Annotated in this window: 50 protein-coding genes (2 of these 50 only partly in view); 48 read left to right on the forward strand and 2 right to left on the reverse strand. The window is 45.0% G+C overall.

The window, feature by feature from the left end:
* The 19 genes from cmk to scpB all read left to right on the forward strand — a co-directional run.
* Positions 1-98: the 3' portion of a (d)CMP kinase gene (gene cmk, locus ACZQK9_RS01770; protein ID WP_483269420.1), read on the forward strand. Its footprint begins 556 nt before the window's first position; 98 of the gene's 654 nt are visible here — the last part of the coding sequence; the start codon falls outside the window, past its left edge; its stop codon occupies positions 96-98.
* Between the two features lie 24 nt (positions 99-122).
* Positions 123-2,063 carry a bifunctional 4-hydroxy-3-methylbut-2-enyl diphosphate reductase/30S ribosomal protein S1 gene (locus ACZQK9_RS01775; protein WP_178016709.1) on the forward strand — a complete coding sequence of 647 codons (1,941 nt, stop codon included), beginning with the start codon at positions 123-125 and terminating at the stop codon, positions 2,061-2,063.
* A gap of 2 nt (positions 2,064-2,065) precedes the next feature.
* Positions 2,066-2,851 carry a CheR family methyltransferase gene (locus ACZQK9_RS01780; RefSeq protein WP_216506744.1) on the forward strand — a complete coding sequence of 262 codons (786 nt, stop codon included), beginning with the start codon at positions 2,066-2,068 and terminating at the stop codon, positions 2,849-2,851.
* A 110-nt stretch (positions 2,852-2,961) separates the two neighbouring features.
* Positions 2,962-3,321: a 50S ribosomal protein L19 gene (gene rplS, locus ACZQK9_RS01785; protein ID WP_021985611.1), complete on the forward strand. Its 360-nt coding sequence runs from the start codon at positions 2,962-2,964 to the stop codon at positions 3,319-3,321.
* Between the two features lie 92 nt (positions 3,322-3,413).
* Positions 3,414-4,019: a signal peptidase I gene (gene lepB / locus ACZQK9_RS01790; protein WP_178016711.1), complete on the forward strand. Its 606-nt coding sequence runs from the start codon at positions 3,414-3,416 to the stop codon at positions 4,017-4,019.
* 3 nt (positions 4,020-4,022) lie between these two features.
* Complete coding sequence (gene ylqF / locus ACZQK9_RS01795; protein ID WP_483269520.1) at positions 4,023-4,877, forward strand: ribosome biogenesis GTPase YlqF; 855 nt, start codon at positions 4,023-4,025, stop codon at positions 4,875-4,877.
* Between the two features lie 11 nt (positions 4,878-4,888).
* Positions 4,889-5,650 carry a signal peptidase I gene (gene lepB, locus ACZQK9_RS01800; protein WP_483269421.1) on the forward strand — a complete coding sequence of 254 codons (762 nt, stop codon included), beginning with the start codon at positions 4,889-4,891 and terminating at the stop codon, positions 5,648-5,650.
* A 62-nt stretch (positions 5,651-5,712) separates the two neighbouring features.
* Positions 5,713-6,480, forward strand: a complete 768-nt coding sequence (gene rnhB / locus ACZQK9_RS01805; RefSeq protein WP_483269422.1) for a ribonuclease HII — start codon at positions 5,713-5,715, stop codon at positions 6,478-6,480.
* Positions 6,477-8,171: a flagellar hook-length control protein FliK gene (gene fliK, locus ACZQK9_RS01810; RefSeq protein WP_483269423.1), complete on the forward strand. Its 1,695-nt coding sequence runs from the start codon at positions 6,477-6,479 to the stop codon at positions 8,169-8,171. The genes rnhB and fliK overlap by 4 nt, the downstream gene beginning before the upstream one ends.
* An 86-nt stretch (positions 8,172-8,257) precedes the next feature.
* Positions 8,258-8,563 (forward strand): EscU/YscU/HrcU family type III secretion system export apparatus switch protein, encoded by a 306-nt coding sequence (locus tag ACZQK9_RS01815; protein ID WP_483269424.1) that lies wholly within the window; start codon positions 8,258-8,260, stop codon positions 8,561-8,563.
* Positions 8,564-8,584: 21 nt separating this feature from the next.
* A complete protein-coding gene (locus ACZQK9_RS01820) occupies positions 8,585-8,962 on the forward strand; it encodes a YraN family protein (RefSeq protein WP_483269425.1) in 378 nt (125 codons plus the stop codon).
* A gap of 75 nt (positions 8,963-9,037) precedes the next feature.
* On the forward strand, positions 9,038-9,970 hold the full coding sequence (gene pgeF / locus ACZQK9_RS01825; RefSeq protein ID WP_483269426.1) for a peptidoglycan editing factor PgeF: 933 nt from the start codon (positions 9,038-9,040) through the stop codon (positions 9,968-9,970).
* A 31-nt stretch (positions 9,971-10,001) separates the two neighbouring features.
* Positions 10,002-11,342 (forward strand): DUF512 domain-containing protein, encoded by a 1,341-nt coding sequence (locus ACZQK9_RS01830; RefSeq protein ID WP_178016717.1) that lies wholly within the window; start codon positions 10,002-10,004, stop codon positions 11,340-11,342.
* Positions 11,335-12,657 (forward strand): ribosome biogenesis GTPase Der, encoded by a 1,323-nt coding sequence (gene der / locus ACZQK9_RS01835; protein ID WP_483269427.1) that lies wholly within the window; start codon positions 11,335-11,337, stop codon positions 12,655-12,657. The genes ACZQK9_RS01830 and der overlap by 8 nt, the downstream gene beginning before the upstream one ends.
* A gap of 2 nt (positions 12,658-12,659) precedes the next feature.
* On the forward strand, positions 12,660-13,328 hold the full coding sequence (gene plsY / locus ACZQK9_RS01840) for a glycerol-3-phosphate 1-O-acyltransferase PlsY (protein ID WP_178016719.1): 669 nt from the start codon (positions 12,660-12,662) through the stop codon (positions 13,326-13,328).
* 44 nt (positions 13,329-13,372) lie between these two features.
* Positions 13,373-14,386 carry an NAD(P)H-dependent glycerol-3-phosphate dehydrogenase gene (locus ACZQK9_RS01845; RefSeq protein ID WP_216507087.1) on the forward strand — a complete coding sequence of 338 codons (1,014 nt, stop codon included), beginning with the start codon at positions 13,373-13,375 and terminating at the stop codon, positions 14,384-14,386.
* Positions 14,387-14,509: 123 nt separating this feature from the next.
* A complete protein-coding gene (spoIVA, locus tag ACZQK9_RS01850; RefSeq protein ID WP_216506728.1) occupies positions 14,510-15,970 on the forward strand; it encodes a stage IV sporulation protein A in 1,461 nt (486 codons plus the stop codon).
* Between the two features lie 21 nt (positions 15,971-15,991).
* A complete protein-coding gene (locus ACZQK9_RS01855) occupies positions 15,992-16,744 on the forward strand; it encodes a segregation and condensation protein A (protein ID WP_178016721.1) in 753 nt (250 codons plus the stop codon).
* A gap of 52 nt (positions 16,745-16,796) precedes the next feature.
* A complete protein-coding gene (gene scpB / locus ACZQK9_RS01860; protein ID WP_177983223.1) occupies positions 16,797-17,372 on the forward strand; it encodes an SMC-Scp complex subunit ScpB in 576 nt (191 codons plus the stop codon).
* 40 nt (positions 17,373-17,412) lie between these two features.
* Here scpB and ACZQK9_RS01865 read toward each other — a convergent pair whose 3' ends face one another.
* Positions 17,413-18,498: an HD-GYP domain-containing protein gene (locus ACZQK9_RS01865; RefSeq protein ID WP_177983221.1), complete on the reverse strand. Its 1,086-nt coding sequence runs from the start codon at positions 18,496-18,498 to the stop codon at positions 17,413-17,415.
* A gap of 137 nt (positions 18,499-18,635) precedes the next feature.
* On the opposite strand from ACZQK9_RS01865, the gene ACZQK9_RS01870 reads away from it, so the two are divergent.
* The 3 genes from ACZQK9_RS01870 (at position 18,636) to ACZQK9_RS01880 (ending at position 21,240) form a co-directional block, all read left to right on the forward strand.
* Entirely contained in the window at positions 18,636-19,796 is a 1,161-nt protein-coding gene (locus ACZQK9_RS01870; RefSeq protein WP_483269428.1) for a D-alanyl-D-alanine carboxypeptidase family protein, read from the forward strand.
* Between the two features lie 66 nt (positions 19,797-19,862).
* Positions 19,863-20,645, forward strand: a complete 783-nt coding sequence (locus ACZQK9_RS01875; protein WP_483269429.1) for a hypothetical protein — start codon at positions 19,863-19,865, stop codon at positions 20,643-20,645.
* A 19-nt stretch (positions 20,646-20,664) separates the two neighbouring features.
* Positions 20,665-21,240 (forward strand): dipicolinate synthase subunit B, encoded by a 576-nt coding sequence (locus ACZQK9_RS01880; RefSeq protein ID WP_177983215.1) that lies wholly within the window; start codon positions 20,665-20,667, stop codon positions 21,238-21,240.
* 62 nt (positions 21,241-21,302) lie between these two features.
* On the opposite strand, the gene asnB is transcribed toward ACZQK9_RS01880, so the two are convergent.
* Positions 21,303-23,141: an asparagine synthase (glutamine-hydrolyzing) gene (gene asnB / locus ACZQK9_RS01885; RefSeq protein ID WP_483269430.1), complete on the reverse strand. Its 1,839-nt coding sequence runs from the start codon at positions 23,139-23,141 to the stop codon at positions 21,303-21,305.
* Positions 23,142-23,328: 187 nt separating this feature from the next.
* On the opposite strand from asnB, the gene ACZQK9_RS01890 reads away from it, so the two are divergent.
* From ACZQK9_RS01890 to ACZQK9_RS02015, 26 genes are all read left to right on the forward strand, one after another.
* Positions 23,329-24,501, forward strand: coding sequence for a D-alanyl-D-alanine carboxypeptidase family protein (locus ACZQK9_RS01890; protein WP_178016724.1), 1,173 nt, complete (start codon positions 23,329-23,331; stop codon positions 24,499-24,501).
* A gap of 30 nt (positions 24,502-24,531) precedes the next feature.
* The gene (locus tag ACZQK9_RS01895; protein WP_178016725.1) at positions 24,532-25,329 is read left to right on the forward strand and encodes a metallophosphoesterase; all 798 of its coding nucleotides are present in this window, start codon (positions 24,532-24,534) and stop codon (positions 25,327-25,329) included.
* 126 nt (positions 25,330-25,455) lie between these two features.
* Entirely contained in the window at positions 25,456-27,015 is a 1,560-nt protein-coding gene (locus tag ACZQK9_RS01900) for a L,D-transpeptidase (RefSeq protein ID WP_483269431.1), read from the forward strand.
* Positions 27,016-27,038: 23 nt separating this feature from the next.
* On the forward strand, positions 27,039-27,869 hold the full coding sequence (locus ACZQK9_RS01905) for a purine-nucleoside phosphorylase (protein WP_483269432.1): 831 nt from the start codon (positions 27,039-27,041) through the stop codon (positions 27,867-27,869).
* A gap of 9 nt (positions 27,870-27,878) precedes the next feature.
* Positions 27,879-30,302 (forward strand): homocysteine S-methyltransferase family protein, encoded by a 2,424-nt coding sequence (locus ACZQK9_RS01910; protein WP_483269433.1) that lies wholly within the window; start codon positions 27,879-27,881, stop codon positions 30,300-30,302.
* Between the two features lie 63 nt (positions 30,303-30,365).
* A complete protein-coding gene (ilvN, locus tag ACZQK9_RS01915) occupies positions 30,366-30,857 on the forward strand; it encodes an acetolactate synthase small subunit (RefSeq protein ID WP_177986767.1) in 492 nt (163 codons plus the stop codon).
* Positions 30,858-30,920: 63 nt separating this feature from the next.
* Complete coding sequence (ilvC, locus tag ACZQK9_RS01920) at positions 30,921-31,940, forward strand: ketol-acid reductoisomerase (RefSeq protein ID WP_021985583.1); 1,020 nt, start codon at positions 30,921-30,923, stop codon at positions 31,938-31,940.
* Between the two features lie 89 nt (positions 31,941-32,029).
* A complete protein-coding gene (locus tag ACZQK9_RS01925) occupies positions 32,030-32,569 on the forward strand; it encodes a zf-HC2 domain-containing protein (RefSeq protein ID WP_178016728.1) in 540 nt (179 codons plus the stop codon).
* Positions 32,562-35,192, forward strand: coding sequence for a DNA polymerase I (polA, locus tag ACZQK9_RS01930; protein WP_178016729.1), 2,631 nt, complete (start codon positions 32,562-32,564; stop codon positions 35,190-35,192). Before ACZQK9_RS01925 ends, polA begins: the two co-directional genes overlap by 8 nt.
* Positions 35,193-35,255: 63 nt before the next feature.
* Positions 35,256-35,894: a dephospho-CoA kinase gene (coaE, locus tag ACZQK9_RS01935; protein ID WP_216506713.1), complete on the forward strand. Its 639-nt coding sequence runs from the start codon at positions 35,256-35,258 to the stop codon at positions 35,892-35,894.
* 18 nt (positions 35,895-35,912) lie between these two features.
* Positions 35,913-38,024 carry a cell division FtsA domain-containing protein gene (locus ACZQK9_RS01940; protein WP_483269434.1) on the forward strand — a complete coding sequence of 704 codons (2,112 nt, stop codon included), beginning with the start codon at positions 35,913-35,915 and terminating at the stop codon, positions 38,022-38,024.
* 2 nt (positions 38,025-38,026) lie between these two features.
* Entirely contained in the window at positions 38,027-39,718 is a 1,692-nt protein-coding gene (locus ACZQK9_RS01945) for a diguanylate cyclase (RefSeq protein ID WP_483269435.1), read from the forward strand.
* A gap of 140 nt (positions 39,719-39,858) precedes the next feature.
* Positions 39,859-40,863: a phosphate acetyltransferase gene (gene pta / locus ACZQK9_RS01950; RefSeq protein ID WP_178016732.1), complete on the forward strand. Its 1,005-nt coding sequence runs from the start codon at positions 39,859-39,861 to the stop codon at positions 40,861-40,863.
* Positions 40,864-40,887: 24 nt separating this feature from the next.
* Positions 40,888-42,078, forward strand: coding sequence for an acetate/propionate family kinase (locus ACZQK9_RS01955; protein ID WP_483269436.1), 1,191 nt, complete (start codon positions 40,888-40,890; stop codon positions 42,076-42,078).
* 101 nt (positions 42,079-42,179) lie between these two features.
* Positions 42,180-42,359 carry a 50S ribosomal protein L32 gene (rpmF, locus tag ACZQK9_RS01960; RefSeq protein ID WP_021985575.1) on the forward strand — a complete coding sequence of 60 codons (180 nt, stop codon included), beginning with the start codon at positions 42,180-42,182 and terminating at the stop codon, positions 42,357-42,359.
* A 204-nt stretch (positions 42,360-42,563) separates the two neighbouring features.
* Complete coding sequence (plsX, locus tag ACZQK9_RS01965) at positions 42,564-43,586, forward strand: phosphate acyltransferase PlsX (RefSeq protein WP_483269437.1); 1,023 nt, start codon at positions 42,564-42,566, stop codon at positions 43,584-43,586.
* Between the two features lie 43 nt (positions 43,587-43,629).
* A complete protein-coding gene (gene rnc / locus ACZQK9_RS01970) occupies positions 43,630-44,322 on the forward strand; it encodes a ribonuclease III (RefSeq protein ID WP_178016735.1) in 693 nt (230 codons plus the stop codon).
* A gap of 24 nt (positions 44,323-44,346) precedes the next feature.
* Positions 44,347-47,904, forward strand: a complete 3,558-nt coding sequence (gene smc / locus ACZQK9_RS01975) for a chromosome segregation protein SMC (protein ID WP_178016736.1) — start codon at positions 44,347-44,349, stop codon at positions 47,902-47,904.
* Positions 47,905-47,917: 13 nt separating this feature from the next.
* Positions 47,918-49,120: a signal recognition particle-docking protein FtsY gene (gene ftsY / locus ACZQK9_RS01980; RefSeq protein WP_483269438.1), complete on the forward strand. Its 1,203-nt coding sequence runs from the start codon at positions 47,918-47,920 to the stop codon at positions 49,118-49,120.
* A gap of 55 nt (positions 49,121-49,175) precedes the next feature.
* Positions 49,176-50,420, forward strand: a complete 1,245-nt coding sequence (gene ilvA, locus ACZQK9_RS01985) for a threonine ammonia-lyase (RefSeq protein ID WP_178016738.1) — start codon at positions 49,176-49,178, stop codon at positions 50,418-50,420.
* A gap of 1 nt (position 50,421) precedes the next feature.
* The gene (locus ACZQK9_RS01990; protein WP_178016739.1) at positions 50,422-51,609 is read left to right on the forward strand and encodes an ASKHA domain-containing protein; all 1,188 of its coding nucleotides are present in this window, start codon (positions 50,422-50,424) and stop codon (positions 51,607-51,609) included.
* Between the two features lie 24 nt (positions 51,610-51,633).
* On the forward strand, positions 51,634-53,370 hold the full coding sequence (locus ACZQK9_RS01995) for a serine hydrolase domain-containing protein (RefSeq protein ID WP_483269439.1): 1,737 nt from the start codon (positions 51,634-51,636) through the stop codon (positions 53,368-53,370).
* Positions 53,371-53,373: 3 nt separating this feature from the next.
* Positions 53,374-54,171: an MBL fold metallo-hydrolase gene (locus ACZQK9_RS02000; RefSeq protein ID WP_216506703.1), complete on the forward strand. Its 798-nt coding sequence runs from the start codon at positions 53,374-53,376 to the stop codon at positions 54,169-54,171.
* Between the two features lie 30 nt (positions 54,172-54,201).
* On the forward strand, positions 54,202-54,474 hold the full coding sequence (locus tag ACZQK9_RS02005) for an ACT domain-containing protein (RefSeq protein ID WP_216506701.1): 273 nt from the start codon (positions 54,202-54,204) through the stop codon (positions 54,472-54,474).
* Between the two features lie 18 nt (positions 54,475-54,492).
* Positions 54,493-55,857 carry a PFL family protein gene (locus ACZQK9_RS02010; RefSeq protein WP_483269440.1) on the forward strand — a complete coding sequence of 455 codons (1,365 nt, stop codon included), beginning with the start codon at positions 54,493-54,495 and terminating at the stop codon, positions 55,855-55,857.
* A 23-nt stretch (positions 55,858-55,880) separates the two neighbouring features.
* On the forward strand, positions 55,881-57,671 hold the 5' portion of the coding sequence (locus ACZQK9_RS02015; RefSeq protein WP_216506698.1) for a TIGR03960 family B12-binding radical SAM protein. The gene runs 81 nt beyond the window's last position; 1,791 of the gene's 1,872 nt are visible here — the first part of the coding sequence; the start codon lies at positions 55,881-55,883; its stop codon lies beyond the right edge, outside the window.

Consider the following 57,671-nt stretch of genomic DNA (forward strand, 5'->3'; position numbering starts at 1 on the left):
CACCGCTCACACAGGCAGAAGATGCATATTTTCTGGATTCTTCCAATCTTACAATTGATGAAGTTGTAGCAGAGATTATCGGCAGAATTCCACAGTAGGTGCAGAACAGGAGATCCGCATTTATGAGAGAAATAAAAATTGCAAAATCCGCAGGCTTTTGTTTTGGTGTCAAACGTGCAGTAAATCTCGTCTATGATCAGGTTGGAAATGCGAAGAAGGTCTATACGTATGGTCCGATCATCCATAACGAGGAGGTCATCTCAGATCTGGAACAGAAAGGTGTGCATGTACTGACCGAAGAAGATATTGATATGATGCTGGCACGCGGTAGCAAAGTAGAGGATGCAAAAGAAATTGTGATTCGTTCGCATGGCATCGGGCAGGATGCCTATAAAAAGTTAGAGCAGCTTGGATTTGAAATCGTCGATGCTACATGTCCGTTTGTGAAGAAGATTCATCGTATTGTACAGGAGGAAACGGAGCAGGGGCACTGTGTGGTAATCGTCGGGGATGAAAAACATCCGGAAGTATGCGGCATCCGTGGCTGGTGTGTCAGGGAACCGGTTATTGTAAATTCGGTAGAAGAAGCACAGAAAAAGCTGGATTTTCTTGATAAAAATGTGTATATTGTCGCACAAACGACATTTAATGACGTAAAATTTAAAGATATAGTTGAATTTTTTAGAAATAAAGGATATAATGTCATTGTTTATAATACCATATGTAATGCTACCGAGGAACGACAGAGAGAAGCAAGAACACTTGCAGCTGATGTTGATACCATGATAGTGATTGGTGGTAAGAGCAGTTCGAATACACAGAAGCTGTATGAGATCTGTCGCAGAGAATGCGAAAATACTTACTATATTCAGACACTCGTTGACTTGGATTTAACTGTTATTGAATCCGCTAAGAGGGTAGGTATTACAGCTGGGGCATCTACCCCAAATTATATTATTAAGGAGGTTCATGACAGTATGTCAGAATTAAGTTTTGAAGAATTATTGAAGCAGTCCGAAGAGAATGGTAACAAGATTCGGGTTGGAAGCGTAGTTGAAGGAAAGGTTATTGCTGTTAAGCCGGAGGAGATCATCGTAGATATCCAGTACAAGGCTGATGGTATCGTTACCAGAAATGAGTATTCTAGTACTCCAAACTTAGATCTTACAACAGTTGTAAATGTTGGTGATCCAATCAAGGTTAAGGTTATCAAGACAAACGATGGCGAGGGACAGGTTCTCCTCTCATACAAGAGAGTTGCTGCAGATGAGTCTTATGATAAGTTAGAGGAAGCATACAACAATGGTGAAGTCCTTACAGGTAAGGTAACACAGGTTGTTGATGGCGGTTTGAACGTTGTAGTAAATGAGTGCAGAGTATTTATCCCTGCAAGCCTTGTATCTGATACATTTGAGAAGGATCTTACAAAGTATCAGGATCAGGAAGTTGAATTTGTATTGACAGAGTTCAATCCTAAGAAGCGTAGAGTTATCGGTAACAGAAAGCAGCTCCTCGTTGCTAAGAAGGCAGAGCTTGCTAAGAAGTTGTTTGAGAATATCAAGGTTGGCGATGTAGTAGAAGGAACAGTTAAGAACGTAACATCCTTTGGCGCATTTATTGATCTTGGCGGAGCGGACGGACTTCTTCATATCTCTGAGATGTCTTGGGGCAGAGTCAATGATCCAAGCAGTGTTGTTAAGGTTGGCGATGTTGTTAAGACATTTATCAAGGACATCAATGGAGAGAAGATTGCCCTTAGTATGAAGTTCGAGGATGAGAATCCTTGGGTAAAGGCTGCTGACAAGTATGCAATCGGTAATGTTGTAACAGGTAAGGTTGTACGTTTTGCAAGCTTTGGTGCATTCGTAGAGCTTGAGCCGGGCGTTGATGGACTCCTTCATGTTTCCCAGATTTCCAAGGAACGTGTAGAGAAGCCGGAAGATGTTCTGAAGGTAGGTCAGGAGGTCACAGCAAAGGTTGTAGATTTCAAAGCTGCTGAGAAGAAGATCAGCCTGAGCATTCGTGCTTTAGATGATGCACAGGAGGCTTCTGACGAGGAGTAAGCATGGAATATCAATATGAAGAGTTTAAGCGGGATGTGTATAAACTGACCGATATTAACTTAGACCTTTATAAAGAACGCCAGATGAAAAGAAGAATAGAATCCCTGATTGCCCGTAAAGGGTTTGATGGATTTGAAAATTTTTACAAAGGTATGAAGCAGGACGAAGGTCTACTTCGTACCTTTGTTAGTTATCTGACGATTAATGTGTCTCAGTTTTATCGGAATCCACAGCAGTGGTTGAATTTTGATCAGGAGATTATACCATATCTGAGAAAAAAATATGGAGATACGCTGACAATCTGGAGTGCGGCATGTTCGACGGGAGATGAACCGTACACGATTGCAATGATTCTGTCGGAATATATTCCGTTGTCAAAGATTCGTATCATCGCAACGGATTTAGACGAGGATGTCCTCGCCTTTGCAAAAGAAGGTGTCTATCCGGCGAAGAGTTTGTCTGATCTGCCGAAGAAATATCTGGATAAGCATTTCAAGAAGGTGGATGAATGTCATTATGCAATCAGCCCCGAGATTAAGAAGTGTGTAGAGTTCAAAAAACACAATTTGCTCAAAGACCGGTATTTCCAGCATGTTCATATGATCGTCTGTCGGAATGTGGTAATCTATTTCACAGATGAGGCGAAGGATCAGGTGTATGAGAATTTCCATGGTGCGCTTGCGGATGATGGAATTCTGTTTATTGGCAGCACGGAACAGATCTTACATGCAAAAGAACTGGGATTTGAATCGTTGCGAACATTTTTTTATAAAAAAATCAAAATATAGCTTGCGCGAACAAATATCCTATGATATAGTTATGTGGTTGTGAAAAAAGGGATGGTCCTCTGGTGCAGTCAAGCATTAAGAACGTCTAAATTATTTAGGAGGTCACACAAATGGCATTAAGTGCAAATGAAATCATCAAGAACATTGAGACAGCACAGTTGAAGCAGGATGTTACAGACTTTAATGTAGGAGATACTATTAAGGTATACGCTAAGATTAAAGAGGGTAACAGAGAAAGAGTTCAGGCATTTGAAGGTACTGTACTGAAGAGACAGGGCGGAAGCAACCGTGAGACATTCACAGTTCGTAAGAATTCAAATGGCGTTGGCGTTGAGAAGACCTGGCCACTGCATAGCCCAACGATTGAGAAGATCGAGGTTATTCGTAGAGGTAAAGTAAGACGTGCAAAACTTAACTACTTACGTGATCGTGTTGGTAAGAAGGCTAAGGTTAAGGAACTTGTAAAGTAATACTTGCAGAGACAATGGAAACTTGCCCCCAGATTCATTTCAATCTGGGGGTTTCCTATTATGAGGAGAAGTATCTTTATAGGAGGATTGCATTGAGACGTAGAGGACAAAAAAGTTATTACGATAAGCACAATCTGTCAAGACATGTGTCAAAACGGAATTCAAAGATCAAGCGATTTTTTCGATCCTTCTGGCAGTGGATTTTGCTTGTATTTGTTGCTGTGATTGTCGGATATGCGGTTGTAACATTTGGATTCCAGACGGTTACGGTCGTGGGACCATCGATGAATCCGACACTTTCTGATTCACAGGTTGTCATGGTGAATAAGCTTGCGTATAAAGTATCCGATGTGAAGCGATATGATGTGATTGCTTATTCACGTGTGGATGGTGATGGATACTATGATATCAAGCGTGTGATTGGTCTGCCTGGGGAGACTGTACGGATTTCAAATGGCGATATTTATATCAATGGCGAGCGGCGCAGTGATGTTCCATTTACAATGACGATACAGATCAGTGGTGTGGCAGAAGAGGATGTCACGTTAGGCGATGAAGAGTATTTTGTGATGGGAGATAATGTAAATAACAGCGAGGACAGCCGTTATACAAATGTTGGAAATATATCGAAGACAGAAATAACGGGAAAGATTGTACGGATTCTTCTCCCTCGAAGTGATAAAGGAAAGGTAAAATAAATGATGAATATTCAGTGGTATCCGGGACATATGACGAAAGCCAAGCGTACGATGCAGGAAGATATAAAGTTAATCAATATTGTGATTGAGTTGCTTGATGCGAGAACACCACTATCGAGCAAGAATCCGGACATTGATACGCTTGCTGCAAATAAATCCCGCATGGTTATCCTGAACAAGGCAGATATGGCAGATGCAAGGAAAACGGCACAATGGGAAGCGTATTTCAAAGCGAAGGGTTTTTTCGTGTTGAGCATGGATTCACGGAAAAATTCCGGTATGAAGCCGGTATCGGATACAATCCGGGAAGCATGTAAGGAGAAGATTGCACGCGACCGCAAACGAGGAATCATTAATCGTCCGATCCGTGCGATGATTGTCGGTATTCCAAATGTAGGAAAATCTACATTTATCAATTCCTATGCAAAGAAATCCTGTACGAAGGTTGGAAATAAACCGGGTGTCACGAAAGGAAAACAGTGGATTCGAATTGGAAAGGATGTCGAATTACTTGATACACCGGGTATTCTGTGGCCGAAATTTGATGATCAGGAGGTTGGTTTGCGTCTGGCTTATATTGGCTCCATCAATGATGAAATCCTGACGAAAAGCGAGCTTGCTTTAAAATTCATAGAATTTTTAAAAATAAATTATTGTAATGCACTGACAGACAGGTATAATATAGATATTGACGTACAAAATTCTGAGAATTTTGAGATATTGAAGCAGATTGCGATTGCAAGATTGTGTTTATTAAAAGGAAATGAACCGGATCTTGATAAGGCTGCGGCGATTTTGTTTGATGATTTTCGAAGCGGCAGACTTGGACGTATGACGTTGGAGGAGATACCGGAATAGGGAGTTTATAGATGATGAAGAAGAAAAAAAATTCGGATGCTGTAGAGGCGGAAGTTGCAGAGACTGTGACAGAGAAAACGAAATCATCCGAGGACAAAAATCCGGAGATTGAGACTGCAGAGGATATCGAGAAGAAAGCAGAAGAGGAAGCGGCTGAGATCGAAGCTTACGATGCGGAAGGAAATCCAATCTTAAAAAAGAAAAAGAAGAGAAAAAACAGAAAGAAAAAGACACAGAAGCCGGAAGAGGTTAATATTGTGAAAGAGCTTCTGAGTCTGATTATTTATATCGGGATCGTTGTTTTAATCTGTTATTTTATCTTGAACTTTGTAGGCTGCCGTTCAAAGGTCGATGGATCTTCTATGAATCCGACATTGGAGGATAAGGATAATCTATGGGTAGATAAGCTGTCGTATACATTTGGAGATCCAAAGCGGTTTGACGTTGTAATATTTAACTATGATGAGAATACCACTTATGTAAAGCGTATTATTGGATTGCCGGGCGAGACAGTACGGATTGACCAAAATGGAAACATCTATATCAATGGCAAGCTTCTCAAGGAGAATTATGGGAAAGAGACAATCCTGAACAACGGTCGCGCAGGTTCGGATGTATATCTTGGTAAGGATGAATATTTTGTGCTTGGAGATAACCGGAACAATAGTGTTGACAGCCGGTGGTCGGATGTCGGAAATGTTAACCGGGAGGATATTGTCGGGAAGGTTGTACTGCGTATTTATCCATTTAAGAGCTTTGGATTGATTAAATAACAATATAGGACTGTGTTTATGCACAGTCCTTCTTTTGCATTTATATAAAGGAGTAGGAAACTATGAAGATACAGGAGATTAAGGCAGCGTATCAGATACTGGATCCGGATGATGAGACGATGCTGCAGCAGTTTATACATACTTATGGTACGGATGCGCGAAGCGGTGTGCAGGCACTTGTGGAACAGACAAAGAAAAAACTGGCTCAGTTAGAGGCGGAATATGTCCGCTCTGAGAAAATGCTTGCGTTTGAGCGTAAGTATCATGCGATGGGAAGCCGATATATATGTGGGATAGATGAAGTCGGCAGAGGTCCGCTCGCAGGCCCGGTTGTGGCATGTGCAGTAATTCTGCCGGAGAATGAAATGATTCTGCATCTGAACGATTCCAAGCAGGTTCCGAAGAAAAAAAGGGAGATCTTATATGATATCATCCGGGAAAAAGCGGTTGCTTATGGAATAGGAGTTGTCTCTGAGAAACGGATTGACGAGATCAACATCTTACAGGCAACCTATGAGGCAATGCGCATGGCAATCGCGAATCTCAAAGTAAAGCCGGATATTTTGTTAAATGATGCCGTGAAGATTCCAATGGTTGATATCAAACAGGTGCCGATCATCAAGGGTGATACATTGTCTGCAAGTATTGCGGCGGCAAGTATTGTGGCGAAGGTAACAAGAGACCGTATGATGGTGGAGTACGATAAGGTGTATCCGGGCTATGATTTCGCAAGTAATGCCGGATATGGCAGTGCAAAGCATTATGCCGGCTTAGATAAGCTCGGTCCCTGTGAGATCCACCGGAGAACGTATATAAAGGATTATGTATGAATATAGATAACGCAAATCTTCAATTGAACCGCTATCAGACCGAAACAGCCACCGGAATGAGACCGGAGACTACGATTGCGAACAACAACACGCAGACGCCGTCTGGCAATGCTGTGCTTGCACAGGCACAGGAGGGACAGACCTTTACCGGGCAGATCGTCGATGTGAACGGCTCCCAGGTGACGATCCAGATGGACGGAAACCAGATGCTGCAGGCACGTATGGCGGAAGCGATGAATCTCAATATGGGGGATACGATCGCATTTCTTGTGAAGGAAAATTCCGGAAGCACTGTGATGATCCAGCCGCTCGCATCGGATATGCAGGCGATGAAGGATCAGACAATCTTCGATCTGTTGCAGAAAAACCAGCTGTCGCCGTCGGACAAGAATTATCAGATCGCTGAGACGCTTATAAATCAGAATATGCCGGTGGATCGTGCCAGTATGCAGAAGGTGTTGCAGCAGGCATATAAATATCCGGATACACCGGTTCAGACACTTGTATTGATGAATAAGATGCAGCTTCCGGTGACAGAACAGACGATAACGGGATTCGAACAGTACCAGACGAACCAGCATGCAATGATGCAGGCGTTGTCTGGGATGACAGAAGAAATTACTGTGTATATGTCCGAGCCGGACAGTATGCGGGAGATGCTGCAGGTGTTATCCGATTCACAGGATCTTCCCGTGTTAGATGCAGACGCAATGCTGCAACGGTTAGAACAGGCGGCAGGCGATGTGGTTTTCACACAGGGGCAGGTAAGCATGGGGGAACCGATGCAGGCCGCAGATATGACAGGTAATCTGCCACTGTTATCCGCGGAGCAGTTATCGGCATATGCGGAAAAATTCGATATGACCGAGGAACAGCTTACCGGACTTACGAAGCAGTTACAGGATATGCATTTTGATGCACAGACGATACAGACGGTACTTGCGAAGTCGGATACGACGATGCAGCTTGCGAATCATCTGCAGGCACTTGTGGCGGGCGCTGCGGATAAATCAATGATCGATGCGGAGATGCTGAAGGAGTTTTTCACGTCGAACGGCATGAAGGAGTTGTTAGCGGCAGCTGTGAAAGAGAAGTTCACGCTGAATCCGGAGAAGATGCAGAATCCACAGGAGGTCTCCGATCTGTACAAGGGAATCTATGAGAAGATGGACCGCCTGATGCAGCAGATGAGCAGCCATACAGGCTCATCCGGAGAACATCTGTCCGAATCTGCGAAGGGCATGCAGGAGCGGATTGATTTCCTGCAGAACTTAAGTAATCTTTTTCCATATGCGCAGATTCCGGTGCGGATGGAGGGCGGAGATAGAAATGCGGATTTGTTCGTCTATATGAACAAAAAAAGGATGCAGGAGAAAAAGGAAGATGTCAGCGCTCTGCTACATCTGAATATGGAATATTTAGGACCGACAGATGTGCATGTGTCTTTGCGTGGGACGATGGTGCATACGAAGTTTTATGTCGAAGATGAGGAAAGTGCGAAGATCATCGATGCGCATATGACACAGCTGGAACAGGCAATTGCGGAGAATGGATATTCACTTACGAATGAGGTAATCATGCGGGAGCCGACACTGCACCCGGAGACAGAGAAAAATGTCGTGGTAAAAGAGATGTTCGGCGACGACATTGAGAAGAGTGTAAAGCGGTATTCGTTTGACGTGCGCATGTAATGAGCAGGTATAATGTACAGATCACCGATAACGGCATGCGGGGATGCATGATATAAGTAGCTTGGATAAAGCAGAGGGATAGACGGATGGCACAGAATTTCAATGTGGAAACAAAGAAAAAGGAAGAGAAGAAAAAAGCGGTTGCCTTAGTCTATGAGCCGGGAAATGAGGCACCACAGGTCGTTGCATCCGGAAAGGGTGTGATCGCGGAGCGGATCATTGACACGGCGAAGAAGAGCGATGTGCCGCTCTATAAGGATACAGATCTTACGAATACGCTGTTGAACCTGAATATCGGTGAATGTATTCCACCGGAGCTGTATGGCGTAGTGGCAGAGATCTTAGTCTATGTCGACCGAATGGATAAGCTACGCGCGAAGCTTGGAAAATAGATGAGCGGAGGGTGGATAGCTATGGAGAAACACTCATATAATAAAAGACAGGTCGGTACGGAGAAGGAGAAGCTTGCCGCTGAATATCTGGAGAAAAAAGGGTATTTTATCATCGAGAAGAATTACCGGGTACGACAGGGGGAGATTGATCTGATTGCGCTGGATGGCGCGTGTATCGTGTTCGTCGAGGTAAAATACCGGGCAGATGGCAGAAGCGGAGATGCGCTAGAGGCAGTTACCGGTGCGAAGATACGGCAGATCTCGAAGATGGCACTTTTTTATTTGAATCAGAAGAAAGTAAGCATTGATAACACACCAATCCGGTTTGATGTGATAGGCATCAATGGGGATATGGTCACGCATATTGAGAATGCGTTTGACTTTGTGATGACAAGGTAAGCTTAAGCATGATAGAAAAAGACAGAGTGAAACAGGAATCAATAAGAATAAACAGGAAGAGACAGGAACAGATAAATGAAACCAGTACAGTTTGATCTGAAATTAAATCCGGAGGCACTTGTGACGCGTGCAGAAGAGAATCTGCATTTCTTACGGGAGCGCACTACGTATTTCGAGAATGCAAAGGTGGAAGGTGTGCCGGTGCCGGTTCCGGTGCTCCGGTATAAAATATTTGACGCCTATCCTGAAGTTGTGGTCGGGTTTTCCACACGGCTTGGAGGCGTGAGCAAAGGGTATCTCGGAAGCATGAACTTAAGCTTTACCCGTGGCGATGAGGATGCGTTCGTGATGGAGAATCACAGACGGTTTGCGCAGGCGTGCGGGTACGATCACACGAAGCTTGTGTTTTCGGATCAGGTGCATAAGACGAACTTGCGGATCGTGACGAAGGACGACTGCGGAAAGGGTATCCTGCGGGAACGTGATTTCGCAGAGATTGATGGACTCATCACGCAGGAGGCAGGAATCCCGCTTATGACGTTCTATGCTGACTGTGTGCCGTTATTCTTATACGATCCGGTACAGCGTGTGATTGCGACGGCACATTCCGGTTGGCGGGGCACCGTTGGGCGCATCGGAATGGCTGTCGTTCGTAAGATGCAGGCAATCTATGGTTCTAAGCCGGAGGATATCATCTGTGCGATTGGACCATCTATCTGCAAAGCGTGCTACGAGGTAAGTAAGGATGTGGCAGATGCATGCGGGGTATATACAGAGGAACAACGGAAGATACTCTTAGAAGATAAGGGAAATGGCAAATACCAGCTTGATTTGCATCAGGCATGCTATTATAATTTTACGGATGCGGGTGTGAAGCCGGAGCATATTGCGATGCCGGATATCTGTACCTGCTGCAATCCGAAGCTGTTATTTTCCCATCGGGCGTCCGGTGGCAGGCGTGGCAATCTGGGCGGCGTGATTATGCTGTGTGGTGACAAGAAATATTAAAGAAAGTAATTCATAAATTTTGGATACAGACATGAAACGACATAAAATAACGAAAATTGATGAAGGTGGAATTGCGGAAGAACTCGGAATCGAGGAAGGCGATTTTCTGCTTGCCATCAACGATAAAGAAATTGAAGATATATTTGACTACGACTTCATTGTGAATGACGAATACCTTGAGGTGCTGATTGAGAAGGCGAACGGTGAGGAATGGCTGTTAGAGGTTGAGAAGGACTACGACGAGGATCTCGGCATGGAGTTCGGCGAGTCGCTGATGGACGAGTACCGGAGCTGCTTCAACAAGTGTGTATTCTGTTTTATCGACCAGAATCCGCCGGGCATGCGTGAGACGATCTATTTCAAGGACGACGACACGCGGCTGTCCTTCTTGCAGGGTAATTACGTGACACTCACGAACATGAAGGAGAAGGATATACAACGGATTATCGACTATAAGCTTGCACCGATCAATATCTCCGTGCATACGACGAATCCGGAACTCCGGTGTCAGATGCTGCACAACCGGTTCGCGGGGAAGGTCATGGACTATATTCAGATGCTCTACGATGCGGATATCCCAATGAATGCGCAGGTCGTGCTCTGCAAGGGGTTAAACGATGGCGATGAGCTGCGCCGGACGATCGGGGATCTGCTTGCCTATGCACCGACGATCGAGAGTCTGTCGGTTGTCCCGGTCGGACTTTCCAAGTACCGGGATGGACTCTGCAAGCTGGAGAGCTTCACGAAAGAGGATGCAAGGGAAGTCATCTCGATCATCGAGGGCTTTCAGCAGCAGGCAATGGAGAAATTCGGAGAGCATTTCGTACATGCAAGCGATGAGTGGTATATCACGGCAGGGTATGATATGCCGGATGAAGCCCAATACGATGGATATATCCAGCTCGAAAATGGTGTCGGCATGACACGGCTGTTTCTGACGGAGGCGCAGGATGCCGTGGATATCTATCTCGAAGACCATGACGGAAAGCCATGGGAAGGGAAACGGAAGGTCTCGACGGTGACCGGACTAATCGCGTATGATTATGTCTGTCAGGCGGCAGAGACATATAAACAGGCGGCACCAGGACTTGATCTGCAGGTGTTCCCAATCCGGAATGATTTCTTCGGAGAGAAGATCACCGTGACCGGACTTCTGACCGGACAGGATATTGTGAAGCAGTTAGCGGGCAGGGATCTCGGTGAAGCATTGTTCCTGCCAAGCCAGATTGTGAAGGCAGATGAGCCGATCTTCCTCGATGATATGACAGTTGAGGAATTGCAAAGTGCTTTACAAGTTCCGGTGATTATTGTACAATCAAGCGGTGTGGGATTATTTAACAGAATGATAGAAATGGAGAACGAACATGAGTAGACCGGTTGTTGCCATTGTTGGCAGACCTAATGTCGGTAAATCTACATTGTTTAACACGCTGGCGGGTGATCGTATCTCAATCGTACAGGATACGCCGGGTGTTACGCGGGATCGGATCTATGCCGATGTGACATGGTTAAATTATAATTTTACAATCGTGGATACAGGCGGTATCGAGCCGGAATCCAACGATATTATATTGAAGAGTATGCGCGAGCAGGCGGAGATCGCGATTGAGACAGCAGATGTGATTCTATTTGTCACAGATGTCCGTCATGGGCTTGTCGATGCGGACGGAAAGGTTGCGGACATGCTGCGCCGTTCCCAAAAGCCAATCGTGCTGGTTGTCAATAAAGTGGACAACTTCGAGAAGTTTATGCCGGATGTATACGAGTTTTACAATCTGGGACTGGGGGATCCACAGCCAATCTCTGCGGCATCTCAGCTTGGACTTGGAGATATGCTCGATGAGGTCGTCAAGCATTTTGGCGAGAATGCATTAAATGAAGAAGAGGATGAGCGCCCACGTATCGCGATCATCGGAAAGCCGAACGTTGGTAAATCATCCATCATCAACAAGCTGCTCGGCGAGGATCGTGTGATTGTATCGAATATTGCCGGTACGACACGTGACGCGATTGACACAACAATCAAACGGAACGGCACCGAGTATGTGTTTATTGATACGGCAGGATTGCGCCGGAAGAATAAGATCAAGGAAGAGATTGAGCGGTACAGCATTATCCGTACCGTGTCTGCGGTGGAGCGGTGCAATGTGGCAGTGCTCGTCATTGATGCGACGGAGGGAATCACCGATCAGGATACGAAGATCGCAGGTATCGCCCATGAACGCGGCAAGGGTATGATCATTGCCGTGAATAAATGGGATGCAATCGAGAAGAACGACAAGACAATGAAGAAGTTTACCGAGGATGTGCGCGAGAAGCTTTCGTATATGCCGTATGCAGAGCTGCTCTTTATCTCTGCGGAAACCGGTCAGCGTCTGCCAAAGCTTTTTGAGACAATTGATATGGTCATCGAGAACCATTCGCTTCGTGTGGCAACCGGTGTCTTAAACGAGATTATGGCGGAGGCAGTTGCATTAAACCAGCCACCTTCCGATAAGGGTAAACGTCTGAGACTTTATTATATTACACAGGTTTCTGTGAAGCCACCGACATTTGTTATCTTTGTCAATGATAAAGAATTGATGCATTTTTCTTATACGAGATACATCGAGAATAAAATACGGGAGGCGTTTGGCTTTAAAGGAACGCCGTTAAAGTTTATTATACGGGAGAGGAAAGAAAAATAATCATGTTACTAGCGAGAGTAATCTGTCTGGCAGCGGGCTACGCATTTGGACTGCTTCAGACATCGTATATCTATGGAAGAATGAAAGGTATTGACATACGAGAACATGGAAGCGGAAACGCCGGAACGACAAATGCCCTCCGTGTACTCGGGAAGAAAGCCGGACTGATCGTATTTATCGGGGATCTGTTCAAGGCGATAATCATCAGTGCGATCGTGCATGTCGTGATCGGACATCTGTATCCAAACGAGGTGTATCTGTATCTTGCCTATGCCGGACTTGGCACAGTGCTTGGACATAACTTCCCTTGTTATCTGCATTTCAAGGGTGGAAAGGGGATTGCAACAACAGCGGGTATCATCGTCGGATTCTTAGATCCAGTGATTATCGTCAGTTGTCTGATTGCATTTATCGTGATTGTGGCGATTACCAGATATGTTTCACTTGGTTCTATTACCATCGTGACGATGTTCTGTATCGAGTATGCAATCTTCGCATTTCATGGAAAATACAGCTTTGATCTGGCGAGTGCAGCATCGTATCATGCGATGGTTGAGAGTGTAATCGTGGTAGCGGTAATATGCGGAATGGCGATCATCCGTCATCATGCGAATATCGTGCGTCTGCTGCATCATGAGGAAAATAAACTGGGCGCAAAGAAAACTGCATAGATAATAAGAGATAGACAAGAATTCCTATGGGACAGGGGGTAAATATAATGAAGATTGGTATATTAGGAGCAGGAAGCTGGGGTACCGCATTAACAGTTTTGCTGTCTGATAACGGACATGATGTGACCGTATGGTCCATCGATGCAAAGGAGATCGAGATGCTCAATACGAAACGCGAGCATCTGACGAAGCTTCCGGGTGTGAAGCTGCCGGATTCTGTGCGCTTTACGACGGACGAGCAGGAGGTGTGCAAGGATGCAGAGCTTCTCGTGATGGTTGTTCCATCGCCATTTATCAGAAGCACGGCGAAACGTGTCGCACCATACATAACAGAAGCTCAGACAATCGTGAATGTGTCGAAGGGAATTGAGGATGAATCTCTGAAGACACTGACAGAGGTAATACATGAAGAAATTCCGCAGAGCAAGGTCGGTGTCTTATCCGGGCCAAGCCATGCAGAGGAAGTTGGGAAACGCATGCCTACGACGGTAGTTGCTGGCGCAAAAGATAAAGAAACAGCACTTATGATCCAGGATGCATTCATGAACGATTACTTCCGCGTGTATGCAAGTCCGGATGTGATTGGCATTGAGCTTGGCGGGGCGCTGAAGAATGTCATCGCACTTGCGGCAGGTGTTGGTGACGGACTTGGCTGTGGTGACAATGCGAAGGCTGCAATCATCACACGTGGTATTGCAGAGATCATCCGTCTTGGAACAGCCATGGGTGGTAAACTTGAAACATTTGCAGGTCTTTCAGGGATCGGAGATTTGATTGTAACTTGTGAGTCGAAGCATAGCCGGAATCGGAAGGCGGGATTCCTGATGGGACAGGGTAAGACCTATAAAGAGGCAATGGACGAGGTACAGATGGTTGTCGAGGGTGTGTATTCTGCGAAAGCAGCATATAAGCTCAGCCGGAAATATGACGTGGAGATGCCGATCGTATCGGTCGTCAATCAGGTTTTGTTTGAGGACTTAAATGCGGCAGAGGGGATGAAGATGCTGCTCACAAGAAACCGTACTTCAGAGTCAACAAGACTTGCATGGGATAAATAGAAATATGCAGAAGCTGCTGGAGAAATCCGGCAGCTTTTTTCTGTCATAAAACAGGTTCCGGCACATATATTATATTGAGTTATTGAACATAGTCAGGTAGAAATATAGGAGGCTGGTGCTTGGATGAACATTTATAAGGATATAGAAACACGAACCAATGGCGAGATCTATATCGGTGTGGTCGGTCCGGTGCGGACAGGAAAATCGACCTTTATCAAACGGTTTATGGAGCTGATGGTGCTTCCGGCAATCGCAGATGAGAACAACCGGAAGCGTGCAATGGATGAGTTGCCACAGTCGGCTGCCGGGAAAACCGTGATGACGACGGAACCAAAGTTTATACCGAAGGAAGCAGTTGAAGTGCTGTTTGAGGATGGAGTACATTTCAAATGCCGCATGATCGATTGTGTTGGCTACATGGTGCAGGGCGCAGAGGGACATGAGGAGGACGGCAGGGAACGGCTCGTGAAGACACCGTGGTTTGACTATGATATTCCATTTACAAAGGCGGCGGAGATTGGAACGAAGAAGGTCATTTACGATCATTCGACCGTCGGAATCGTTGTCACCTGTGATGATACGATTTCGGAGCTTGACCGCAGTGCATACATACAGCCGGAGACACAGACGATTCAGGAGTTAAAAGCACTTGGCAAGCCATTTATTGTGATCTTAAACACGAGAAAACCTGCCAGCCCGGAGACACTGGAGCTTGCACAGCAGATGGAAGCGGAGTATGGCGTTGGGGTACTGCCAATCAACTGTGACCAGCTTCGAAAACCTGATATCGTACATATCTTTGAAGCTTTGCTTCTGGATTTCCCGGTGACATGCGTGAAGTTCGATATTCCGAAGTGGGTGGAAGCACTCGATATGAAGGATGCAATCAAACAGAAGATTGTGGAGAAAACGAATCAGATTTTCAACCAGATGTATCTGATGAAGGATGCAACAAATTATGCGTTTGTGGAAGACGAATATCTGCAGTCCATCGAGATGCAGGCACTCAACCTGGCAGATGGATCTGTCGAGATCCGTCTGGTATTAAAACCAGAATATTACTATACAATGCTCTCCGAGATTATGGGTGAGCCGATCCGTAATGAATACGATTTCATGAAAGCTGTCAAATCACTTGCAGCGACAAAGTCCCAGTGTGCGAAGGTAAGCACAGCTTTGATGCAGTCATTTAAGACCGGCTATGGATCTGTGACACCGGATGCGGGAGATATCCGGCTGGGTGAACCGGAGATTATCAAGTCCGGCAACAAGTTCGGTGTGAAGCTGACTGCACAGGCACCATCCATCCATCTGATCAAGGCAAATATCACGACCGAGATTGCACCAATCGTTGGCTCTGAGGAACAGGCGAAGGATCTGATTGCGTATATCCATCAGGATGGGGAGAAGCAGGATGATATCTGGGATGTGAATATATTTGGCAAGACAGTGCGTCAGCTTGTCGAGGACGGTCTTTCTGCAAAGGTCAACAAGATTACGCAGGAAAGCCAGCAGAAATTGCAGGATACGATGGAGAAAATCGTCAACGACTCGAACGGCGGAATGGTTTGCATTATTATCTAAAAGATGATAGAATAGCCAAGTATGGACGAAAAATTAGAATTCAAGATCAATCAGTTTGAAGGTCCGCTTGACCTGCTGTTGCATCTGATTGATAAGAACAAATTTAATATATTTGATATTCCAATCGTTGAGATTACTGAGCAGTATCTGGATTACCTGAACCGTATGCAGGAGGAAAATCTTGACGTGATGAGTGAATTCCTTGTGATGGCAGCAACACTGATTTCAATCAAGGCGAAGATGTTACTGCCACGCGAGGAGAAGGAAGAGGAAGAAGAGGAGGATCCGCGTGCTGAGCTTGTGCGTCGCCTGTTGGAATACAAGATGTACAAATATGCGTCGCTGGAATTGAAGGATATGAACCTCGACGCCGGAAAGAACTATTATAAGCCGGCTACAATTCCGAAGGAAGTACTCGAATACAAGGAAGAGATTGATCCGGCAGAGGTGATCGGAGATGTGACACTCGCGAAGTTAAATGAGATATTTACCCAGGTAATGAAGCGTACAGTTGACCGTGTTGACCCGGTGCGTAGTAAATTTGGAACGATTGAGAAGGACGAAGTCCGGATCGAAGACAAGATGGAGGATATCCGGTCGAGCATTCGTGGATTGAAAGGCATTAACTTCAAGACGTTGCTTGAGATACAGGCGACGAAGATTAATATTATTGTGACATTTATGGCGATTTTGGAGCTGATGAAGGTCGGAGATATTACGATCCGGCAGGATGAACTGTTCGGTGATATCATCATTGACTCCCTCGAGACTTAGCGGGGAGTCAGACAGAATACAGATTACGGATATAAGAACGGAGGAACATAGAGTGGAAGAAAGCGTGAAGAAAACAGAAGCTGCAATTGAAGCGGTTCTTTTTTCCATGGGAGATGCAGTAGAATTAAAAGACCTGTCCGATGTTCTGCAGGTGGATACGAAGATACTGCAGAAGATTCTGGATGATATGATGGTTCAGTATGAGGAAGAAGACCGGGGCATCAAAATCGTGAAGCTGGAGAATGCATACCAGCTCTGTACAAAAAATGAATATTATGATATTTTATCCAGCCTGGTCAATATCCCAAAGAAGCACAGTCTGACAGATTCTCTGATGGAGACACTTTCCATCGTGGCATACAAGCAGCCGGTCACGAGACAAGAAATCGAAGCAATCCGTGGCGTGTCATGCGTGCATGCAATTAATCGTCTGGTGGAATACAATCTGATTACGGAAGTGGGAAGACTGGATGCGGTTGGACGACCGATTCTGTTTGGAACAACCGAAGATTTCTTAAGATGTTTTGGTGTTTCTTCGATGGACGAGCTACCGTCGATTACCCCTGACAAAATTGAACGCTTTCGCCAGGAGGCAATGGACGAAGTGAATATCAAAGTAGAAGTATAAAGAAAGATAGAAAAATGGGTATCCGTTAGCAGATACCCATTTATAATATACTGTCGATGTTGATATCGGTCTGCTTCGACAGGTCAATAAAATTATTTTTTGTTTTTACCATCGGTTTGGAGAGGCGGACTTTGTTGATAAAGACGATGTCACCTTCCTCGCCGTTGCTCAGGCGGACTTTACAATTCATGTAGCTGTTTACCACGTGCTCTAAGAAGGTAAGCAGATATTTTGGATTGTATTTTTTTAGTCCGTCTTCCTCAAACATGTTGATGACTTTAAATGGACTGATTGGTCCGCGGTAGACACGTTTTGCCGTCATAGCTTCGTAGATGTCTGCAATTGTGACAATCTGTGCGCACCAGTCAATCTGATTTCCTTTTAATCCAATCGGATAGCCGGATCCATCACATTTCTCGTGATGCATCAAAGCAGCAAATTGGATATGTGGATCAAGCTTGTTTTTCTGTAATAGCTGATAGCCTTTGACCGGGTGGGTTTTGATGATGTCGAACTCATCCTTTGTAAGCTTGCCAGGTTTTTTCAGGATGGCATCCGGAATCAGCAGTTTTCCGATATCATGAAACAGACCGCAGGCGGTGATAAGTTTTTTGTCCTCCCCGGACAACTCCAGCCAGTCGGCAAAGATATTGCAGATGAGAGCGACGTTTAACGAATGGTTGAAGGTCGAATCATCATAATTTTTCATGGTTGAAAGCATCGTGAAGATGCTGAGAGGGGAGTCGTTCAATGCCTTCATTGTCGTCATGGTGTTCTGCAGCATCATATCCACGTCGATAGGAGCATTCTTGTAGACAATATCGTTTAAATGATCGCCCATCTCGGAGATGCTTTTCTCATAGCGATGGACAAACTTTTTGTATTGTGGCTTTTCTTTGATTTTCTCGGCATCCAGCGCAGAGGAGAGATCGTTCTCCTGTGATTTATCAGCAGGCTCCACAATATCGGAGACATCAACAAACACAACATCATTCCCGGAAAGTAACTGGATAATACTTTTCGTAAGCACTGTATCCTTCGGAACGATCAGCTTGCCATTATTGGAATAGGTGTCGGTCAGCGTGACCATGCCCTCTTCTAATTCTGATGTAAAAAGTGTTGCCATATGCATCATCCTTTGTCGAAAATTCTTCTATTTATTTTACAGGATTTCGGAAACGATTTCAATTAGAAAGTCTAACTCGTCACAATTATCCATATAATGGAGTAGATGTCCGTGAAGTGTGATGAGAAAGGAACAGCATGAAGAAATATATTGTATATTTACTGATTATGGTCGCTGTGATCTGTGGCTGCCCGGTTTCCTCCTGTGCGTCGGAAGAGCCAAAACTGTACGCGAAAGCGGCGGTACTGATGGATGGCGATACCGGGCGGGTGTTATATGGAAAAGCATCGGATGAGGTGCTGCCGATGGCAAGTACGACGAAGATTATGACACTGATTCTCGCGCTTGAGTATGGGAATTCGGATGATGTCGTGACCGTGAGCAGCTACGCGGCAAAGATGCCGGATGTGAAGCTTGGACTGCGTGCTGGCGAGGACTACAGGCTTTCGGATCTGCTGTATTCGATGATGCTGGAGAGCCACAATGACAGTGCCTGTGCCGTTGCAGAGCGTATCGGCGGCAGTGTGCAGGAATTTGCTACAATGATGAATCAGAAGGCGGCAGAGATCGGACTTACCTCGACGTATTTTATCACGCCGAACGGACTGGATGCAGAGGACGCGGTCGGGGTACACAGCACGACCGCGGAGGATCTGGCGAAGCTGATGCGGTACTGCGTATTTGTCTCCGAAGAAAAGGAGAAGTTTCAGGAAATCTGCCAGACGCGGCAGTATACATTTACAAGCTGTGATGGGACACGGCAGTTTACAGTTTATAATAAGAACGCCTTGCTCGACCAGATGGACGGCGTGCTCGCCGGGAAGACCGGGTTCACCGGGAATGCCGGATATTGCTATGTATGTGCTGTGACGATACATGGGAAGCATTTTATCGTGGCACTGCTCGCGTGTGGATGGCCGCACAACAAGCACTATAAATGGGTGGATACGAAAGCATTGCTTGCATATGGGGATGAACACTATGAATACAGGGAGATTGAACTTTCCAAGACGCAGATTCCGGCAGTTCCGGTCGCGGATGGATTGGAACCGGCTGTTACAGGTACATGTGAGGGGAAACTGTCAATCCTTCTTTCGGATACTGAGACCGTACAGCAACAGTTTGTCCCGGAAAGCAGATTAACCGCACCGGTCGCAAGGGGGGATACAATCGGCATCCTGCAGGTATCCATCGGGAATACACGACTTGCCGGATATCCGGTGTATGCGGAAGAAACAGTGGACAAAAAAGATTTTTCTTATTATATTGGAGCCGTATTCGATGCATTTTTTTATTGAGAAGTAAGAGACCTTTCCCGATTGGCATGCATATAATAGAGTATCGTAAGGAGGATGTGGCAGAGTATGCGGGATATCATTGTTTTTGGACACGATCCACGCATGGAGAGTGTCGCCGGATATTTTTATCATCTTGGATATGATGTATATGAGAATCCGAAAGAATCGGTTGCGGATGCGTATGTAATCACCGCGCCCAGACTTTCGGAGGCAGAGGAGGACGTTTTGTGCGCGTACATGACGGATGACCAGATCTTATATCACGGTCTGCTGTCAGCGGCATGTCTGCAAAAACTGCAGCAAAAAGGTGTTACCTGTGAACCGTATCTGCAGTTAGAGAAGCTGGTGACAGAGAATGCACAGCTTACTGCACAGGGGATTTTGTCGATTGCCGGAAGAGATGCCGTGCTCTTGGAAAGTCATTGCCTTGTACTTGGATATGGGTATTGCGGAAAAGCAATCGCGGATGCGCTCACAAAAGCCGGGGCACATGTGGATGTTGCAGTCAGACGGAAAGAATTGAAAACCGAAATTGAACAGCATGCATATGGATACCGGAATCTTGCACAGTGGGATCGATATGTTTATGATAAATACAGTTATGTGTTTAACACGATACCGGCGATGGTGCTTGACGCCGGGCGTCTGCAATGGTTTTCCCCGACGATTCTCATTTATGATATAGCGTCAAGTCCGGGAGGAACGGATTTTGCGTATTGTAAGGCGCATGGCATCCGGGCAGATATCTATCTGGGAATTCCCGGAAAGCTGTATCCAAAGGAAGCAGGATATGTAATTGCTTCCGGTATCTACGAGCATGCGTTCGCCATGGAGACTCCTTCGGACTAACAAAAAGGAGCTATAAGGTATGCGGTCAGACTGTCATCTGGGGTTTGCGATTACCGGATCATTTTGTACGTTCGAAAAGATAAAAAAACAGATAGAGCTTCTACGGGATGAGGCGGCGAGTATTACGCCGATTTTTTCACAGCATGCCTATGAACTGGATACGCGTTTTGCAGAGGCGAAGTCCTTTGTGAAAGAAATCGAAACAATCACAGGAAAAAGCGCAATTCATACGATACAGGGTGCGGAGCCGGTCGGCCCGAAAAAATTGTTCGATGCCCTTGTGATTGCACCATGTACAGGAAATACGGCAGCAAAGCTTGCAAATGGAATCACGGATACTCCGGTTTTGATGGCGGCAAAGTCGCATCTTCGGAACGGGCGTCCCGTGATCATTGCCATTTCTACGAACGATGCGTTAGGTATCAATCTGCAGAATATTGGAAAGCTCATGGTGATGAAGCATATCTATTTCGTTCCGTTTGGACAGGACGACGCGGAGAAGAAGCCGAATTCCTGTGTGGCGGATATGACAAAGATTGCAGAGACGGTAGAATATGCACTGGCAAAGGAGCAGATCCAGCCGGTATTATTATAAAAATAGCACCCGATCAGGTAAGATACCTTTTCGGGTGCTATTTGTCTGTCTTTTTATATTTTTTATAACATATACTTTCGCATCCAGTAGTCGACTTGTAACAGGTAGGCGATCATCTGTGGTCCAGCCATGAGCTGTCCGAACCAAGGCTTTCCATATTCCTTTGGTTCGTCGAGGAACTTTAGCACCGCAGGGATGTTCAGATAGCTCCGAAGTGGCGATGCAGTATCGGTAACGACTTCGCGCAGGCGGTTTGCAAGCACGCGCTCGTATTCCGGGTGATAGGTCTTTGGGTAAGGGCTCTTTGGGCGATTCATGATCGTGTCTGGCAGATATTTGGCGGCGCAGGCACGGAGCAGACTTTTTGGGATACCATCCTTTGATTTCATCGACCAGGGAACATTGAATACATAGTCGATGATACGGTAATCGGCGAATGGAACTCTTGCTTCGAGTCCGTGCTGCATGGACGTACGATCCATGCGGTCAAGCAGTGTCTGCATGAACCAGCGGATATTCAGATAAGCAATCTGACGTTTCTTCGTGTCCAGAGGGGATTCTTCCGGGAGAATATCCACTTCGGATAATGTTGTACGGTATGCTTTGTCAATATATTTTTCCATCTGCATGCTGGCAGCAAATTCCGGGTGTAGCAGGGATTTGCGGAAAGAGATATCCATCGTCCACGGGAAGGTGTCTGATTGCAGCATGGCATCACGATGAAACCACGGATAGCCACCGAAGATCTCGTCGGCACATTCTCCGGTCAATGTGACCTTATGATGTTTTGCAACCTCCCCACAGAAATACAGGAGTGACGAATCAACATCAGCCATCGTTGGCAGGCACCGGCTGTCGACGGATGCTTCAAGCAGATCAGCAAGCTTTGTGTAAGAACACGTCAGGTAGATGTGGTTGGAATGCAGGTAGTCTTTCATGATATCGACGTAAGGACGGTCTTCACTCGGCTGGAAGCTGTTTGCCTGAAAATATACTGCGTTGTCGGTATAGTCAAAGGAATAGGTTGTAAGTGGTGTATCATCAGGCAGAAAATGACGGCAAACCGCAGATACATAGGAGGAATCAACACCGCCGGAAAGCAGGGTGGAGATTGGAACGTCAGACACCATCTGCATGCGGATACTGTCTTCAAGCAGGTAAGAAGTTTTTTCAATGGTTTCCTTATAGCTGTCAGTGTGCGGGTGGCTTTCAATACGGTAATAAAGCCGGGAGGTCATGTACTGTGGTGTATAGGTCAGATATTCGCCAGGCTTGATCTCTTTGATTCCGGAGAATACACCTTTGCCGTACGTTTTCGCCGGTCCGAGGGAGAAGATCTCGTTGAAGCTGTTCATATCAATGCACGGACGTATGCGGGGATATTCAAACAGTGTATCGATCCTTGATGCGAACACGAGCGTATCTCCGGTTTTTGTATAATAAAGCGGTTTGACCCCGAAACGGTCACGATAGAGGTAGAGTGTATTTCGCATGCTGTCGTAGATGGCAATTGCGAAGATACCGTTTAATTCCTGCACGAAGCCGGGACCGTAGTGACAAAACGCGGCTACAATGACTTCCGTATCGGAATTTGTTTCAAAGGTATAGTTTTTCTGGAGCAGTGTTTTTTTTACTTCCTTGAAGTTGTAGATCTCACCATTGTATACAATATAGTAAGTGTTTCCATCCTTGGTATAAGACATAGGCTGTCTGCCATTTTCAAGATCAATGATAGACAGGCGTGTGTGCGCAAGGCAGCACGAATTTATGATGGTATGACCGTAGGTGTCTGGCCCGCGGTGATTCATCGTATTGATCATACGGGACAGCGTATGAAAGTTTTGCTTGGGATTTTCCGCATAGTTCTGGTTTGGGTTAAAATAGCCCGCAATGCCACACATACAGATGCTCCTTCACACTTTTTCTTATTATATTCATTTTCTGCATGGTTGTTTCGTATAATGTACAAATTAGAGGCGGACGGAAATTGTAAATATACCGTATGAATTATCTACGACAGTATATTGTTACAATTTCCGGCGTATTCTATCTAAGTTGTACTAGATAGAAACGCAAGAAGGAGAGAAAATGAAGAAAAAGATTATATGTGCGATTCTGACACTGATCATGATGCTTTGCATAGTTTGTCCGGTTGCGTATGCGGACACGGAGGATTCCCTTCAAATCCAGTCGAAATCGGTGCTTTTGATGGAGCTGGAGAGCGGGACGGTACTCTATGAGAAGAATGCGGATGAGATGCTGCGTCCGGCATCTGTGACGAAGGTCATGACGTTGCTTTTGATCTTCGAGGCGTTAGAACGCGGGGATATCGCGCTGGACGATACGGTTGTCGTGACTGAACATGCGGCGTCGATGGGCGGCTCGCAATGCTTCTTCGAGGCAGGCGAGGAGCAGACGGTGCAGGATATGATTAAGTGTATCGAGGTTGCTTCCGGAAATGATGCAGCAGTGGCGATGGCGGAGCATCTGGCAGGCTCTGAGGCAGCGTTCGTCCAGAAGATGAACGAGCGGGCGAAGGAGCTAGGCATGGAGCATACGCATTTTGACAATGCGTGTGGTCTGGAGGTTGAGACACATCTGACATCAGCACGGGATATTGCGATTATGTCAAGACAGCTTTTGTTGTATCACCCGGATATTCTTACATATTCGACAATCTGGATGGATTCTATCACACATAAAACCAGACGGGGGGAATCCCGGTTTGATCTTGCAAACACGAACAAATTCCTGAATCTTTATACTGGGGCAAACGGACTGAAAACCGGATATACCTCGCAGGCAAAATACTGTATGTCTGCAACGGCAACAAGGGATGGCGTGACATTAATAGCTGTCGTGATGGGAGCTGAGACAAAGGAGATTCGAAACAGTGAGGCGATGAAGCTGCTTGATTATGGCTTTGCACAGTGCCGTTCCTATATAGATACTGCGGTTGTGCCGGATAATCTGCAGATTCCGGTGCAAAAGGGAACCTGCAAATCGGTAACAGTAAAACCGGTGGAGCAGCATACGATCACACTTGTGGCAACGAATCCGGATCAGATTGAAAAACAGGTGATCGCTTATAAGGATTTAAAAGCTCCGGTTCATGAAGGAGATGCGGTCGGCGTTGTACAGTATTCGTGTAATGGAACATGTATCAGTGAAGTAATCCTGTATGCGGAGCAGGCAGTGCCAAAGCTTGATATGAAATACAGTCTATCTGAGGTTGCCGGAAGAATATTTATGGCGAAATAACCGGAGATAGGGTATAATAAAATCATGAGTATGAATTTTCAGATAGTCCGTTACAATTTTATCAATCAGAAAGTAAAGAAACCGCTGCGGATTGTGATGATCGCGGATCTGCACAATCAGGTGTATGGATTGGAAAATATAGATCTGCTTTCAGCAATTGATGCGCAGCAACCGGATATGATTCTGCTGCCCGGCGATATGATTGTGTGCCGGAAGAGTGAGCAGAAAAATAACCGGATAACAGCAGATACGATCCGGAAAATGACAGAGATTGCACCAGTGTATTATTCCTATGGAAACCATGAGCGGGGATTGCTGGAGTGTGTGCGTGAAACAGAGGGAATCTGGGAGCAGTACAACAAGTATCTGGAAGGAATACACGATCTACATATGCTGGTAAATACACACGAGGTCTTAGAACCATGGAATGTCTGTATATATGGGCTGGATCTTCCGAGGGGGTATTATAAGCGGATCATCAAAAAACCACTTCGGGAAGCTGCGCTTGTTTCGTTGATTGGAAGGATGCAGCCGGAACGGTGCAACTTTCTGCTTGCACACAATCCGGATTATTTCCGGGCATATTGTGCGCTGCATCCGGATCTGATTGTGTCCGGACATAATCATGGCGGTATGGTGCGGATACCGGGATTTGGAGGTGTGGTTTCTCCACGGTTACATCCGTTTCCAAAGTATGATTATGGTGTGTATGACAGCGGGGATTTGTGTACGAAGATGGTTGTGACCTCAGGTTGTGGCATGCATTCTATTCACATACGGATCAACAACCCTCCGGAGATGGTTGTGATCAATGTAAATAAGATGTAAATTTGTTGCATCAAAGAGGCAATTCTTTCTGCATCTGGTTGCAATCATACAATCTATAAGATATGATACGAACGTACCAATGATACAGAATCAAAAATCTGTATAATAAATAAAAAGGATGTAAGTATGAGCAGGGAAAAAAAGGACAGAGAGGAAATAAAAAATAAGGAAAAAAGTTCCGCGGAAGCAGATAAAATGGAACAGGTGGAAGAATCCAAGGATGCGGATGACAAGTCTGAGAATCTTTATGAGCAGGATCCGTTTATCGACCCTTCTGTGTATCGGTACCGCAGAAAAAAACGGATGATACGCACGGTGACAATCACGGCTGTTGCCGTTTTACTGGCTGTTTACATTGGTGGTGTGATCTTCCATATGCATTGCTTTGGGTTAAATACGACAATCAACGGTAAGAATGTCGCAGGAGAAACTGTAAAATCTGTGGAGAATATGCTGCTTGCTGATGCGCGGAATTATATTCTGGATATCAAGTTCAGGGACAGTGATTTTACGTTTGCATTGGGAGATGCCGATTCAGATGTTATGCTGACAGAATCTGTGGATGCACTGCTAAAGAAGAATTCGCCATTTTTATGGTTTGTAAACAGCTTTTACAGCTATGATTATAAAATTGACTATACTGTGAATTGTGACAGGGAAAAGCTGAAGGCTTGTCTGCAGACGGCGTCAGCCATGAATCCGGCGAAAATGGTTGAATCAAAGGATGCAAAGGTTGTTTTAGAAGATGGTGAGGCAAAAATCATTCCGGAAGAGCTGGGAACGAAACTGGATACAGGAAAAGTATATGACAAGGTATTAAATGCATTGAAAAATTATGATACTTCTCTGGATGTGGAAGCCGCAGAATGTTATATTCCGGCCCGTATTTTAGCAGATTCAAAGTCAATTCTGGAAACAAAGGAGAAGGCGGATGCATTTGTAAATATCGAAGCGGTGTATGATTTTGGCTCCTATACATATACCATCCCCAGGGAAGAATTGACAAAGATGGCATATGTCAGTTCAGATGGCAGTATAAAAATCAGCAGGAGCAATGTTGAGTCGTATGTCGAGAAGTTCAGGGATCGGTTCACGACGGCGGATACCGACCGGGAATTTACGACGCATGACAGGAAGACAATTCTGGTACATGGTGGATATTATGGCTGGGTGATTGATGCGGAGACCGAGGCAGAGGAATTGTATGAGCTGTTGTTAAAGAAAAAAAGCTTTACGAAAGAACCGGCATGCAAACGCCGTGGCTATGCGTTGTGTGATCAGAATGATATTGGTTCCACCTATGTGGAGATTGACTTGACGAACCAACACGTATATTATTATCAAAACGGAAGGTTGAAATGGGATAGCGACTGTGTAACCGGTCAGATGCCGGGACACAAGACACCGGGCGGCCTGTATGGCCTTTCTTATAAGAAGATGCATGCGACTCTGATTGGTGAAGATTATGAGACTCCGGTGACATACTGGATGCCGTTTAATGGTGGTATCGGTCTGCACGACGCGAACTGGCGTGGAAAGTTCGGAGGAGAAATTTATACCTACAGCGGGTCCCATGGCTGTGTGAATCTGCCCGTCGATAAGGCTGCAGAGCTCTATGAGTATGTGGAAGCAGGCATGCCGATCGTGTGCTATTGGAGAGAGGAAGTCACCTTTGTAAATAAATAACAGGATTTGCAGGAGGATGCGAGATGAAAAAAGAGATAACGTATGAAGAGCTGCAAGCAGCGGCCTCCTATGTGCGGGCACGCCTGCCCTATACACCCAAAGTGGCTTTGGTGCTTGGCTCCGGATTAGGGGATTTCGCAGATCGTCTGACGATTGATGCGAAGATTCCATATGGTGAGATACCGCATTTCCCGGTATCGACGGTGGCAGGACATGATGGATGTTTTCTGCTTGGGAAAGTGGAGACGTGCCCAGTGATTATCATGAAGGGGCGCGTACATTATTATGAGGGGTATTCGATGCAGGAGGTCGTGATGCCGGTGCGGGTGATGCGTATGCTTGGTGCGGAGACGTTGATTCTGACGAATGCGGCAGGTGGCATAAATTCATCATATAAGCCGGGAACACTGGTGCGTATCACGGATCAGATTGGATCGTTTGTGCCATCCCCGCTGATCGGAGCAAATATCGAAGCATTTGGTACACGGTTTCCGGATATGAGTCATGTGTATGATGCAGAGCTTGGTGATTGTCTGGATGCAGTTGCGAAAATGCAGGGGATCGAGCTTGAAGAGGGCATTTATTTACAGACAACCGGACCAAATTATGAAACACCTGCGGAGATCCGTATGTTCCGGACACTAGGCGCGGATCTGGTCGGTATGAGTACCGCATGCGAGGCGATGACAGCACGGCATGCAGGTATGAGGATCGTCGGGGTATCGTGTGTGACAAACATGGCGGCAGGCATGAGTACCGGGGAATTAAACCATAAGGAAGTACAGGAAACTGCGGATAAGATTGCAGAAGATTTCCAGACACTGATATACAAATTTATTGCAGAAATAGGATAAGACAAGATTATGGATAGAAAGATTTTTCACAGATTATTTGAAGAACGGATTGTTATGTTAGATGGAGCAACCGGAAGCAACCTGATGCAGGCAGGCATGCCGGTCGGTGTATGCCCGGAGAAATGGATTCTGGAGCATCCGCAGCACCTGATCAAGTTACAGCGTGCATATATCCAGGCAGGAACGAATATTCTGCTTGCACCGACATTTACAGCAAACCGGATCAAGCTTGCAGAGTATCATCTCGAAGATAAGATCCACGAGATGAATATGCAGTTAGTTGATCTGACACGGACGGCGGTTGTACAGGAGAACCATCGTGGATTTATCGCAGGTGATATGACGATGACCGGCAGACAGCTCCAGCCGGTTGGAGATCTGGCGTTTGAAGAGTTGGTGGATGTCTATAAGGAACAGGCACGGATCCTTGTGGAAGCAGGTGTCGATCTGTTCTTTGTTGAGACGATGATGAGTCTTGCAGAGGCGCGAGCATGTGTAATCGCAATTAAGGAAGTATGTGATCTGCCGGTTATGGTCAGCATGACATTTAACAGCGATGGAAAGACACTGTTTGGTTCTACACCGGAGGCATCTGTGATTGTGTTGCAGTCGCTTGGTGTGGATGCAGTCGGTATTAACTGTTCTACCGGACCGAAGGAGATGGAAACACTTGTCAAACGTATGGTACGATACGCGACAATTCCTGTATTTGCAAAGCCCAACAATGGTATGCCGGAGCTGATTGACGGTGAGACAAAATATACAATGACGCCAGAGACATTTGCCGGATATGGTCGTGCGCTGGTGGAAGCCGGAGCCAGAGCAGTTGGTGGCTGCTGTGGTTCGACACCGAAGCACATCGAGATGCTAAAAAAAGCGGTTCGTTCCGTGGAACCGGAGGCAACAAAACCGGTCTGCACACGTGTCCTGTCGAGTGAGAGTGCGGTGCAGGAAATTCATCTCGATGGCAATTTCCTGGTCGTCGGTGAGCGCATCAACCCGACCGGCAAGAAGAAACTGCAGGAGATGCTTCGTGCAGGGAACATGGATCTGGTCGTACAGATGGCAGAGGAGCAGACCGAACGCGGTGCGAAGATTCTGGATATCAACATGGGTATGAATGGTATTGACGAGCTGGAGATGATGAAACGTGCCGTCTACGAAGTGATTTCTGTGACGAATCTTCCGCTGTGTATTGATTCGAGTCACGTAGAGATTATAGAGGCAGCACTCCGGATCTATCCGGGACGGGCGCTTATTAATTCCATTTCGTTGGAAGAAAAGAAATGCCGTCCGCTTATGCGGATTGCGAAGAAATATGGTGCGATGGCGATTTTACTTCCGCTGTCGGATAAGGGATTGCCGGAGAATCTGGAAGAGAAAAAAGAGATTATCCGCCGTCTGCTGGAGATCGCGGACGAGGAAGGCTTGTCGAGGGATTCCCTGATCATTGATGGTCTCGTTGCTACGGTTGGTGCAAACCGGATGGCGGCGCTTGAGACACTCGATACGATTGCGTACTGCAAGAATGATCTGCAGATCCCGACAATCTGCGGTTTGTCGAATATTTCGTTCGGCCTGCCAGAGCGAATCAATGTGAATACTGCATTTTTGACAATGGCAATCGCAAACGGTCTGACCATGGCAATCTGTAATCCGGGACAGGCAATGCTTGTCAATGCGAGTCTGGCGGCAGATCTGCTGCTTGCCAAGGAAGATTCAGACAATATCTACGTAGAAAATGTAGTTGCATTGTCCCAGACGGAACAGACGGCTGCAAAGAATGTGGCAGGTGTATCCGAGGAAGGAAGCCGGGTTTATCATGATGTTGTAAAAGGCAACAAAGGCAGCATTGTGGAGAATGTAAAGAAGGAATTAGAAGCAGGTAAGAATCCACAGGCAATTATCGATGAGGATCTGATTCCGGCAGTTAATAAGGTCGGTGAATTGTTTGAGCAGAAGAAATATTTTCTGCCACAGCTCATCGCGGGTGCGACGGCGATGGATCTTGCTATTGAGTATATTACGCCACTGCTTCATATTGAAGAGAATGCAAAGCCAAAGGGCACTGTCATCATGGCGACGGTGGAGGGCGATATCCATGATATCGGCAAAAACCTTGTTGTATTGATGCTGAAAAACTATGGCTATAAGGTTGTGGATTTAGGAAAAGATGTACCGCTTGACAGGATCATTGCAGCAGCAAAGGCGGAGCAGGCAGATATCATTGGATTATCCGCACTGATGACAACGACGATGATGCGGATGAAGGATGCAGTTGAATACGTGCAGGCAAATCATCTTCCATATAAGGTTATTATCGGAGGTGCTGTTGTATCGCAGAATTTTGCGGATGAGATTGGCGCAGACGGGTATTCTAAGGATGCAAACGAGGCGGTAAAGCTTGTTGACAAACTATTGACAGACAAGTGACAAAGGGTTAAAATAGCACATAATGATTTTTGACGAAATAATAGGAGAAAGGTGGAACATTTTATGAAAAAAATGGTCTTATCCCTTTTGGTAGATAATACATCCGGTGTACTGAGCCGTGTGTCCGGAATGTTTAGCCGTAGAGGATATAATATTGACAGCTTATCAGTTGGTGTGACAGAGAATCCGAGATATTCCCGTATGACGGTAGCCGTGAGCGGAGACGATCGTATCTTGAGCCAGATTAAAAAGCAGCTTTTAAAGCTTGAGGATGTCTGTGAGATCACAGAACTGAAGGATGGAGAGTCTGTTTGCCGTGAACTTCTGCTTGTCAAGATTAAGGCAAGCCTCGAGGAGAGACAGCAGATTATTTCCCTGACAGATGTATTCCGTGCAAAGGTCGTTGATGTATCAACGGATTCCGTTATGATAGAGATTACAGGAAATGTCAACAAGGTTGAAGCATTTATCTCGCTTCTGGATGGGTTCGAGATTTCCGAGATGGTACGTACAGGCTTGACAGGTCTTACAAGAGGCGCTGTAAGCGGAAACTAAGGTCATTACTTACGATTAAGTAGTAACGATAAATATTTTTCACAAAATCAGGAGGATATGATAATGTCAGCAAAGATTTTTTATCAGGAAGATTGTAATTTGTCACTGTTGGATGGCAAGACAATTGCGATCATCGGCTATGGTAGCCAGGGACATGCACATGCTTTGAACTTGAAGGACAGCGGATGCCACGTCATCATCGGTCTTTACGAGGGAAGTAAGTCATGGGCTAAGGCTGAGGCACAGGGATTTGAAGTATATACATCTGCAGAAGCAGCGAAGCGTGCAGATATCATCATGATTCTGATCAACGATGAGTTGCAGGCAGGTCTTTACAAGAACGATATTGAGCCAAATCTTGAGCCAGGCAACATGCTTATGTTTGCACATGGTTTCAATATTCACTTTAACCAGATTATTCCACCTAAGGATGTTGATGTAACAATGATCGCACCGAAGGCACCTGGTCATACAGTACGTAGTGAGTACCAGGCTGGTAAGGGTACACCTTGTCTGATCGCTGTATATCAGGATGCGACAGGTAAGGCACAGGATCTTGCACTTGCTTACGGTCTCGGAATCGGTGGCGCAAGAGCCGGTATCCTTGAGACAACATTCAGAACAGAGACAGAGACAGACCTCTTCGGTGAGCAGGCAGTTCTTTGCGGTGGTGTATGTGCACTTATGCAGGCTGGTTTCGAGACTCTTTGCGAAGCTGGTTATGATCCAAGAAATGCATACTTCGAGTGTATCCATGAGATGAAGCTGATCGTAGATCTGATCTACCAGTCAGGCTTCGCAGGTATGAGATATTCTATTTCTAACACAGCAGAGTATGGTGATTACATCACAGGTCCTAAGATTGTAACAGAAGAGACAAAGAAGACAATGAAGAAGATCCTGAAAGATATTCAGGATGGTACATTTGCAAAAGACTTCCTGCTTGATATGTCATCTGCAGGTGGACAGGCTCACTTCAAGGCTCTTAGAAAGCTTGCTTCTGAGCATCCATCAGAGAAGGTTGGCGAGGAAATTCGTAAGTTATATAGCTGGAATGGTGAAGGAAAGCTGATCGATAACTAAGATACACATTTTGAAGAACCTAGATCCGTTTCGATCTAGGTTCTTTGTTTTTTGTTTATAATAATTAATTCTGACAGGTGGTGTAAGGTATGACATGTTTGGAAGCACAATCAAATATTATGGCATTCATAGAGAAGAAACTTCCGGACGATGTAATCCCGGATTTCGTAAAGCATATGCGGTACTGTAAAAATTGCAGGGAAGAACTGGAGATTTACTATACGTTGATCGTGGGGATGCATCAGGTCGATAATAACCAGGAGCTGTCACAGAATTTTGCAAAGGATCTGGAGAATGAACTGAACCGTCTGGATCACCGAGTGAAACAGGCGAAGCGTTTCAAATTTTCAACATTTGGACTTGTTTTTGGGGCAATCGTTGTTTCTTTGTTTTTCGTATATAATCAATGTCTGGATAAGGTTTATAACATTGAACAACGGATGAAACTGGAAGCACAGGGGGATACTTATTTTTACGATACATTTGGTTCGGAGATGTCCGTTTGCTTAAATGATATTGTACAGGAAGTGCAGGTTGCACAGAAAACGAAGGAATCAACCTTTTATGAGAAGTTACGTGAATATCAAATAACCCACCCGGAAAGTGAGGAGACGGAGAGCGATGAATAAATTATTACTGATTGACGGAAACAGCATCATGAATCGTGCGTTTTATGGTATCCCGGATATGACAACGAATGATGGGAGACATACGAATGCAATTTATGGTTTTTTAAATATAATCCTGAAGATAATCGAGGAAGAACAGGCAACACATATATGTGTTGCCTTTGATTTAAAGAAGAAAACATTTCGACATGAGATGTATGAGGCGTACAAGGGAACCCGGAAAGGTATGCCGGAGGAACTGCATGAGCAGATGCCAAGAATCAAGGAAATCCTGCATGCAATGCATATCAGGATTGTCGAACAGGAAGGCTTTGAGGCAGATGATTTGATCGGAACACTCTCTAAGAAGGGCGAACGAGAAGGGTTTGCCGTTACGATTCTGTCGGGTGACCGGGATTTACTGCAGCTTGCGACAGACACGGTACTTGTGCGTATCCCAAAGACAAAACACGGCAAGACAGAGGTTGAGGATTATTATGCGAAAAACGTACAGGAAACGTACGGTGTAACGCCGTTGATTTTTATAGATATGAAAGGATTGATGGGTGATACATCGGATAATATTCCGGGCGTACCAGGAATCGGCGAGAAGACAGCGGCGAAGCTTCTGGCAGAGTATGGTGATTTAGATGGAGTCTACGCAGCGGTAGACAGTATGAAGGCAAGCAAGATGAAGCAAAACCTGATCGAGAATAAAGATCTGGCGTATCTGTCCAAGACGCTTGCCACGATTAAACTTGACTGTCCGATTCCGTTTGAGTTTTCTGAGGCAGCGTATCACGATCCGTTTAATGCGGAGGCGTATACGTTATTTGAGGACCTGGAGTTAAAGAGCTTTTATAAGCGGTTTTTGGTCGAGAAGAAGGAAGAACTGACCTTCGAGACGATACTAATTGATGAGATCGACAGCTACAATGCCCTGCTTGGAAAGCTGCAAAAGGCAAAGGAGGTTTCCTTTGCGTGGATTACACAGGATCATGAAGCCCTTGGCGTCGCGGTCTGTATGGATTTGGAACATGTGTATCTGATACGGTTTATGATGTTTATCACGGAGGCGATGGTTGCAGACAATCTGCTTGCACTGAGACGGGATTATCAGGTGCAGTTAGCGTGCATGCATGTGAAGAGATTGCTTCCGTTTCTGGATTTTCATGAGGAGGATGCGGTATTTGACGCAGGACTTGCGGCATATCTGTTACAGCCAAACCAGTCGGAGTATGAATACGATACGCTTGCAAAGGTGTATCTGGATCTGACACTTCCATCAGAGAAGGAAGTGCTTGGCAAGGAAAAACTTGGATATTTTTCCTTTGAGGATGCAAAACTGCAAAAATGGATGGCATATCAGGCAATCGTGCCATATAAGGTAACGGCTGTTTTGCGTGAGAACTTAAAACAGACAGGAATGGAAACACTCTATGATGAAATGGAGCTTCCTTGCCTGTACGCATTATTCGAGATGGAGAAAAATGGTATCCGCGTCGATGGCGAGGCATTGCATCAATATGGGGAGAAGCTCCGCACGCGGATTGAGGAGCTTACATCAGAAATCCATGCAATGGCCGGGGAAGAATTCAATATTAATTCTACAAAGAAGCTTGGAGAAATTTTGTTTGAAAAGCTGGGATTAAAGAATGGAAAGAAAACAAAAACCGGGTATTCGACGAGTGCGGAGGTGTTAGAAAAGCTTACAAATGCACATCCGATCATACCGAAGATCTTGGAATACCGTCAGCTTACGAAGCTGAACTCGACCTATGCAGAGGGACTGGCTGGCTATATCCGTGCAGACGGACGGATTCATGGTAAGTTCCATCAGACGGTAACCGTGACCGGACGTATCAGCTCCGCTGATCCGAATCTGCAGAATATCCCGACGCGTATGCCCCTTGGCAGGGAAATCCGTAAGGTATTTATCCCGGAGGAGGGATCGGTGTTTGTCGATGCCGATTATTCTCAGATCGAACTGCGTGTGCTTGCACATATGTCCGGGGATGCGGCTTTGATTGCAGCATATCAGGCGGATGAGGATATTCATGCGATCACGGCATCACAGGTATTCGATGTACCACTCGATCAGGTGGATAGCACACTTCGTCGGAAGGCAAAGGCGGTGAATTTCGGAATTGTTTACGGTATCAGTTCTTTTGGCTTAGGACAGGATCTTGATATCTCCAGAAAAGAGGCAGAGGGCTATATCGAGAAGTATTTTGCAACCTACGGGAAGGTTAAGGAATTCTTAGACCGTACGGTGGAGGATGCAAAGAAAAATGGCTATACTGTCACGATGTTTGGACGGAGACGTCCGATTCCAGAACTTGCTTCTTCGAATTTTATGACACGTAGCTTTGGTGAGCGTGCGGCAATGAATGCGCCGGTACAGGGAACAGCGGCAGATATCATTAAAATCGCAATGGTGCGCGTCAATCGCCGGCTGAAGGAAGAACATTTGCAGTCAAGGCTTGTCCTTCAGATCCACGATGAGTTGATCATAGAGACAAAAAAGGAAGAATTAGAGACAGTACAGAAGCTTCTGGTGGATGAAATGACACACGCGGCAGAACTTTCCGTGCCACTTCTTGTAGATGCAAATGTCGGAAACAGCTGGTATGATGCAAAGTAAAACTAGGTATGTACAGACAGGGGATAAATGATAGTATAACGGAATAGTCACAGGAGATTCAGAATGCTGATATTGGGAATTACCGGAGGCGTTGGCTCTGGAAAAAGTAAAATATTATATGACTTGTCCAATCTTTATGGAGCATATATTGTTGAGACGGATAAGCTTGCACATATGCTGATGGAACCGGGACAGGCGGTATATGAGGCTATTGTGAAAGCATTTGGCAAGGAAATTTTGCAGCCGGAGACACCGCATACGATCGACCGGGCAAAATTCGCACAGATTGTATTTGCAGACAAGGAAAAACTTTCACAGCTGAATGCACTTACACATCCGGCAGTAAAAGCATGGATCCGAAACGATATCGAAGAAAAACGAAAACAGGGTGTGAAGATCTATGTGATTGAGGCGGCGCTTCTGATTCAGGATGGATATAAGGAAATCTGCGATGAGATCTGGTATATCTATGTGGATGAAGAGACACGTATCAAACGACTGATGAAACAGCGAGGCTATACCGAGGAACGCTGCCAGGCAATGTTTCGTAGTCAGGAGCCGGAGGCGTACTATAGAAAATATGCAGATTTCACTATAAATAATCAATTAGACTATGAAAATTCATCAAAACAACTAAAAGATAGGTTGAATATCTTACTTGGAGATGCTATAATTTTAACTAATCATGGCAAAAAAGATTAATTTCAGGAGGAAACAGGCGTGGCAACAGTGAAATATCCGGAACCTTTAATATTTGGACTGGACATCGGTACGCGAAGCATTGTCGGTACAGTCGGATACAGAGAACAGGAGCGGTTTCATGTAGTTGCGATGGCTGTCAAATATCATGATACCCGTTCTATGATTGATGGACAGATTCATGATATAGCAAAAGTCAGTCAGGATATTACCGAAGTAAAACAGCAGTTAGAGAAACAATTAGGCGGACGAAAGCTGCATGATGTATGCATTGCGGCGGCTGGTCGTGTTTTAAAGACTGCAATTGGACACGGGGAATATGAATTCTCTGAGAATACGGTTATTACACAGGAATATATCCATTCAATCGATCTGATCGGTGTGGAGCAGGCACACAATGAGATCCTGCGGGAATTAAATGAGAGCCATGAGACAACGAAATATTTCTGTGTTGGTTATACGGTTGTGAAATATTTCCTGAATAATTACGAGATCACGAATCTGGAAGGGCACAAGGGAACAAAGATTGCGGCAGATGTGCTTGCGACATTTCTCCCGGAAGAGGTAGTGGACAGTCTGTATGCAGCAGTGGAACAGGCTGGTTTGTATGTATCAAACCTTACGCTGGAGCCAATTGCAGCGATGACGGTGGCGATTCCGGAGCAGTACCGCCTTTTGAATATTGCACTGATCGATATTGGAGCCGGAACATCGGATATCTGTATCACAAAGGACGGAAGTGTGATCGCGTATGGTATGATCCCGGCAGCCGGAGACGAGCTGACCGAGGCACTGGTAAAGAAATATCTGATTGATTTCCAGACTGCAGAGAAGTTAAAGACGGTCAGTGCGCGTCGGAAATCAGTTACATATAAGGATATCATGGGAATCTCCCACAAGATTACTCCGGAGGAAATCTATCGGACAACCGAGGAGGTAAAAACGGGAATCTCGAAAAAAATTACAGACAAGATTATAGAATTAAATGGTGGAACAAGCGTCAGCGCTGTGTTTGTAGTTGGTGGTGGCGGTAAACTGCCGGGATTTACGGATACGCTGGCAGAAAATCTGAATCTTCCGGCAGAACGAGTGGCTCTGCGCGGTGAAGAAGTGATGAATACAATTGATTTTCAGGTGGAGGGAATCAAAAAAGATCCACTCTATGTGACACCGATTGGTATCTGCCTGAACTTCTTTGATCAGAAGAACAACTTCATCTTTGTCAATGTGAATGGCGAACGTGTGAAGCTGTATAATAATGACAAACTGACAATCTTTGATGCTGCAGTCCAATATGGTATTCCAAACGAGGATATCTTCCCGAAACGGGGTGACGATATCACGTTTAAGATAAATGAGAAGACGCGGATTGTACGTGGATACAGCGGGGAAGCTGCGCTAATCACACAGAACGGAAAAACCACCGGCATGAATGCTGTGATCGAAGCGAATGACAATATCCGGATTCAGCCTTCCACGAAAGGAAAATCAGCGGAAATAGAATTATCGTCTCTGCCGGAGTATGCAGGTATGCTCACTTTCAAGGTAAATGGAAATGAGGTATCCTGCCCGAAATTTGCAACGGTAAATGGCGAATTTGCATCGTCCATGTATCGGATTCAGGACGGTGATGATGTCTGCATGCGCAATTATTATACTGTTGGACAGTTGCGCACGTTTATGGACCTGACAACAGATTTTTATGCGTATGTGAACCATCAGATCGCGGATGAAGATGAGAAGATCTATGAGAATTTTGAGGTGGAGTTTGTCACGCGCAAGGAAGAGACACCAATCATTCCGGATGATGAGATTGTAGAAGCCGTAGAGGAAGCAGCCGCCACAGAATCGGAGACGGCAGAAGCCGGAAAAACAGTGACAGAACAGACAGATGTGTCACAACCCCGGCCAGCAGCGGATGTAAACCGTGCAATCACGGTTGTTGTGAACAAAACGCCTGTAACTCTGACAGGAAAACAGAGTTACACTTTTGTGGATATTCTGGATGTATATCCATTTGATCTTTCTACGATGCGTGGAAAGCGGCTTGTCACAAATGTAAATGGTGTACATGCAGAATTTATACAGCCAATCGATGAAGGGGCAGTGATTGATATTTATTGGGAGAACTAGACATGCAGGATATTACGGAAAAGCTCATTAAAAATTATACAGTATATCATAAGATCTTTTATGTATTTATAGTTTTGCTTACCGTGTTGTCACGTGTCATGAAATTCACTGACAATACGCCAGTCTGTGTGACATTTGCAGCGGTGGTATTCCTGTTTGCGTTGTTTGACAGTGTGTTTTATCACATGGGTGTATTCAGAAATATGAAGATTCTGACAGCTTTTCGGTTTGTTGAAATCTGTACATACAGTATTTTCGTATCATTTGTTCCATATGAGGGTGTACTGCTCGTCGGTATGTTTATAATCTTGTTTTTGCTTGCACTGGAGTTTGTTGTTCTTGGTTCACATTATGACAAGGGAACAATTCTGGTTCGAAAAATGATGCTTGTTATACCAATGTTTATCAATTTGTGTCTGTCTTTGCAGTTCCGAAAAGAAACATTCTGGTTTTGTTATGTGCTGGTGCTTGCGATTTTTGTTGTGACACTGTTATTTGTGACAGAATTATTGGAGTATTCCAATGATGCATATGAGACATATTACTCCCAGCTTATGTTAGAACGGAATGATATACAGGATAAAAATGCAAAATTGGAAGAATATCAGGAGAAGGTCAAAAATGTAAACGAACGGGTGAATTACCAGAAGATTGAACTGGCGCGTGTAGTAAATGATCTGGAACAGGCAAACCGTGAGATTGAGTCCCAGACAGAAATCATGCGGTATATGGCTTCTTCGTTTGATATCAATAAAAATATTAACGTGATTGTAGATGCAATCATGGATGTGAAAAATCCAAAATTGTGTGCAGTTTATATGGATGCGTCTGTTAGTCCGGAAAACCATGGGATATGTATAATTAAAACGGATTATGCATCTATGGAAAGACGATTACGCAAAGATTTTGAAAAAATATATGATAACTTTGCAAATAGCAGAAAGACAACTGAAATTGTAACAGGGGACGAGTTAAAGGAACTGCGGTTTATAGGAGAAACAAATATAAAAAGTCTGGTCAAGCTTGCTATGATCAATGATAATAAGCAATATGGCATGATGCTGATTGCTTCTGATGAGGAGAAATTCTTTGAAAAAGGAATTTCCTATTATGAAACATGTCTGGTTGAATATAATGTGTCTGTCAAGAGTACTAAGTTGTATTTACAGACACAGGATATGGCACGAAAGGATGGTCTGACGCAGATTTACAATCGTGTCTATTTTGGACAACTGTTTGCGAAAGCAGCAGAAGAGGCGACTAAAACGCAGAAGCCTTTATCAGTAGCATTGTTTGATATTGATAAGTTTAAGAGTATCAATGATACATATGGACATCTTGCCGGAGATAAGGTCATCAAGATGGTGGCGTCTATCGATGATAAATATGCAAGGGCACATGGGGGATTTGCCTGTCGGTATGGTGGAGAGGAGTTCCTGCTTGTGTTACCGGGCTACGATGAAACGCAGGCATTACCAATCTTAGAGGAAATGCATAAAGAAATCCAGACAACAATTGTGCACTATGATGACAAGGAAATTCCGGTCAATGTATGTATTGGTCTGTCTTCATATCCGACAATCTGTAAGGATACAAATATCCTTGTAAATCGTGCGGATAAGTCTATGTACTATGGTAAAAGAAATGGACGAGGCAGACTGGTTGTTGACAATCCGGCAGTGGATGAAGTGTAGACTTGAGATTCTGAATTATAGATTAAAATTGTACGTGAAAAAAGACATTTAATTACAGATTTTTGGTTGTATACAAACCTTGATTTGTTTATAATGTAAAAAGATGTGAGTTGAAACTATAAAAGCAGAGGAGAAGAACAGTGGCATTTATTGATTCAATTAAAAAAAGAGCAAAACAGAACAAAAAAACAATCGTATTACCGGAAACTGCGGATATGCGTACGTTAGAGGCAGCGCATAAGATTCTGCAGGAGGAAATTGCCGACATTATTCTGGTTGGTGATAAACAGACAATTATAAAGAAAGCAGAAGGATTGGATTTGACAGGTGCGAAATTTGTTGATCCTTATGACTGTGACAAATTAAATGATTATGTATCCATTTTGGTGGAACTTCGTAAGAAGAAGGGTATGACACCGGAAGAAGCAAAGGAGCTTCTTTTGACGAATGTGTTGTATTTTGGCTGTATCATGGTAAAAGCTGGAGATGCAGATGGTATGGTAGCGGGAGCGGTAAATTCTTCTGCCAACGTACTGCGTGCGGCATTACAGATTTTAAAGACAGCACCGGATACGAAGCTTGTATCGGCATTTTTCCTGGTTGTAGTACCAAACTGTGAAATGGGTGAACATGGAACATTTATTTTCTCAGATGCAGGATTAAATCAGTTTCCAGATGCAAGAGAACTGGCAGCAATTGCAGAGAGTTCGGCAAAGTCATTTGAACTTTTGGTAGAGGCAGAACCGGTTGTTGCTATGTTGTCACATTCTACAAAGGGAAGTGCACATCATCCGGAGATTGATAAGGTCATTGAAGCATGTAAGATTGTCAACGAGGAATGTCCGGATTTGAAGTGTGATGGCGAACTGCAGAGTGATGCGGCAATCGTACCTGAGGTGGCAGCCTCCAAGGCGCCGGGCAGTGATGTGGCAGGTAAGGCGAATGTCCTGATCTTCCCGGATCTCGATGCTGGAAATATCGGTTATAAGCTTGTACAGAGACTGGCAAAGGCAGATGCGTATGGTCCAATTACACAGGGTATCGCTAAGCCTGTAAATGATCTGTCCAGAGGATGTTCCGCAGATGATATCGTGGGTGTTGTTGCAATCACAGCTGTTCAGGCACAGGCACTTGACCAGAAATAGAATAGTAAGAGAAAGCGTGAGAATATGAAGATATTAGTAATTAATTGTGGTAGTTCTTCCCTTAAGTACCAGTTGATCGACTCAGAGACAGAGCAGGTGCTTGCGAAGGGAATCTGTGAGAGAATTAAATTGGATGGTTCGCTGACGCATCAGGCAACCGGTAAGGAGAAGATTCAGATTGAGGCTCCGATGCCAGATCACAGCGCGGCAGTAAAGCTTGTTCTTCAGTATCTTCTCGATGAGAAGCTTGGCGCCATCAGCAATTTAGATGAGATTGCAGCGGTTGGACACCGTGTTGTTCATGGTGGAGAGAAGTTTTCTTCTGCAGTTTTGATCAATGAGGAAGTGCTTGCGGCAATTGAGGAGTGCAGTGACCTTGCTCCACTTCATAATCCTGCGAATCTGATTGGTATCCGTGCATGTCAGGAACTGATGCCGGGTGTTCCACAGGTAGCTGTGTTTGATACAGCGTTTCATCAGACAATGCCGGATTATGCATATACCTATGGCATTCCGTATGAATATTATGAAAAATACAAAGTCCGCCGTTATGGTTTCCATGGTACAAGCCACAGCTTCGTATCGAAGAGAACGGCTGAACTTCTGGGCAAAGATATCAAGGATACAAAGATCATTGTATGTCATCTTGGTGGTGGCGCCAGCATCTGTGCTGTCGAAGGCGGAAAATCCATCGATACAACGATGGGGCTTACTCCGTTAGAGGGTATCACAATGGGTACGAGAAGCGGCAACATTGATCCGGCAATCATAGAGTATATTGCGAACAAAGAGGGTAAGACACTGACACAGATCATCAGCATGCTTAACAAGGAGTCCGGAGTCTATGGTATCTCCGGTAAGTCCAGTGATTTCCGTGATCTGAACAAGGGAATTGCAGAGGGTGACAAGCGCTGCGAAATTGCAATGAACGTATTTACATATCAGGCAGCGAAATTTATCGGCGGTTATGTGGCAGCGATGAATGGTGTGGATGCGATTGTATTTACAGCCGGTGTTGGTGAGAATGATCCAAAAGTGAGAAAAGATACATGCAGCCATCTTGGATATCTTGGCGTGGAGATTGATGACGGAGTAAATAAGCTTCGTGGAGAAGAAGTAAAAATCTCAACAGAGAGTTCCAGAGTTCCTGTGTATGTTGTACCGACAAACGAAGAGCTTGCGATTGCAAGAGAGACAGTTGCACTTACCAGATAAATATTTTATTAAAAAATGAAAAATATCATTGACATCATATAGAATTGTTTGTATAATAAGCAAAGTGTGATTTTAAGTGTATTCTTGAAGGAGGTGTAAGGATGTCCATTTGTCCTAAGAATAAAAGTTCAAAAGCAAGACGTGACAAGCGTAGAGCAAACTGGAAGATGACAGTTCCTGGCTTGGTAAAGTGCAGCAAGTGTGGAGCACTTATGATGCCACACAGAGTATGCAAGGCTTGCGGTTCCTATAATAAGAAAGAAATCATCTCTGCTGAGTAATTCACTGAAATGAAAAAAGACTTTTCATCGAGAGGTTCTCGTTGGAAAGTCTTTTTTTGCGTGGATTTCTTGACGAAATATATGGATGCATCTATAATATATAGGATTATGTGTTATGATGCAGAATCTTGGAAAAGAAAATGTAATTGGTATCAATTGGGAATATAAGTCGAAAATATAGTTTGACAGAAAGGCATGGCGCGTATGGATAATATTATAATTGCAGTAGATACAATGGGCAGCGACAACGGAAGTGAATATTTTATTCAGGGAATTTCAGAAGCAATGACGGAATATGATGATCTGGAGTTTCTTGTGACTGGAAAGGAAGAGGAACTGAAACAGTACATTGAGCAGTATGGCTGTGATAAAACCCGTATCACGATTATAAATGCAACAGAGGAAATTACCTGCCATGATGCACCGGTAGAAGCAATCCGAAAGAAGAAAGCGTCATCCATGGTTCTTGCATTAAATGCAGTGAAGGAAGGAAATGCACAGGCGTGTATTTCGGCCGGAAATTCCGGTGCACTTCTTGCAGGAGGTCAGTTGCTGATCGGACGTGCGAAGGGGGTGAAACGAACCCCATTGGCTCCACTCATTCCACATCGATATGGTTCTTCCTTATTGATTGACTGTGGAGCAAATGTGGATGCCAAGCCGGAGAATCTGGTGCAGTTTGCAAAGATGGGTTCCATCTATATGAAGAATATAGAAGGCGTTGAGAATCCGCGAGTTGGAATCATCAATATTGGAGCAGAGGATGAGAAGGGAAACGAACTTGTGAAGGAAACCATTCCGTTACTTCGCGCATGCAACGATATCAATTTTATCGGAAGCGTGGAGTCAAGAGATATTCCAAATGGAGCAGCAGATGTGCTTGTGTGTGAAGCATTTGTCGGAAATGTGTTACTGAAATTCTTTGAAGGGCTTGGAAAGATGTTCATGTCTGAAATCAAAGATACATTGAAGAGTAGTCCAAAGACGAAGATCGGAGGAGCACTCATCTATAAGCCAATCAAGAAAACGTTTAAGCGTTATATGGCAGATGATAAGGGGGGGGCTCCATTACTTGGACTGAAGGGATTGGTTGTAAAAATTCATGGAAACTGTAAGAATAATGAGGTGCGCACAGCAATCATACAGTGCCGCAGCTTTGTGAAAAAACATGTAACAGATCAGATTATCCATACGTTTGAGGTTGACAATTCGAACAAGCAGGCATAATGAGACGGCGGATAAGAGAGACTAAGAGGGGATTAATATAGAAATGGAAGCATCGTTTCGAGAATTAGAGGAAGCAATTGGATATAGTTTTAAAGATATAAAACATTTGGAAACTGCAATGACACATAAGTCTTTTGTGAATGAAAAAACGATTAGCAGATATGAGTCTTATGAGCGTTATGAGTTCTTAGGAGATGCGATTTTGGAATTTATTGTCAGCAGATATTTATTTGTGCATTATAAACATATGCCGGAGGGAACACTGTCGAAGCTTCGTTCCAGCCTGGTCTGCGAATTTACCCTGTCTAAGATTGCAAGAGAACTTCGCTTTGGAGAGCATGCAAGGTTCAGCAAAGGAGAAAAGCAGACCGGTGGGGCAAACCGCGATTCTATTTTGTGTGATCTGTTTGAATCTGTGCTTGGAGCCATTTATCTTGATGGAGGTATGAAACCGGCTCAGGCATATGTAGAACGTCTGCTCTTACAGGATATTGAGCATAAACAGCGATTCCATGATGCCAAGTCGTCATTACAGGAATATGCGCAGAAGCATAAGCTGACGCTTGAATATGAGCTTGTGTCAGAAGAAGGTCCGGATCATGACAAGAAATTTACAGTACGCCTCTTGCTGGGAGGAAAAGAAATGACGCAGAAGACAGCGCATTCCAAGAAGGCTGCACAGCAGTATGCAGCATTTGAAGTGATGGAGACACTGCAAAAACAGCATGGAAACTAAAACAATAGAATGGTAAGGTAAAACATGTACTTAAAAAGCATTGAAATATATGGATTTAAATCCTTTGCAAATAAAATAATTTTTAAATTCAACAATGGTATCACCGGTATTGTTGGTCCAAATGGTTCTGGTAAGAGTAATGTCGGCGATGCTGTGCGCTGGGTACTTGGCGAACAGAGTGCGAAGCAACTGCGTGGTTCGAAGATGGAGGATGTTATTTTCTCTGGTACCGAGCTTCGGAAACCGCAGGGGTCAGCATATGTGGCAATCACACTGGATAACAGTGATCACAGTCTGCCGATTGATTACAATGAGGTAACGGTTGCCAGACGCGTGTATCGTTCCGGTGAGAGTGAGTATCTGATCAATGGTGTTGTCAGCCGTCTGAAGGATGTCAATTCCCTGTTCTTCGATACTGGTATCGGTAAAGAAGGATATTCAATCATCGGTCAGGGTCAGATTGAGAGAATTCTGTCAGGAAAGCCGGAGGAACGACGGGAACTGTTCGATGAGGCGGCAGGAATCGTAAAATATAAGAAGAACAAGGCAGCAACGGAGAAGTCACTGGAAACTGAACGGGCGAATTTGTCGCGCGTGAAAGATATTCTCGGGGAGCTGGAAAAACAGGTCGGACCTTTGAAGGAACAGTCAGAGACGGCACGGAAGTATCTGGTATTCAAGGATGAATTGAAGAAACTGGATATCAATGCATTTCTTTTGGATGTGGATGATACACAGGTGAAACTGGAATCCTACGAGGAGAAGCTCTCGATTGTGGAGACGGATGCGTCCCGCCTAAAAGATGAGTTCAATGCGGCAAAGGAAGAATATGAGCGTATCGAACAACAGCTCGAAGCCTATAATGAGAAGATTGATGCGGAAAAAAATGAAATTCATGAGAAGAAACTGCAAAATCAACGTTTAGAAGGTGAGATGAACGTGATTAACCAGCAGATTCTCTCATATCAGCAGAGTGATGCAGGACTTCTCGAACAGATTGAAAAGGAGACGAAGAATCTCGAGAAGCACAAGGCGGACCTGACGGGATTATATGAAGAAAAATCCCAGTTAGACGAGAAACTTGATCAGGCGGATGATGTGCTCGATGAGGCAAAAAAACAGTATCAGGATCTTGAACAGGATATTGCTTCGAAGGAACAGGCAATTGAGGATGCCAAGGCGGATATTATCGAATACTTAAATGAAGGCGGTACATTGAAGGCAAAGGTCGGCAGGTACGATACGATGCTGGAGAATATCAATCTTCGTAAGACAGAGCTTAAGAAACGTCTGCTTGAATATACGAGTGAACAGGAAAAAGCAAAGACGGAGGAAGCACAGCTCACTTCAGGAATCAAAGAGTTAGAGTGTGAGTTACAGGAAAAGAATGGACAGTTTACAGCTGTGCAGAACCTGATTACGGATCACAGCCGGAAGCTGGAAGAAAACCGACGTGGGGTCACGGAAACGAGTAATCAGATCGTCAGTCTGAAATCGAAGAAGGAGGCACTTCGCAATCTGACAGAACGATATGAAGGATATGGAAACAGTATCCGCCGTGTCATGGAGCAGAAGGCGAAGAATCCGAAGATCGTCGGCGTTGTCGCTGATATTATACAGGTGGATAAGCGGTATGAGACGGCGATAGAGACTGCACTTGGCGGAAGTATCCAGAACATCGTGACCGAGGATGATGCAACAGCCAAGAGCATGATTGCGTACCTGAAGCAGAATCGTTATGGACGTGCAACGTTTCTTCCAATCCAATCGATCGTTGATCGTTCGGGTGTAAGTAATGATGTGAAGCATGAGCAGGGAGTCGTTGGTACAGCATCGGAGCTTGTTGGATATGATAAGAAGTTCCAATCGGTTATCGGTCATCTGCTTGGCAGGATTGTTGTTGTTGACCATATTGATCATGCAATGGCTCTGGCAAAGAAATATAAGCAGAGTCTGCGTATTGTAACACTCGAGGGAGAACTGATCAATCCGGGTGGTGCACTGACGGGTGGTGCATTTAAGAATACGTCAAATCTGCTTGGCCGCAAGCGGGAGCTTGAGGAAATCGACGAACAGATTGCAAAGCTTTCGATTCAATTAGAAGACCATAAAAAGCAGATTGTAATTTTGACGGAAGACCGTGAGAAGCAAAAGGAAATCCGTGATGAATTAAATACAGAGATTCAGAATATGAATATCCGTATGAATACATATACCCTGAATCTGGAACAGGTGCAGGCGAAGCTTGCCGAGGTAGAACGCGGATTTGCCGGTATTACCCGGGAGAACGGGGAGCTTGCAACGCAGATTGATGAAATCAATGCGAATAAACAGGAATTAAAGGATAACAATCAGAAGCAGGAGGAGGCAATCCACGGACTAGAAGCGGAGATTGCAAAGCTTGAACAGGCGGTAACAGAGGAAAAGGGAAAACTGCAGGGCGCATCAGATTCAATTAACAAGCTAAATCTGGAGTTCAATACGGTACAGCAGCAATATGAGTTCCTGATGCAGAACATCCACCGTATTAAGACGGAGGAACAGACGGCAAAGGAAAACCTGCAGACGCTGAATCTGAAGCGGAACAATGGCAGTGAGGAAGCTACGACGCTTACGAAGCGTACGGAGAGCTTAAAACAGCAGTTTGATGAGAATATCCGTATGATCGCGATCAAGGAGAAGAAGCTTGCGGAACTTATCGAGGACAAGGATGTGATGAACGAAAGCCACAAGGAATTCTTCCATAAACGGGAGGAGTTATCTGAGCAGATCAACGGACTTGACAAATCGGCGTTCAAAATCAATGCGTCAATCGAGAAGCTGTCTGAACAGGCGGAAAACCTGAATAATTACATGTGGGAAGAATATGAGCTGACCTACAATCTGGCACTGGATTATAAGGATGCCGGTTTCGATGATATCTCGTCACTGAAACGGGAGATATCGGCAGTAAAGAACAAGATCAAGCAACTGGGAGATGTCAATGTCAATGCGATTGAAGATTATAAGCAGGTATCGGAACGCTACGAGTTCTTAAAAGCGCAGCATGATGATATATGCAAGGCAGAGGCAAACCTTGTAAATATCATTGCAGAGCTTGACCGTGCGATGCGGGAACAGTTTGCGGAGAAATTCAAGGAGATCCGCGTCATGTTCTCGAAAGTATTCAAGGAACTGTTCGGTGGTGGTAAGGCAGACCTTGAGCTGGTTGATGAGGAAGATCTGCTAGAAACAGGAATCAAGATTATCGCACAGCCGCCAGGAAAGAAGCTGCAGAACATGATGCAGCTTTCCGGTGGAGAGAAGAGTTTGACGGCAATTTCCCTGCTCTTTGCAATCCAGAGCTTAAAACCGTCACCGTTCTGTCTGCTCGATGAGATTGAGGCGGCGCTTGATGATTCGAATGTTAAGCGCTTTGCAAAATATCTGTCCAAGCTGACAAAGGACACGCAGTTTATCGTTATTACACACCGTAAAGGTACGATGGAAGCGGCAGATATCCTGTATGGTATCACTATGCAGGAAAAAGGCGTTTCGACGCTTGTATCGGTGAATATGATAGAGAACGAACTCGATGATTAAGGAGGTGTAAGATATGGGTTGGTTTACCAAGAAGAAAAAAGGGGAAACTACAGATGAGGAATCGGTGGTACAGACACAGGAAGAAGCCAATGAGGAACAGGCAGAGACAGAACCGGTGCTGGCAGAGGAAGAAATACCTGTAATTTCCACAGAGACCGCAGATACAGAGAATCAGGTGGAAATACAGGAAGATGAGCCAGAAGAAGCCCAGGTTCCACAGAAAAAAGGATTCTTCGCAAGATTAAAAGAAGGACTTACGAAGACGAGAAACAGCATTTCGGACAGCTTCAACAACTTGTTTAAGGCAAGTGAGTTGGATGATGATTTCTATGATGAGCTCGAAGAGACACTGGTTATGTCGGATATGGGTTATGAGACGACTGAGCGGATCGTCGAAGATTTAAAAGTACGTGTCAAGGAAGAACATATCAAGGAAGCACAGGCATGCCGGGATCTGGTGATTAACCTTATACGGGATCAGATGCAGGTGGATGAGACCGCGTATGATTTCGAGAATAAGAAAACAGTTGTGCTTGTGATTGGTGTAAACGGTGTTGGGAAGACAACTTCGATCGGAAAGCTGGCAGCACAGTATAAGGCGCGTGGCAAGAAGGTGCTGATGGCGGCGGCAGATACATTCCGAGCAGCGGCGATCGACCAGTTAAAGACATGGGCAAACCGTGCTGGTGTGGACATTATCGCCCAAAATGAAGGGGCAGATCCATCGGCAGTTGTCTATGATGCAGTTGCAGCGGCGAAGAGCCGGAATACGGACATTCTGTTAATCGATACAGCCGGACGTCTGCACAACAAGAAGAATCTGATGGATGAGCTTGCGAAGATGCGGCGTATCATCACACGGGAGTATCCGGAGGCAAATGTGGAGTCTCTGATCGTGCTGGATGGAACGACCGGACAGAACGCGTTAGAGCAGGCAAGACAGTTCAGCTCTGTGACAGAAATCAATGGTATTATCATTACGAAGCTGGATGGAACGGCGAAGGGTGGTATTGCAATTGCAATTCAGTCTGAACTCAATGTTCCGGTCAAATACATCGGAATCGGCGAGCAAATCGACGATCTGCAGAAGTTTGATCCAAACAGCTATGTAAATGCATTGTTTGCGGATTTTGATATGCGTTCGGATGTGGAGATTCTTGTTGATGAGAATATCGAGAACATCCCGAAGGATGACGATTTGTTTGATATGAAATGATCAAGCAAATATAAATCAATGATAGAAGAAACATACAGGAAAGAAGGATAAAAGAATGGCAGAAAAGACACAGACAGAACAGAAACTGACACTCGAGAAATTTGAGCAGGCGTATGAGATTGTAAAGAAAGTGACAAAACCAACCGGATTGATTGAAAGTGAATTTTTCTCACAGTCATGCGGCAATAAAGTTTATTTGAAGCCGGAGAATATGCAGGTAACAGGTGCATATAAGATTCGTGGAGCATATTATAAGATCAGCACGTTGTCCGATGCAGACCGTAAGAAGGGACTTATCACAGCCTCTGCCGGAAACCATGCACAGGGAGTTGCTTATGCAGCTAAGGCATATGGTGTGAAAGCGACAATCGTTATGCCTACATCTACGCCGCTTATCAAGGTAAACCGTACGAAGTCGTATGGAGCTGAGGTTGTACTGTACGGAGATGTCTATGATGATGCCTGCCAGTATGCATTGAAGCTTGCGGAAGAAAAAGGATATACATTTATCCATCCATTTGATGACCTGGATGTTGCAACCGGACAGAGTACAGTTGCCATGGAAATCTTAAAGGATCTTCCATTCGTTGATATTATTTTAGTACCGGTTGGCGGTGGCGGACTTGCTACAGGTGTATCGACGCTTGCCAAGATGCTGAATCCAAATATCAGGGTGATTGGTGTGGAACCAGCAGGTGCAGCCTGCCTCAAAGCATCTCTTGCTAATGACAAGGTGACGACATTGCCAAAGGTTGACACGATTGCAGATGGTACTGCCGTAAAGACACCGGGAACAAAGATTTTCCCATATCTGAAGGAGAATCTGGATGATATCATCACGGTTGAGGATAGCGAACTGATCGTAGCATTTCTTGATATGTTAGAGAACCACAAGATGCTCGTAGAAAACAGTGGTCTGCTCACGGTTGCAGCACTCAAGCACCTTGAACCGAAGGGACAGAAGGTTGTCAGCATCTTAAGTGGTGGTAATATGGATGTGATCACATTCTCATCTGTTGTACAGCATGGCCTGATCGCGAGAAGCCGGATCTTCACAGTGTCTGTATTGCTCCCAGATAAGCCGGGTGAATTGCAGCGTGTGGCAGGTGTAATTGCCGGAGAAAACGGAAACATCATCAAGCTTGAGCACAACCAGTTTGTAACGATCAATCGTAATTCTGCTGTGGAACTTGTAATTACGATTGAAGCATTTGGACCGGAGCATAAGGAGCAGATTCTGCGCGTACTTTCCGAGCAGGGATATCGCCCGATTGAAAAGAAACCGAAGGCGATTTTCTAATATGCGACACATATATATGGCGGTAGACCTTGGTTCTACCATGATTGACAGCTGCCTGATCGATGCGGAGGGAAAAGATGTGCTTGCACAGCGGAGTACGAAGAATCCCCAGCGTCTGTATGGCAGCGACGTGATAAATCGAATCTTAACTGTGAAACGGGATATAAGCTTTCTTGTGAAAATGCGCGATCAGGCTGTCTCTGCAATCGTGGAACTGCTGCAGGAAATGCTTGCAGATACGAAAAAACAGGTGGAACATACCGAACGGGAACATGAGCTTGTGAAGCTGGATGCTGTTGCAATCACGGGAAATACGACGATGATCTCCATTCTGCTCGGGTATGATATATCGGATATGGGCGAGGCTCCATTTCCAACGACGTTGCATGGCAGTGTGATCGTGTCTGGACAGGAGATATTTACAAAAGAACAGATGGCGGTTGTCGAGGATGAATATCCGGAGATCATAGATGAGGATTGTAATATATTCTTATCTGGATGCAGCAGTGCTTTTCTTGGCGGCGACGTGATTGCAGGCGTGATGCATATCGAAAAAAGTTGGAATGCGGAAGTGCCGGAACGATATATGTTTTTAGATCTTGGTACAAATGGTGAGATGGTTTTAAAAGATGGAGAGCAGTATTTCGCAACGAGTACCGCCTGTGGACCGGCATTTGAGGGATGTGCGAGAAAACAGCATGCCTATGGAAACAGTCTGCTCGAAGCGATTGCGCTTGGCAGGAGACTAGAGAAGATTCATGCAAACGGTACACTGGCAGAGGAGTTTCTGGATGGAGGTATTGTGATTCACGGAATCAGTATCAACTCAGAAATCCTGCAGTCCATCATGCTTGCAAAGGCGGCAGTGTATGCAGGAATTAAATGTCTGCTAAAAACAGCTGACCTACATGCAAGAGATATTGACAAGGTATATATTGCCGGTGGATTTGGCTTTTATTTGAATGCGCGGGATGCGATAGATCTTGGTATGCTTCCGCAGGATTTCATGGATAAGCTGGAAGTGGTTGGAAATACATCGCTTGCCGGTGCCACAGATCTTTTGATTCACGGACCACTGAGCCGTGATTTTGAAGTATATCGGGAGAAGCTTCAGGTGATTGATCTGACGCAGACAGAAGGTTTTCAGGACAGTCTGATTGATGCATGCAGCTTTGTAAGACTTACATAACGAAGCTAAAATGGGGGATTGCCAATGGAACAACACAGTTTAAAATTAAAATTACTGGATTCGTTCTATGATATGGTAACGACGAAAAAGTCGAATCTGCCAATCTATCATGGAAATGATAACAAAGAGTTTGTGCCTGCGTATATGGCAGGAAATAAAAAGGTCTGCAATCCACTTATAGCAAATATCAATCTGTCGAAAACCCAAGATTTTATTCAGTCACTTTCCGAGGATAAGAAGGTAGGGCTTGCAGGAATTGCAATCTTAAAGGACGGAAAATTGGTTGCAGAGCATTATGTGCCACCGTATAGCGCAGGATATAGACATGTATCCTTTTCCATGTGTAAATCGGTTACGTCCATGGCGGTCGGCTTGGCAATAGAAGAGGGGCTGTTAACACTCGATGAAAAGCTGGTTGATATCTTTCCGGAGTATACCGGACTTTTCACAAAGAAGGCGATGAAGGAAGTTACAGTGAAGCATCTGCTCACGATGACAGCAGGGGTGAAATTTGACGAAGTAAGCTCGTATTTTGCTGAAGACTGGCGCAAAGCATTTATTGGCAGTGATTTGAGTTTTGCACCGGGAACAGATTTTACTTATAATAGTTTGAACACTTATATGCTTGCATCAATCGTGGTGAAGCGTGCAGGATGTTCACTACTTGCCTATTTGAAATCCCGTCTGTTCCGACCGCTTGGTATCCATAATATCACTTGGGACTGCTGCCCGAAGGGCATTGAACGGGGCGGCTGGGGCATGAAGCTTTCCTTGCAGGATATGGTAAAGCTTGGTGAGCTTTACTTAAATGATGGTGCGATCATCCGGGATGGAAAACACATCCAGCTTTTAAGCCGGGCATGGATCCGCGAATCAACACAGACGCATGTGGAGTTTGAGGATACGACACTCACGAAGGGATATGGATATCAGATATGGTGTTTAAAGGATGGCGCATGGCTGTTCAATGGCGTATTTGGACAGAATGTCTATATTAATCAGAGAAGGAATCTGGTGATTGCCTGTACCGCAGGTGGTTATGAAGTGTTTCCAGAGGGACATCTTGTTACAAGAATCTGCAAGTTTGTGGCGGATGAGGAGAATTTTATCCGAAGGCCGTTTGCGGCGATTGGTGACACAGTGCAAAACTATATCGCAGAAAAACGGGATCGGAGGAATTCGAAACAGCTTGATCCAGCGTATGCAGCCTATATGGAACGTGTGATAAAGCCATATACAGATAGAACCTATGATGTGGCCGATTATGCATCGAGCATCCTGCCAAATGCGAATCAGATGTTTTATTCGCTGTATATGACAGGCATTGAACAGTTAGGCATTTCATACAAAAAGGAATACCTTGTACTGCATGTGCGGGATGGAAAAAAGGTGTATCATATCCGTGTTGGATATCTGTCGGCACAGCCGTATATCTATCAGATCTTAGATATTGGAGGAAAGAAGCTTCCGGTTGCTGCCGGTTGTGAGCTGATTGATGGAACGGAGAAAGGATTTGGATTGAAGATCCGCATCATTTATCTTGAAGAGGTTGCGAACAAGGTGATTGATTTACAGTTTGAAGGTAACAAGGTCAAGATCCGTGCGGTTGGCACACCGAACCTCGTGAAGTTCATGGAGAAACTTTTTGGCGAGGCAATGATGCAACGGACGAAGAAGCTTGGTCGATGGAAGGATTCCACATTTTTAAAAGAGAAAATGAAGAAAGTGTTATTCCCGGAGAGTGAGGGAATTGCGAGATAAACTATGAAGATGATGACGATTGCCAGCGGGAGCAGCGGAAACTGTACCTACGTTGGCAGTGAAAATACTGGGATATTAGTTGATGTCGGAGTCAGCAAGAAAAAAATATCAGATGCGTTACACGACGTAGACCGGACGTTTACAGACATTAACGGCATCGTGATCACGCATGAACATATTGACCATATACGCGGTCTCGGTGTAATATCAAGGGCGTATGGTATTCCGATCTATGCGACAGAGGCGACGATAGAGGAAATTAAATACACGACGAGCCTTGGAACACTTGACTATGGATTGTTCCATAGCATTAAGCCGGATGAACCATTTGTGGTTGGTAATATCGAAGTCCGGGCGTACAGTACCTGGCATGATGCAGCCGATCCAGTCTGTTACAGTCTGCTGTGTGAGGAGAAAAAGATTGCCGTTGCGACCGATATGGGAGGATATGATGGTTATATGATACAGGCACTCAAAGATGCAGATGCACTTTTAGTGGAGGCAAATCATGATATCCGCATGTTGCAGGTAGGGCCATATCCGTATTCAACCAAACAGCGGATCTTAAGCAGTTATGGACATTTGTGCAACGAAGCGGGCGGGAAACTGATCCGTGATGTGCTCAATGATCATATAAAAACTATTTTTCTTGGGCATTTGTCAAAGGAAAATAACTTACCGGAGCTTGCCTATGCGGCAGTTGCGGCAGAGTTAGAAGGAAATCCGTTCACAGACGATGTGAGAGATTTCCATTTGCAGGTGGCAAACAGAGATACACACAGTGAGCTGCTTGATATTTAAGTATATTTCAATACACGGAGGAAGAGTAAGATGAAGAAAACAATTATCACGGTAGTAGGAAAAGACAGAGTCGGTATTATTGCAAAAGTGTGTGTATATCTTGCCGAGAACAATATCAACATCCTTGATATTGCCCAGACAATCGTAGACGGCTATTTCAATATGATGATGGTTGTCAATGCTGAAGCTGCATCCAAGGATCATGACCAGATTGCGGAGGATCTTGTAGGTATCGGAGAGGAACTTGGTGTGCAGATCAAGGCACAGCAGGAAGAAATCTTTGACATGATGCACAGACTGTAATTGGATGGAGGAAAGCAAATGATTAGCATAAATGAAGTAATCGAAACCAATGCAATGATCTCCCGGATGAATCTTGATGTCCGTACGATCACAATGGGTATCAGCCTGCTTGACTGTGTGGGCGGTACACTCAAGGAAACCTGTGATAATATCTATAACAAGATTACAACGAAGGCAAAGGATCTGGTTTATACAGGCGAGGAAATCTCTAAAAAATATGGTATTCCAATCGTAAATAAGCGAATTTCTGTTACACCGATTGCACTTGTAGGTGGCAGTGTATGTAAGACAAGCGATGATTTTGTTGAGATCGCAAAGACGCTTGATCGTGCAGCTGATATGGTAGGCGTTAACTTTATCGGTGGATATTCTGCTCTTGTTTCGAAGAGTATGACAAAGGCTGATGAGCTTTTGATCCGTTCTATCCCCAAGGCATTGGCGGTAACCGGAAAGGTTTGTTCTTCCGTCAATACCGGTTCCACAAAGACCGGTATCAATATGGATGCAGTCAAGCTGATCGGTGAAATTGTATTGGAGACAGCAGAGCTTACGAAGGACCAGGATTCCATCGGATGTGCAAAGTTTGTTGTATTCTGTAATGCACCGGATGACAATCCGTTTATGGCAGGTGCATTCCATGGTGTGACAGAGGCGGACTGTATCATTAACGTTGGCGTTAGTGGTCCGGGTGTTGTAAAGGCAGCACTTGAGGCAGTTCGTGGTGAGAATTTTGAAGTGCTCTGTGAGACGATTAAGAAAACAGCATTTAAGATCACAAGAGTTGGACAGCTTGTAGCGAAGGAAGCATCTGCGAGACTTGGAGTGCCATTTGGTATTATCGATCTTTCGCTTGCCCCAACACCTGCAGTTGGCGACAGTGTCGGTGAAATTCTTGAGGAGATTGGTCTGGAATTTTCCGGTGCACCTGGCACGACAGCGGCACTTGCCATGCTCAATGATCAGGTAAAAAAGGGCGGCGTTATGGCATCCTCTTATGTCGGTGGACTTTCCGGTGCATTTATCCCGGTCAGTGAGGATCAGCGTATGATAGATGCCGTAGAAGCAGGTGCCCTTACAATCGAGAAGCTTGAGGCAATGACATGTGTCTGCTCGGTTGGCCTGGATATGCTTGCAATCCCTGGCGATACGAAGGCAACGACAATCTCTGGTATTATTGCAGATGAGATGGCACTTGGCATGGTAAACCAGAAGACAACAGCTGTCCGTATCATTCCTGTAATCGGAAAGACAGTTGGCGATAAGGCAGAGTTTGGTGGATTGCTCGGCTATGCTCCAATCATGCCGGTAAACCAGTATTCCTGCGATGCATTTATCAATCGTGGAGGAAGAATCCCAGCGCCAATCCACAGCTTTAAGAACTAATTATAGAATAAAGGTCAGATTGAATGGAACAAAAATTAGCACTTCCGGAACGGGTTTTGATGCAGATTGAAAAGCCGGCCCGTTATATCGGAAATGAAGTAAATATGGTTCGTAAGAACTTAAGTGAGGTAGACGTCCGGATTGCCATGTGCTTTCCGGATGTTTATGAGATTGGCATGTCGTATCTGGGAATCCAGATCTTATATGACATGTTCAATCGTAGAGAGGATGTGTATTGTGAGCGCGTGTATAGTCCGTGGCCGGACTTAGATGCGATCATGCGGAAAGAACAGATTCCGCTTTTTTCTCTGGAGACACAGACGGCAATCTCAGAGTTTGACTGGCTTGCAATTACGATTCAGTACGAGATGTGCTATACCAATATATTACAGGTGATTGACTTAGCCGGTATCCCGTTGCTTGCGAAGGAACGTACGAAGGAGCATCCAATCGTGATCGGTGGTGGACCATGTACGGTGAATCCGGAGCCGATGGCGGATTTCTTCGATATCTTCTATATCGGAGAGGGCGAGACAAGCTACGATGCACTGCTTGATCTGTACAAACAGTATAAACACTCGGATATGAGCCGGGAAGACTTCTTAAGGAAAGCATCTTCGATTCCAGGTATTTATGTGCCATCCATGTATGAGGTTTCGTATCAGGAAGATGGAACGATCGAGAAGGTTGTACCGAAATATGAGGATGTACCTGCGAAGGTAAAACGACAAGTCGTCGTTGATTTTGAGAATGTATCATATCCGATGAAGCCGGTTGTGCCATATATCCGCGCAACTCAGGATCGCGTTTGTCTGGAAATCATGCGTGGATGTATCCGTGGCTGCCGGTTTTGCCAGGCAGGAATGATCTACCGTCCGACGAGGCAGAAAAATGTTGAGATGTTGAAAGCATATGCCCGGACGATGCTCGATAATACCGGATATGAGGAGATTTCGTTAAGCTCGCTTAGTTCCAGTGATTATGAGGATCTTGATGTACTGCTCAATTATCTGATTACATTACGTGATACGGATCATGTAAATGTGTCACTGCCATCGCTTCGTATTGATGCCTTCTCACTCGATGTCATGAGCAAGGTGCAGGATATCAAAAAGTCCTCTCTGACATTTGCGTCAGAAGCCGGAACCCAGCGCCTGCGTGATGTTATTAACAAAGGAATTACAGATGAAAATCTGCTTGAAGGAAGCAGACAGGCGTTTCTTGGTGGCTGGGATAAGGTCAAGCTTTATTTCATGCTCGGACTCCCAACCGAGACGGATGAGGATCTGTATGGTATTGCAGATCTGGCAGAACGTATCTCTGAGGTGTATTTTGACAATGTGCCAAAGGAGAAACGAAATGGGCGTGTCATGATCAATGCTTCGGCATCGTATTTTGTGCCGAAGCCATTTACACCGTTCCAATGGGCGCCGATGATCCTGCCGGACGAATTTACACGCCGGGCAAGATATGTAAAGGATTCTTTCCGGGCACAGAGAAACCAGAAGAGTCTGAAGTTTTCGTATCACGATGCCGGAATCTCAATCTTAGAGGGTGTGCTTGCAAGAGGCGACCGGAGACTTGGTGCGGCAATTTTAGATGTGTACGAACAGGGCGGTATCTTTGATGCGTGGACAGAGTTTTTTGATATGCAGCGGTATGAAAATGCATTTGCAAACCATCGTGTTGATATTGAATTTTATACTGCGAGAAAAAGACCGGATGATGAAGTGTTCCCGTGGGAACATTTAGATGTCGGGGTAAGCCGTCGGTTCCTGTTACAGGAGTGGCATAAGGCACAGGAAGGGAAGACA

This window comes from Wujia sp., assembly GCF_056872695.1.

Coding starts and splice junctions, on each gene's coding strand:
- ACZQK9_RS01880 (WP_177983215.1), top strand. CDS start 20,665: ATGCGGTCAGACTGTCATCTGGGGTTTGCGATTACCGGATCATTTTGT.
- lepB (WP_483269421.1), top strand. CDS start 4,889: ATGATGAAGAAGAAAAAAAATTCGGATGCTGTAGAGGCGGAAGTTGCA.
- coaE (WP_216506713.1), top strand. CDS start 35,256: ATGCTGATATTGGGAATTACCGGAGGCGTTGGCTCTGGAAAAAGTAAA.
- ilvN (WP_177986767.1), top strand. CDS start 30,366: ATGAAAAAAATGGTCTTATCCCTTTTGGTAGATAATACATCCGGTGTA.
- ACZQK9_RS01865 (WP_177983221.1), bottom strand. CDS start 18,498: ATGGCAACACTTTTTACATCAGAATTAGAAGAGGGCATGGTCACGCTG.
- spoIVA (WP_216506728.1), top strand. CDS start 14,510: ATGAACATTTATAAGGATATAGAAACACGAACCAATGGCGAGATCTAT.
- ACZQK9_RS01900 (WP_483269431.1), top strand. CDS start 25,456: ATGAGCAGGGAAAAAAAGGACAGAGAGGAAATAAAAAATAAGGAAAAA.
- fliK (WP_483269423.1), top strand. CDS start 6,477: ATGAATATAGATAACGCAAATCTTCAATTGAACCGCTATCAGACCGAA.
- ftsY (WP_483269438.1), top strand. CDS start 47,918: ATGGGTTGGTTTACCAAGAAGAAAAAAGGGGAAACTACAGATGAGGAA.
- polA (WP_178016729.1), top strand. CDS start 32,562: ATGAATAAATTATTACTGATTGACGGAAACAGCATCATGAATCGTGCG.
- rnhB (WP_483269422.1), top strand. CDS start 5,713: ATGAAGATACAGGAGATTAAGGCAGCGTATCAGATACTGGATCCGGAT.
- ylqF (WP_483269520.1), top strand. CDS start 4,023: ATGAATATTCAGTGGTATCCGGGACATATGACGAAAGCCAAGCGTACG.
- ACZQK9_RS01995 (WP_483269439.1), top strand. CDS start 51,634: ATGGAACAACACAGTTTAAAATTAAAATTACTGGATTCGTTCTATGAT.
- rplS (WP_021985611.1), top strand. CDS start 2,962: ATGGCATTAAGTGCAAATGAAATCATCAAGAACATTGAGACAGCACAG.
- ACZQK9_RS01945 (WP_483269435.1), top strand. CDS start 38,027: ATGCAGGATATTACGGAAAAGCTCATTAAAAATTATACAGTATATCAT.
- ACZQK9_RS01890 (WP_178016724.1), top strand. CDS start 23,329: ATGAAGAAAAAGATTATATGTGCGATTCTGACACTGATCATGATGCTT.
- ACZQK9_RS01870 (WP_483269428.1), top strand. CDS start 18,636: ATGAAGAAATATATTGTATATTTACTGATTATGGTCGCTGTGATCTGT.
- plsY (WP_178016719.1), top strand. CDS start 12,660: ATGTTACTAGCGAGAGTAATCTGTCTGGCAGCGGGCTACGCATTTGGA.
- ACZQK9_RS01820 (WP_483269425.1), top strand. CDS start 8,585: ATGGAGAAACACTCATATAATAAAAGACAGGTCGGTACGGAGAAGGAG.
- ACZQK9_RS01815 (WP_483269424.1), top strand. CDS start 8,258: ATGGCACAGAATTTCAATGTGGAAACAAAGAAAAAGGAAGAGAAGAAA.
- ACZQK9_RS01910 (WP_483269433.1), top strand. CDS start 27,879: ATGGATAGAAAGATTTTTCACAGATTATTTGAAGAACGGATTGTTATG.
- ACZQK9_RS01855 (WP_178016721.1), top strand. CDS start 15,992: ATGGACGAAAAATTAGAATTCAAGATCAATCAGTTTGAAGGTCCGCTT.
- ACZQK9_RS01830 (WP_178016717.1), top strand. CDS start 10,002: ATGAAACGACATAAAATAACGAAAATTGATGAAGGTGGAATTGCGGAA.
- ACZQK9_RS01895 (WP_178016725.1), top strand. CDS start 24,532: ATGAATTTTCAGATAGTCCGTTACAATTTTATCAATCAGAAAGTAAAG.
- plsX (WP_483269437.1), top strand. CDS start 42,564: ATGGATAATATTATAATTGCAGTAGATACAATGGGCAGCGACAACGGA.
- rpmF (WP_021985575.1), top strand. CDS start 42,180: ATGTCCATTTGTCCTAAGAATAAAAGTTCAAAAGCAAGACGTGACAAG.
- ACZQK9_RS01990 (WP_178016739.1), top strand. CDS start 50,422: ATGCGACACATATATATGGCGGTAGACCTTGGTTCTACCATGATTGAC.
- der (WP_483269427.1), top strand. CDS start 11,335: ATGAGTAGACCGGTTGTTGCCATTGTTGGCAGACCTAATGTCGGTAAA.
- ACZQK9_RS02000 (WP_216506703.1), top strand. CDS start 53,374: ATGAAGATGATGACGATTGCCAGCGGGAGCAGCGGAAACTGTACCTAC.
- ACZQK9_RS01905 (WP_483269432.1), top strand. CDS start 27,039: ATGAAAAAAGAGATAACGTATGAAGAGCTGCAAGCAGCGGCCTCCTAT.
- ACZQK9_RS01955 (WP_483269436.1), top strand. CDS start 40,888: ATGAAGATATTAGTAATTAATTGTGGTAGTTCTTCCCTTAAGTACCAG.
- ilvA (WP_178016738.1), top strand. CDS start 49,176: ATGGCAGAAAAGACACAGACAGAACAGAAACTGACACTCGAGAAATTT.
- ACZQK9_RS01780 (WP_216506744.1), top strand. CDS start 2,066: ATGGAATATCAATATGAAGAGTTTAAGCGGGATGTGTATAAACTGACC.
- ACZQK9_RS02010 (WP_483269440.1), top strand. CDS start 54,493: ATGATTAGCATAAATGAAGTAATCGAAACCAATGCAATGATCTCCCGG.
- asnB (WP_483269430.1), bottom strand. CDS start 23,141: ATGTGTGGCATTGCGGGCTATTTTAACCCAAACCAGAACTATGCGGAA.
- rnc (WP_178016735.1), top strand. CDS start 43,630: ATGGAAGCATCGTTTCGAGAATTAGAGGAAGCAATTGGATATAGTTTT.
- ACZQK9_RS01875 (WP_483269429.1), top strand. CDS start 19,863: ATGCGGGATATCATTGTTTTTGGACACGATCCACGCATGGAGAGTGTC.
- ACZQK9_RS01775 (WP_178016709.1), top strand. CDS start 123: ATGAGAGAAATAAAAATTGCAAAATCCGCAGGCTTTTGTTTTGGTGTC.
- ACZQK9_RS02005 (WP_216506701.1), top strand. CDS start 54,202: ATGAAGAAAACAATTATCACGGTAGTAGGAAAAGACAGAGTCGGTATT.
- ACZQK9_RS01925 (WP_178016728.1), top strand. CDS start 32,030: ATGACATGTTTGGAAGCACAATCAAATATTATGGCATTCATAGAGAAG.
- smc (WP_178016736.1), top strand. CDS start 44,347: ATGTACTTAAAAAGCATTGAAATATATGGATTTAAATCCTTTGCAAAT.
- ilvC (WP_021985583.1), top strand. CDS start 30,921: ATGTCAGCAAAGATTTTTTATCAGGAAGATTGTAATTTGTCACTGTTG.
- pgeF (WP_483269426.1), top strand. CDS start 9,038: ATGAAACCAGTACAGTTTGATCTGAAATTAAATCCGGAGGCACTTGTG.